Source organism: Streptomyces sp. Tu 3180, assembly GCF_009852415.1.
Classification (GTDB): Bacteria; Actinomycetota; Actinomycetes; order Streptomycetales; family Streptomycetaceae; genus Streptomyces.
In genome coordinates this window covers 283226-339130 of sequence record NZ_WOXS01000002.1, presented here as the reverse complement: position 1 = coordinate 339130, position 55905 = coordinate 283226, and the positions used below count along the sequence as shown (strand labels likewise).

At 70.4% G+C, this 55905-nt stretch carries 50 protein-coding genes and 16 pseudogenes (2 of these 66 only partly in view); 38 read left to right on the top strand and 28 right to left on the bottom strand.

What is annotated here, in order from left to right; genetic code table 11:
• Positions 1-1303, bottom strand: the 5' portion of a protein-coding gene (locus tag GL259_RS02865; protein ID WP_159528882.1) for a hypothetical protein. Its footprint begins 218 nt before the window's first position; the window shows 1303 of its 1521 coding nt (coding positions 1-1303); it begins with the start codon at positions 1301-1303; the stop codon falls past the left edge of the window.
• Positions 1304-1722: 419 nt separating this feature from the next.
• On the opposite strand from GL259_RS02865, the pseudogene GL259_RS38440 reads away from it, so the two are divergent.
• Positions 1723-1938, top strand: a pseudogene (locus GL259_RS38440) (DDE-type integrase/transposase/recombinase); the annotation flags it as partial.
• Positions 1939-2408: 470 nt separating this feature from the next.
• On the opposite strand, the gene GL259_RS02855 reads toward GL259_RS38440, so the two are convergent.
• Positions 2409-2798 carry an AQJ64_40280 family protein gene (locus tag GL259_RS02855; protein ID WP_159528880.1) on the bottom strand — a complete coding sequence of 130 codons (390 nt, stop codon included), beginning with the start codon at positions 2796-2798 and terminating at the stop codon, positions 2409-2411.
• Positions 2799-3239: 441 nt separating this feature from the next.
• Between GL259_RS02855 and GL259_RS02850 the strand changes: the two genes are divergently transcribed.
• From GL259_RS02850 to GL259_RS02840, 3 genes are all read left to right on the top strand, one after another.
• Entirely contained in the window at positions 3240-4463 is a 1224-nt protein-coding gene (locus GL259_RS02850; protein ID WP_159528878.1) for a Clp protease N-terminal domain-containing protein, read from the top strand.
• A 79-nt stretch (positions 4464-4542) separates the two neighbouring features.
• Positions 4543-5928, top strand: a complete 1386-nt coding sequence (locus tag GL259_RS02845) for a histidine kinase (RefSeq protein WP_243762220.1) — start codon at positions 4543-4545, stop codon at positions 5926-5928.
• A gap of 4 nt (positions 5929-5932) precedes the next feature.
• A complete protein-coding gene (locus GL259_RS02840; RefSeq protein WP_159528874.1) occupies positions 5933-6577 on the top strand; it encodes a response regulator transcription factor in 645 nt (214 codons plus the stop codon).
• Positions 6578-6629: 52 nt separating this feature from the next.
• Here the strand turns inward: GL259_RS02840 and GL259_RS02835 are convergent.
• A pseudogene (locus GL259_RS02835) lies at positions 6630-7475 on the bottom strand (IS481 family transposase); the annotation flags it as partial.
• Positions 7476-7600: 125 nt separating this feature from the next.
• On the opposite strand from GL259_RS02835, the pseudogene GL259_RS38435 reads away from it, so the two are divergent.
• Positions 7601-7765: pseudogene (locus GL259_RS38435) on the top strand (RidA family protein); the annotation flags it as partial.
• Between the two features lie 250 nt (positions 7766-8015).
• Here GL259_RS38435 and GL259_RS38430 read toward each other — a convergent pair.
• A complete protein-coding gene (locus GL259_RS38430; RefSeq protein WP_243762629.1) occupies positions 8016-8375 on the bottom strand; it encodes a hypothetical protein in 360 nt (119 codons plus the stop codon).
• Positions 8376-8438: 63 nt separating this feature from the next.
• On the opposite strand from GL259_RS38430, the gene GL259_RS02825 reads away from it, so the two are divergent.
• A complete protein-coding gene (locus tag GL259_RS02825) occupies positions 8439-9311 on the top strand; it encodes an alpha/beta hydrolase (RefSeq protein ID WP_159528868.1) in 873 nt (290 codons plus the stop codon).
• 133 nt (positions 9312-9444) lie between these two features.
• Here the strand turns inward: GL259_RS02825 and GL259_RS38425 are convergent.
• A pseudogene (locus GL259_RS38425) lies at positions 9445-9509 on the bottom strand (hypothetical protein); the annotation flags it as partial.
• Positions 9510-10385: 876 nt separating this feature from the next.
• Here GL259_RS38425 and GL259_RS02815 point away from each other — a divergent pair.
• Together GL259_RS02815 and GL259_RS02810 are read left to right on the top strand one after the other, a co-directional pair.
• On the top strand, positions 10386-11648 hold the full coding sequence (locus GL259_RS02815; RefSeq protein ID WP_243762219.1) for a PP2C family protein-serine/threonine phosphatase: 1263 nt from the start codon (positions 10386-10388) through the stop codon (positions 11646-11648).
• 50 nt (positions 11649-11698) lie between these two features.
• A pseudogene (locus GL259_RS02810) lies at positions 11699-12426 on the top strand (IS6 family transposase).
• A gap of 356 nt (positions 12427-12782) precedes the next feature.
• Here GL259_RS02810 and GL259_RS02800 read toward each other — a convergent pair.
• Complete coding sequence (locus GL259_RS02800) at positions 12783-13358, bottom strand: CGNR zinc finger domain-containing protein (RefSeq protein ID WP_159528866.1); 576 nt, start codon at positions 13356-13358, stop codon at positions 12783-12785.
• 204 nt (positions 13359-13562) lie between these two features.
• Between GL259_RS02800 and GL259_RS02795 the strand changes: the two genes are divergently transcribed.
• Positions 13563-14186: a LysE family translocator gene (locus tag GL259_RS02795; RefSeq protein ID WP_159528864.1), complete on the top strand. Its 624-nt coding sequence runs from the start codon at positions 13563-13565 to the stop codon at positions 14184-14186.
• Positions 14187-14274: 88 nt separating this feature from the next.
• Here GL259_RS02795 and GL259_RS02790 read toward each other — a convergent pair whose 3' ends face one another.
• From GL259_RS02790 to GL259_RS02775, 4 genes and pseudogenes are all read right to left on the bottom strand, one after another.
• The gene (locus GL259_RS02790; RefSeq protein WP_243762532.1) at positions 14275-14880 is read right to left on the bottom strand and encodes a transposase; all 606 of its coding nucleotides are present in this window, start codon (positions 14878-14880) and stop codon (positions 14275-14277) included.
• Between the two features lie 72 nt (positions 14881-14952).
• Positions 14953-15547, bottom strand: a pseudogene (locus GL259_RS38420) (ISAzo13 family transposase); the annotation flags it as partial.
• A gap of 637 nt (positions 15548-16184) precedes the next feature.
• Positions 16185-16646 carry an HIT family protein gene (locus tag GL259_RS02780; RefSeq protein WP_159528862.1) on the bottom strand — a complete coding sequence of 154 codons (462 nt, stop codon included), beginning with the start codon at positions 16644-16646 and terminating at the stop codon, positions 16185-16187.
• Positions 16647-16761: 115 nt separating this feature from the next.
• Positions 16762-17028 (bottom strand): hypothetical protein, encoded by a 267-nt coding sequence (locus GL259_RS02775; protein ID WP_159528860.1) that lies wholly within the window; start codon positions 17026-17028, stop codon positions 16762-16764.
• A gap of 701 nt (positions 17029-17729) precedes the next feature.
• Here GL259_RS02775 and GL259_RS02770 point away from each other — a divergent pair.
• On the top strand, positions 17730-17933 hold the full coding sequence (locus GL259_RS02770) for a cold-shock protein (RefSeq protein WP_159528858.1): 204 nt from the start codon (positions 17730-17732) through the stop codon (positions 17931-17933).
• Between the two features lie 152 nt (positions 17934-18085).
• On the opposite strand, the pseudogene GL259_RS02765 reads toward GL259_RS02770, so the two are convergent.
• The 3 genes and pseudogenes from GL259_RS02765 to GL259_RS02755 form a co-directional block, all read right to left on the bottom strand.
• Positions 18086-18424 (bottom strand): annotated as a pseudogene (locus GL259_RS02765) (IS701 family transposase); the annotation flags it as partial.
• Positions 18425-18727: 303 nt separating this feature from the next.
• On the bottom strand, positions 18728-19276 hold the full coding sequence (locus tag GL259_RS02760; protein WP_159528856.1) for an NIPSNAP family protein: 549 nt from the start codon (positions 19274-19276) through the stop codon (positions 18728-18730).
• On the bottom strand, positions 19273-19740 hold the full coding sequence (locus tag GL259_RS02755) for a hypothetical protein (protein WP_159528854.1): 468 nt from the start codon (positions 19738-19740) through the stop codon (positions 19273-19275). Before GL259_RS02755 ends, GL259_RS02760 begins: the two co-directional genes overlap by 4 nt.
• 56 nt (positions 19741-19796) lie before the next feature.
• Here GL259_RS02755 and GL259_RS02750 point away from each other — a divergent pair, with 56 nt between their 5' ends.
• Positions 19797-20726, top strand: a complete 930-nt coding sequence (locus tag GL259_RS02750; RefSeq protein ID WP_159528852.1) for a YafY family protein — start codon at positions 19797-19799, stop codon at positions 20724-20726.
• A 91-nt stretch (positions 20727-20817) separates the two neighbouring features.
• Here GL259_RS02750 and GL259_RS02745 read toward each other — a convergent pair whose 3' ends face one another.
• Positions 20818-21024, bottom strand: a complete 207-nt coding sequence (locus GL259_RS02745) for a hypothetical protein (RefSeq protein ID WP_159528850.1) — start codon at positions 21022-21024, stop codon at positions 20818-20820.
• 68 nt (positions 21025-21092) lie between these two features.
• Between GL259_RS02745 and GL259_RS02740 the strand changes: the two genes are divergently transcribed.
• The 4 genes from GL259_RS02740 to GL259_RS02725 all read left to right on the top strand — a co-directional run bounded on the left by GL259_RS02740 (position 21093) and on the right by GL259_RS02725 (position 23481).
• The gene (locus GL259_RS02740; RefSeq protein WP_208026413.1) at positions 21093-21299 is read left to right on the top strand and encodes a hypothetical protein; all 207 of its coding nucleotides are present in this window, start codon (positions 21093-21095) and stop codon (positions 21297-21299) included.
• A gap of 171 nt (positions 21300-21470) precedes the next feature.
• A complete protein-coding gene (locus GL259_RS02735; RefSeq protein ID WP_159528848.1) occupies positions 21471-22007 on the top strand; it encodes an aspartate carbamoyltransferase in 537 nt (178 codons plus the stop codon).
• A 52-nt stretch (positions 22008-22059) separates the two neighbouring features.
• Positions 22060-22521, top strand: a complete 462-nt coding sequence (locus tag GL259_RS02730) for a GNAT family N-acetyltransferase (protein ID WP_159528846.1) — start codon at positions 22060-22062, stop codon at positions 22519-22521.
• Positions 22522-22692: 171 nt separating this feature from the next.
• On the top strand, positions 22693-23481 hold the full coding sequence (locus GL259_RS02725; RefSeq protein WP_159528844.1) for a sulfite exporter TauE/SafE family protein: 789 nt from the start codon (positions 22693-22695) through the stop codon (positions 23479-23481).
• Between the two features lie 249 nt (positions 23482-23730).
• Here GL259_RS02725 and GL259_RS02720 read toward each other — a convergent pair whose 3' ends face one another.
• Complete coding sequence (locus GL259_RS02720; RefSeq protein WP_159528842.1) at positions 23731-24660, bottom strand: ADP-ribosylglycohydrolase family protein; 930 nt, start codon at positions 24658-24660, stop codon at positions 23731-23733.
• Between the two features lie 313 nt (positions 24661-24973).
• On the opposite strand from GL259_RS02720, the pseudogene GL259_RS02715 reads away from it, so the two are divergent.
• Positions 24974-25850 (top strand): annotated as a pseudogene (locus GL259_RS02715) (IS5 family transposase).
• Between the two features lie 9 nt (positions 25851-25859).
• Here GL259_RS02715 and GL259_RS02710 read toward each other — a convergent pair.
• Positions 25860-27059, bottom strand: coding sequence for an MFS transporter (locus tag GL259_RS02710; protein WP_279578618.1), 1200 nt, complete (start codon positions 27057-27059; stop codon positions 25860-25862).
• 22 nt (positions 27060-27081) lie between these two features.
• A complete protein-coding gene (locus GL259_RS02705) occupies positions 27082-27972 on the bottom strand; it encodes an MBL fold metallo-hydrolase (protein WP_208026411.1) in 891 nt (296 codons plus the stop codon).
• 117 nt (positions 27973-28089) lie between these two features.
• Between GL259_RS02705 and GL259_RS02700 the strand changes: the two genes are divergently transcribed.
• From GL259_RS02700 to GL259_RS38415, 4 genes and pseudogenes are all read left to right on the top strand, one after another.
• Positions 28090-29058, top strand: coding sequence for a helix-turn-helix domain-containing protein (locus GL259_RS02700; protein WP_159528838.1), 969 nt, complete (start codon positions 28090-28092; stop codon positions 29056-29058).
• 317 nt (positions 29059-29375) lie between these two features.
• Positions 29376-29516, top strand: a complete 141-nt coding sequence (locus GL259_RS37955) for a hypothetical protein (protein ID WP_208026410.1) — start codon at positions 29376-29378, stop codon at positions 29514-29516.
• A 444-nt stretch (positions 29517-29960) separates the two neighbouring features.
• The gene (locus GL259_RS37565; protein WP_166461405.1) at positions 29961-30518 is read left to right on the top strand and encodes an integrase; all 558 of its coding nucleotides are present in this window, start codon (positions 29961-29963) and stop codon (positions 30516-30518) included.
• A 21-nt stretch (positions 30519-30539) separates the two neighbouring features.
• A pseudogene (locus GL259_RS38415) lies at positions 30540-30623 on the top strand (deaminase); the annotation flags it as partial.
• A 70-nt stretch (positions 30624-30693) separates the two neighbouring features.
• On the opposite strand, the gene GL259_RS02690 reads toward GL259_RS38415, so the two are convergent.
• Together GL259_RS02690 and GL259_RS02685 are read right to left on the bottom strand one after the other, a co-directional pair.
• Positions 30694-31239 carry a hypothetical protein gene (locus tag GL259_RS02690; RefSeq protein WP_243762218.1) on the bottom strand — a complete coding sequence of 182 codons (546 nt, stop codon included), beginning with the start codon at positions 31237-31239 and terminating at the stop codon, positions 30694-30696.
• A 267-nt stretch (positions 31240-31506) separates the two neighbouring features.
• Positions 31507-32391, bottom strand: a pseudogene (locus GL259_RS02685) (IS5 family transposase).
• Between the two features lie 266 nt (positions 32392-32657).
• Between GL259_RS02685 and GL259_RS02680 the strand changes: the two are divergent.
• On the top strand, positions 32658-33299 hold the full coding sequence (locus GL259_RS02680; protein ID WP_159528836.1) for a carbonic anhydrase: 642 nt from the start codon (positions 32658-32660) through the stop codon (positions 33297-33299).
• A gap of 44 nt (positions 33300-33343) precedes the next feature.
• On the opposite strand, the gene GL259_RS02675 is transcribed toward GL259_RS02680, so the two are convergent.
• Positions 33344-33796 carry a hypothetical protein gene (locus tag GL259_RS02675; protein ID WP_243762217.1) on the bottom strand — a complete coding sequence of 151 codons (453 nt, stop codon included), beginning with the start codon at positions 33794-33796 and terminating at the stop codon, positions 33344-33346.
• A 12-nt stretch (positions 33797-33808) separates the two neighbouring features.
• Positions 33809-34783, bottom strand: a complete 975-nt coding sequence (locus tag GL259_RS02670) for an L-threonylcarbamoyladenylate synthase (protein WP_159528834.1) — start codon at positions 34781-34783, stop codon at positions 33809-33811.
• A gap of 221 nt (positions 34784-35004) precedes the next feature.
• Between GL259_RS02670 and GL259_RS02665 the strand changes: the two genes are divergently transcribed.
• Positions 35005-35325 carry an AAA family ATPase gene (locus GL259_RS02665; RefSeq protein ID WP_159528832.1) on the top strand — a complete coding sequence of 107 codons (321 nt, stop codon included), beginning with the start codon at positions 35005-35007 and terminating at the stop codon, positions 35323-35325.
• 472 nt (positions 35326-35797) lie between these two features.
• Here GL259_RS02665 and GL259_RS02660 read toward each other — a convergent pair whose 3' ends face one another.
• Positions 35798-36808 carry a PP2C family protein-serine/threonine phosphatase gene (locus tag GL259_RS02660; protein WP_243762216.1) on the bottom strand — a complete coding sequence of 337 codons (1011 nt, stop codon included), beginning with the start codon at positions 36806-36808 and terminating at the stop codon, positions 35798-35800.
• A 178-nt stretch (positions 36809-36986) separates the two neighbouring features.
• A pseudogene (locus GL259_RS02655) lies at positions 36987-37486 on the bottom strand (gluconokinase); the annotation flags it as partial.
• Between the two features lie 347 nt (positions 37487-37833).
• Between GL259_RS02655 and GL259_RS02650 the strand changes: the two are divergent.
• Positions 37834-38904 carry an IS630 family transposase gene (locus GL259_RS02650; RefSeq protein WP_159538308.1) on the top strand — a complete coding sequence of 357 codons (1071 nt, stop codon included), beginning with the start codon at positions 37834-37836 and terminating at the stop codon, positions 38902-38904.
• Here GL259_RS02650 and GL259_RS02645 read toward each other — a convergent pair.
• Positions 38901-39335 (bottom strand): Rrf2 family transcriptional regulator, encoded by a 435-nt coding sequence (locus GL259_RS02645; RefSeq protein WP_159528828.1) that lies wholly within the window; start codon positions 39333-39335, stop codon positions 38901-38903. The genes GL259_RS02650 and GL259_RS02645 overlap by 4 nt on opposite strands.
• Before the next feature lie 128 nt (positions 39336-39463).
• On the opposite strand from GL259_RS02645, the gene GL259_RS02640 reads away from it, so the two are divergent.
• The 10 genes and pseudogenes from GL259_RS02640 to GL259_RS02595 all read left to right on the top strand — a co-directional run bounded on the left by GL259_RS02640 (position 39464) and on the right by GL259_RS02595 (position 50623).
• A complete protein-coding gene (locus GL259_RS02640; RefSeq protein WP_159528826.1) occupies positions 39464-40213 on the top strand; it encodes an SDR family oxidoreductase in 750 nt (249 codons plus the stop codon).
• 621 nt (positions 40214-40834) lie between these two features.
• Positions 40835-41242 carry a gas vesicle protein GvpJ gene (gvpJ, locus tag GL259_RS02635; protein WP_159528824.1) on the top strand — a complete coding sequence of 136 codons (408 nt, stop codon included), beginning with the start codon at positions 40835-40837 and terminating at the stop codon, positions 41240-41242.
• 151 nt (positions 41243-41393) lie between these two features.
• Complete coding sequence (locus tag GL259_RS02630) at positions 41394-42254, top strand: transposase (protein WP_243762531.1); 861 nt, start codon at positions 41394-41396, stop codon at positions 42252-42254.
• Positions 42255-42384: 130 nt separating this feature from the next.
• On the top strand, positions 42385-43284 hold the full coding sequence (locus GL259_RS02625) for a CPBP family intramembrane glutamic endopeptidase (protein ID WP_159528820.1): 900 nt from the start codon (positions 42385-42387) through the stop codon (positions 43282-43284).
• A 15-nt stretch (positions 43285-43299) separates the two neighbouring features.
• On the top strand, positions 43300-44532 hold the full coding sequence (locus GL259_RS02620) for a sensor histidine kinase (RefSeq protein WP_159528818.1): 1233 nt from the start codon (positions 43300-43302) through the stop codon (positions 44530-44532).
• A gap of 4 nt (positions 44533-44536) precedes the next feature.
• Positions 44537-45229, top strand: coding sequence for a response regulator transcription factor (locus GL259_RS02615; protein ID WP_159528815.1), 693 nt, complete (start codon positions 44537-44539; stop codon positions 45227-45229).
• A gap of 304 nt (positions 45230-45533) precedes the next feature.
• Positions 45534-46159: pseudogene (locus GL259_RS02610) on the top strand (transposase).
• A gap of 11 nt (positions 46160-46170) precedes the next feature.
• A pseudogene (locus GL259_RS02605) lies at positions 46171-47070 on the top strand (IS5 family transposase).
• 864 nt (positions 47071-47934) lie between these two features.
• Complete coding sequence (locus tag GL259_RS02600; RefSeq protein ID WP_159528813.1) at positions 47935-49689, top strand: lysyl oxidase family protein; 1755 nt, start codon at positions 47935-47937, stop codon at positions 49687-49689.
• A 388-nt stretch (positions 49690-50077) separates the two neighbouring features.
• Positions 50078-50623 (top strand): MOSC domain-containing protein, encoded by a 546-nt coding sequence (locus GL259_RS02595; protein WP_159528811.1) that lies wholly within the window; start codon positions 50078-50080, stop codon positions 50621-50623.
• Between the two features lie 15 nt (positions 50624-50638).
• On the opposite strand, the pseudogene GL259_RS02590 reads toward GL259_RS02595, so the two are convergent.
• Positions 50639-51500: pseudogene (locus GL259_RS02590) on the bottom strand (IS5 family transposase).
• 1255 nt (positions 51501-52755) lie between these two features.
• On the opposite strand from GL259_RS02590, the gene GL259_RS02580 reads away from it, so the two are divergent.
• The 4 genes and pseudogenes from GL259_RS02580 (at position 52756) to GL259_RS39265 (ending at position 54009) form a co-directional block, all read left to right on the top strand.
• Complete coding sequence (locus tag GL259_RS02580) at positions 52756-53409, top strand: GNAT family N-acetyltransferase (RefSeq protein WP_159538306.1); 654 nt, start codon at positions 52756-52758, stop codon at positions 53407-53409.
• Positions 53410-53527: 118 nt separating this feature from the next.
• A pseudogene (locus GL259_RS02575) lies at positions 53528-53728 on the top strand (transposase); the annotation flags it as partial.
• A 5-nt stretch (positions 53729-53733) separates the two neighbouring features.
• A pseudogene (locus GL259_RS39475) lies at positions 53734-53874 on the top strand (GNAT family N-acetyltransferase); the annotation flags it as partial.
• Between the two features lie 3 nt (positions 53875-53877).
• On the top strand, positions 53878-54009 hold the full coding sequence (locus tag GL259_RS39265) for a hypothetical protein (RefSeq protein WP_279578658.1): 132 nt from the start codon (positions 53878-53880) through the stop codon (positions 54007-54009).
• A gap of 21 nt (positions 54010-54030) precedes the next feature.
• Here GL259_RS39265 and GL259_RS02565 read toward each other — a convergent pair whose 3' ends face one another.
• A complete protein-coding gene (locus tag GL259_RS02565) occupies positions 54031-54573 on the bottom strand; it encodes a hypothetical protein (RefSeq protein ID WP_208026409.1) in 543 nt (180 codons plus the stop codon).
• 179 nt (positions 54574-54752) lie between these two features.
• Between GL259_RS02565 and GL259_RS02560 the strand changes: the two genes are divergently transcribed.
• Positions 54753-55328: a TetR/AcrR family transcriptional regulator gene (locus tag GL259_RS02560; RefSeq protein WP_243762215.1), complete on the top strand. Its 576-nt coding sequence runs from the start codon at positions 54753-54755 to the stop codon at positions 55326-55328.
• Positions 55329-55344: 16 nt separating this feature from the next.
• Here GL259_RS02560 and GL259_RS02555 read toward each other — a convergent pair whose 3' ends face one another.
• The gene (locus GL259_RS02555; protein WP_243762214.1) at positions 55345-55875 is read right to left on the bottom strand and encodes a tetratricopeptide repeat protein; all 531 of its coding nucleotides are present in this window, start codon (positions 55873-55875) and stop codon (positions 55345-55347) included.
• Positions 55872-55905, bottom strand: partial view of a BTAD domain-containing putative transcriptional regulator gene (locus GL259_RS02550; RefSeq protein WP_159528803.1) — the 3' portion only. 2267 nt of this gene lie beyond the right edge of the window; the window shows 34 of its 2301 coding nt (coding positions 2268-2301); its start codon lies beyond the right edge, outside the window; the stop codon is at positions 55872-55874. Before GL259_RS02550 ends, GL259_RS02555 begins: the two co-directional genes overlap by 4 nt.

The window sequence follows — 55905 nt, the reverse complement described above, 5'->3', positions numbered from 1 at the left end:
CGTCCATAAAGGTGAGGTGTGCGGCGCCGGGGATGGTGAGCCGGTAGCTCGTCGCGGTGCTGAGCTTGAGGGCCTTGGTGAGGCGGGGTATGTAGTGCGGGTCGGTTCCTGGGGTGACGGCCTGGGTGAGCGCGAGCGTCGGCTGGTGGAGGGAGGGGGAGGCGGGGCCGTGGGGGTAGCCGTCCAGATCGATGACGGCGTCGAACCGGCGGTCCTGCCGGGCGGCCTGGAGAGCGGCGGCACCACCCATGGAGTGGCCGGTGACCGCGACCCGACCGGTGTCCAGGCGTCCGGTCAGCGGGCCGGCGATCCCACCTCGGTCTGGATGGTCCAGCTGGGTGAGGACGAAGCTGAGGTCGGCGGCCCGGACAGCCGTCCAGTCGACCGCCAGCTTGCCGTCCTTGTCCCGGTCTCCGGTGGAGGCGGTCTTGGTGTGAATCGTCCGGCCGTCGGCGAGGACGACGGCGGCGGAGTCGTACGGGTGGTCGAGGCCGGCGACCACATAGCCGTGGCTGGCCAGTTCCTCCGCCCAGGCGGTGTTCTGGGTACGCACTCCGCCCGACCCGGGAGAGAACAGCACGACCGGGAACCGTTCGCCCTCACCGGCCGCCGGGGCGTTGAAGACCGCATGGGTGTGGGCACGCGGGACGCCGTCGACCAGGAAGCCAGGCAGGCCGACCTGGCGGGCGAGGGCGTCGGAAACGGTGCGCGCCTCGTGCTCCGTGCGTCCGAGGTACTGGGCCCGCTGCGCGCCCGCGGGGCTTTTCTGCGCGGGATACCAGAGCTGGATCACCACCGTGCGCCGGTCATGCGGATCGGCGGTGAATGTCTCGGGGCGGCGCGGGTCGGTCTTCTGCACCACCCGGGTGCCGACCGCGAAACGGCCCGACGGCTCGGGGAACACGGGTACGGGAAAGGCCCAGGCGGCCACCGGACCCGTGGCCGTCAAGCCGAGGCAGGCCACCGACCCCGGCAACGCCAGCCACCATCGGGCCCGCCACGCCGGCCGGCCGGTACGGCGTCGCAGCAGGGGAGAGAGGGTGAACGGCAATGCGACGGCGGCGCCTGCCAGTACCGGCAGCATCTGCCAGCGGATCCCCACCACACTCAGCACGATCGCGGACAGTACGAGAACCGCCACCGCCGCGATCGTGACGCGTGGGCGGGCCGCGGGGGAAAGCCAGCGCGCCACCACCAGCGCAACGGCACCCAGCAGGGCAAGGAATTCCAGAGGGGACATGTACAGCCCCGCGATGGTCTCGGTCACCCGGCCATCCTCAGGGCGGGGCACGCGATGCCACATCGGTCCCGGGTCGCGACCGCATACGACCAGAGTCGCAATCGAGCACGCCGGGTGAACGGCCGCTTTGCGACCGCAGGAGGTGGCGGGCTCCTCCTGCGGTCGTATCTCGGCGCGGTGCCATCAGACGGTGGACTCATGTGCCGCACAGGCCTGCGGCTGCCGTGGCCGCAGCACGCGCCGGGGGGCGCGGGGTGTGCGCTCCTTGTACCCGACGGCTCCGGCTGCACGCGGTGTCGGCGATTTGGTCACGCGGCTGTGACGCGCTGCGTCATCCCTCAAGGAATGACTCGCCACGGCGTTGTCGCGTTGGCCGGCCGACCTGGGATGATCTTGGAGTTGATCGCGCCGGGGAGGGGGTTCGTTCGTGTCGTCCGCGTCGCCGTCGTACCAGGGCCACCGGTACCCGGTGGAGGTGATCGCGCACGGTGAAGAAGCAGCGCCGTATGCCCCGAGCGCTGGTCACCGACAAGCTCCGTTCCTACGGCGCCGCCCACCGCGAGGTCGTGCCCCCGGTCGGGCACCGCTCCCACAAGGGCCTGAACAACCGGGCCGAGAACAGTCATCAGCCGACCAGGCAGCGCGCACGCGCGATGAAGGGCTTCCGCAGCGTGGGCGGGGCGCAGCGGTTCTTGTCCACCTCCAGCGGCATCTCGTCCCACTTCGGGCCTCGCCGCCACCTGATGACCACCACCGGACACCGCGCCGAGACGGCCGTCCGCTTCACCCTCTGGGACCAGATCACCGGTGCCGTCGGCCAACCGGCCCAGGCCTGGACCCCGGCCCGAAACCTGGCCCCACCACGCCCCGACGCGCCGTCGGACACTCACACACCCGACAACATGGCAGCGCCCTGCGGCCTGCTGCCTGGCGCACGTGCCACATGCTGCACCGTGCCCGCTCCCGTCTCATCCAGTCGAACCGCCGTCGGCGTATGCCCCCTACCCGCCTCCGGCTCGCCCGCCGGCACCGCGGCCCTGTCCTCCCGCAGGTGCATCGAAGGGCTCCCGTCCTGGGGCCGTGTCACTCGGCGGCTGCTCCTTCCGGCGAGCGGGACTCGCCGGCCGAGGTACGAGTGGCGCCGCCTGTCGTCTCGGAGTGCGGCGGGCTACCGATGGCCATCGGCTTCGCGGGCTCGTCGGAGGGCTGCGCCTGCTTCCGGGCCGCCTGCCACGTGCACCGACAGCCCCGGCAGGAACGGCAGCGCCGCCCAGTGGGTGACGTGGTCCTCACTCGGTCCGCCCGGGGGGTAGCGGATGATGCCGTCGGAGTCCACGAAACAGTCGTGGTAGTGGCTGTCGTCCTCGGACTGGTGCTGGAAGGTCATGGGGATGTACAGATCATGAAAAACCATGGGCCTGACCAGCCAGTAGTGTTCACCCGCGACGGAACGGTCGTGGAAGTCGTGCGGCCAGGTGCCGAACATCGCCGCCGCAACAGGCTGCCCGGGTCGAGGCAGCCTCTCGCGTGCGTCAACCCATTCCACATTCACCCGCATATTCGGTGTTCCTCCGGGGCGCTCGGTTCCTGACTGTCGCGTGTTGCTATCCCGCTCCGGCGCGTCGGGGAGAGACCCGATCACGCTCGTCTTCTGGGACGTCTCGACATCCGGCAGGGTTGCCTGTCCGCTTCCGGCGCGCTGGGAGCGGGGGCGGGCCGTCCGGCTTCGGCGGCGGGGCGAACGGTGCCGGCACTTCTCCGGGTGAGTGAGCGCAAGCCGTACCCGGGTGACTCACCGGAAGAGCAGCGGACGTGGCAGAGGTGGACGGGGAGGGAGCGCCGCCCACCGCGAGGACGCCCGGACGGGAGAACCTGGCCGGTCGGACTGGAAGCCTGGCCAGTCGGACAGGAAGTCTGGCCGGTCGGCCGAGGCGGAGCCGGGAAACGCGGGGCTAGCGTTCTTTTTCGGCAGGTGACCCCGCGGAGAGGGAGAGGCCCGATGGAGCAGCGCACGTCCGACCGCGACGCCGGCGCGACCACCGAGTTCGAGAGGGACGTCGTCAAGCTGTTGCTGGAGACCGTACGTACGGCGGCCGAGCAGGAACGCGACGACATCGGTACGGAAAGCTTGCTGAGCGCGCTCGTGTCGGGTGACTCGGCCGCGGGTTCCGCGATCGCCCCCGGAATGAGGGCCGCCGGCACGCTCAGCGGTTCGATCGGGTGCCGGGGGACGTCCGTGTGGGTCAGTGATGACGCGGGTGACGGCACAGCCGGAAGTCCGGACGACGAGCGGGAGATCGACGCCTGCTGGCGGGAGGTCCGGCAGGAGGAGGCCAAGAGGCTGCGCTGGAAGAACCGGAAGAGGAAGGAAGAGGAGCGGGCAAGCCTTGGTCTTCCGCCGATGACCGGTGCGTTGCGGGCCTGTCTGCGCAAGGCGCTGGAGGCCGCACGGGGGGAGGGCACCGTCTCCGTACGCGTACGTCACGTGGCGCGCGCGCTGGTCGAGCTGCCCGATACGCGTGCCCGCGAGGCCCTGGTGGTGCAGAAGCTGGACGCCTCGGCTGCCTCGGCCGCGCTCGACGCCTTGCGGGGCACTGATGAAGCGCCGGAGCCCAGCTCGGTTCTGATGCTGCGCAAGGCGGGGACCTTCGGGAAGAGCGGTAATCCGCTGACCCGGAAGTTCACCGCCTGGATGTTCGGGGGCGGCGCCGGATTCGGCTCCGCGGTCGTGGGCGTGGTGCGCATGGAGGCACGACGGTCGGCGATACGGCGCGGGGTGCCGGAGCCAGAACCCGTCGATGTGCTGCTGGGCATCCTGGCGCTGGACAGGTCGCTGACGGTCGCGGGGCGTGAGCTGCCCGAGAGCCTGGCGGGAGCGAACCGGGGGGCGGAGTTCCTGCGCCGGTACGGCGTACGGCAGGATACTGTCGCCCGGGTGCTGCTTCCCACCACCGGGGTCGCGGAGGGTGAACCTCCGGAGGTCGGCAGCCCCGCCGACTTCGACCGGCGGCTCCTGCATGTCACCGAGTTCATCGCCTCCGCCAAGGGCTCGTCCACGGTCGGCACGACCCACCTGCTGGCCGCGCTGCTGGACAAGACCGGGACGGATGCGGAGTCCGTGGCGGAGATCGAGCGCGTGCTGGCCGAGAGCGGCGCCGACGTCGCTGGGCTGCGGGCGGAGCCGGAGCTGCGGGTCCCGCGAGGAGCGGCACGGAGTGCCTGAGGCCGCGGCGGTTCGCCCACGTGTACGACCGCGTATGACCGGAGCAGCCGTGAAGAGCGGCACCCGCACGGAGGAGACCATGAGCCCGGCAGTACGAGCGAGGGGGCGGCTGCGCCGCGAGACCGCCGCGATCCGGGAGGCGGTGCGCTCCGCGCCCCGGCGGACGGTCGTCACCGAGTCCGTACTCACCGGTCTGGTCCTGCTGTGTTCACTGGCGCCGGTCCCGCTGGTGCCGCCGCCCCACCCGGTGGCCTCGGCCCTCCTGGGGGTGTGGACAGCGCTGCTCGTGCCCGTGCGGCGGGTGTACCCGTCCCTCACGGTGCTGGGCTGCGTGCCGGTGGTCGCCGGGGACAACGTGTGGGCGATGGTGGCGGTACCGTGCGTCGTATGGTCCGCCATGCGCCGGATCACTCCGGCACGGCGCGCCTGGGCAGTGCTCGGGGCGAGCGGTGCCGGCGTCGCGCTCGTGCTGATCGCCGTACAGTCCCTCGCCGGGCTCCCGGAGACGCCGTACCTGGTCGGCGGCCTCGGCCTGAGCGCGCTGTTCATCGTGCTGCCCGCGCTGTCCGGCCTGATGATGGGGCGCCGCCGCCCACTGACGCGGCTGCTGCGGGAACGCAACGCCTACCTCGAACACGCCCGCTTCCTCACCGACGAGGCGGCCCGCATGGAGGAACGGGCGCGCATCGCCGCCGAGATGCACGATCTGCTCGGCCACCGCATCAGCCTCCTCTCGGTGCACGCCGGAGCCCTCCAGCTCGCCACCGAACAACAGGCGCCCTCGCTGGCCGCCCGGGCCGAGCTTCTGCACACCACCGCCCGGACGGCCATGGAGGAGCTGCGCGGCATCCTCGGCGTCCTCCGTCACCAGCCCGGCGAGGACACCGGCGAACGCGGGACCCGCGAGGATGTCGCGGCCCTGGTCGCGGGTTCCCGAAGCGCGGGGGTCGACGCCGAACTGCACTGGGAGGCGGCCGGGCCGACGGACGCGGACCCCCGCACCAGACAGGCCGTCCACCGTGTCACCCGCGAAGGACTCACCAACGCGCTGAAGCACGCGTCCGGCGCGTCCGTGCGTGTGATGTTCCACGACGAAGGGGACACGGTGGTGATCGCCGTCATCAACGACGCCCCGCCGGCGCCCCGTTCGCCCGGGGGCGGGAGCCGCAGCGGACTCGTCGGCCTACGGGAAAGGATCAGCCTGCTCGGTGGCACCCTCCACGCCGGGCCGCGCCCGGAGGGCGGCTTCGTCCTTTCCGCCCGAATACCCGTCCGGCCCGACTCGCCGCCCGTGTACGCCGCTCCGCCCCAGCCGGTGTCCGACGGGGCGGGCTCCCGGCCCCCGCTGCCCACGGATGTCCTCACGTGGCCCCGCCTCCTCGGCGGCGGCTGCGCGGCGCTCCTGGTACTGCTGCCGGTGGCCGGCGGAACCCTCGCCCTGCTGATCTTGGCGGTTCTACACTGAACCGATGATCCGAGTCCTGATCGCCGACGATGAAGCGCTCATGCGCGCCGGAATACGGCTGATCCTGGAGAACGCCGACGAGGTTCGCATCGTGGCCGAGGCGCAGGACGCCCACGAGGCCGTCGAAGCCTGCCGTGCCCACCCCGTCGACGTCGCCCTCCTCGACATCCGGATGCCCGGCGACGGCATCGCCGCCCTCGCCGAGATCACCCGGCACTCGCCCCGCACGCGGGTGGTGATGCTGACGGCTTTCGGCGAGGAACCGACCGTGGCCTCCGCCCTGCGCGCCGGAGCCCACGGCTATCTCCTCAAGGACACCGGTCCTCGCGATCTCATCGACGCCGTACGCCGCGCCGCCGCCGGAGAACCCGTCCTCGCCCCGCAGGTCACCCGCCAGCTGATCGAATTCCGGGCCCGGCCGGGCCACGGCAGCGACACCGCGGCGCGCCGGATCGCGGACCTGACCCCGACCGAACTGGACGTCCTCCGGCTGCTGGGCACCGGCCTCTCGAACGCCGGGATCGCCGCACAGCTCCACCTGAGCCCCGGCACGATCAAGGCCCACATCAGCAACATCCTCACCCGCACCGACTGCACCAACCGCGTCCAGGCGGCGGTGCTGGCGCAGGAGGCGGGGCTGCTCGACTGACGGCCGGCAGGGCTTTGCGGCGGGCTGATCCGCTTGGGGAGAAGCGCCCCAGGGCCCAGCCGTCGGCCAGGGTGCGGTGGAAGCGCTCGACCTTGCCGTTCGTCTGTGGCCGGTAGGGCCGGGTCTTCTTCGGCGTGATGCCGAGTTCGGTGCAGGCGCGGTTCCAGTGCCGGGAGCGGTGGGCCGATCCGTTGTCGGTCAGGACCCGTTCGGCTCTCACGCCGCGGGCGGCGAACCAGGCCACCGCGCGGTGCAGGACGTCGACTGCGGTGCCGGCTGTCTCGTCGTCGCGGATTCCGGCGTAAGCGACGCGGGAGTGGTCGTCGACGACGGTGTGGACGAAGGCGGTTGCCAGCACAGGGCCGCGGTACTTGTTGCGGGGCTTGCCGGGTGTTGCGGCGCGGTTTCTGCGGCCCTGGACGCGTCCGACGCAGCGCCAGCCGCCGCCGTCGGGGACGTTGCCGGGCTTCTCGACGTCGATGGGGAGCACGGCGCCGGGGTGCGGGTGTTCAGGGCGGCGCACCGGCTCGCCGGTGGCCCGGTCGATGCGGGACAGGCGGTTGATCCGGCAGCGGGTCAGGACCGGGTGGACGGTCGAGGCGGGCATGCCCGGCCGTCCGGCGGTCTGGACCGGTTCCAGGCGTTGCTTCCAGCGCAGGTGCACGATCTTGCGGACCAGCGGCCGGATGGTTCGGGTCGGGCTGCGGTGAGGCCGTGAGGGCCGGTCGGTCATCGCGGCCGGCCCGGCTTCGGCGTAACGGTCGGCCCATCGCTTCGCGGCGGGCCAGGACACGTCGTAGCGCTCGGCCGCGCGAGCGACCGGCCATCCCTCGTCCACCATCAGACGCGCCAGGCGAAGACGGGCGCGGGGCGTCGGAGCAGCGTCGGCGTGGGACACGAAGGTCTCCTGGCTGACGGAGCGGTTCCTCGACAGCTCCTCCACTCCACAACCGGAGGCTTTCGTCATCTCACGGATTCAGGCCGTGTCGTCACACAAGCTCGACCGACCCGGCTGGGCAGTACAAGCTGACGGTCCACGCGGTCGACTCGACCCCCGAGAAGATGCCCCTGCTCGCCGAAGGTGTCGCGCGGGCGGCTGAGAAGCTCGGGATCACTCCGATTGCGCCGCTCACCGGTATCGGAGCCGCTGCTCTGGCTGCTCCCGGCCTCCTCGTCGAGGTCGGAGCACAGCAGTCCTCGACTGACGGATGCTTTCCGGTGAGCCGGGCCCGCAGTCAGGTCAGGAGCGGCCGAGTGGCCCAGGTTCGTCACCAGGGCCACCCGTGGCGGCCGGACGGCTCGGGGCCGCTCTTCGCGTCTGACGATCCGCCCCTGAGGCCCCTGCGCCATCTGTAATGTCAGGGCCCTGGTGCACATCGCGGCCTTCATGCCCGATGCCGGGGAGATCCCGGGCGAGCTCGCAGGCCGCTGCCCCGCCTCACAGCTCGAAGCGGCCCTCACGCCGGTCCCGGTACCCGGCCTCGGCGACAGCCCGGCCATCGACCTGTGCATCCGGTCCGACCGGTTCCGCGAGGGTCTTCGCCCACGATGTCCCGAGCACCGCCACCCGGGTCCTGGCGGCCGGCCAACGCCGGCTCAGCGGGACCGCGTTCACCGACCGCTGCACCACCGCGGCCTGGCGCGCGCTGCCCAGCTGGACCCTGGTCTGCGGACAGGACCGGGGCATCGTCCCGGAGCTCCGGCGCTTCCAGGCCCGGCGGGCGGGCTCGCGTACCACCGAGGCCGCCTCCTCCCACCTGCCGCTGTACAGCAGGCCGGATGCCGTCGTGTCGGTCATCCGGGCGGCCGCCCGGGCCGCCTGAGCCGTCAGGCCCCGATCCCAATCCACCGAGGAGTCACCATGAGCAACACGCCGTCCGGCCCCTCCCACGTCCGCGACCTGGCCCAGATCGAACGGGCGAACGCCACCGGCCGCACTCCCGCCGTCTTCATCCACGGGCTGTGGCTGCTGCCCACCAGCTGGGACCGGTGGGCCGCCGTGTTCGAGAAGGCCGGCTACGCCCCCGTACTGCCCGGCTGGCCCGACGACCCCGAGACGGTCGAGGAAGCCAACGCCCACCCGGAGGTGTTCGCCGGCAAGAGCGTCGGCCAGGTCGCCGACCACTTCTGCGACCTGATCGGCAAGCTGGAGCGCAAACCCGTCGTCATCGGCCACTCCTTCGGCGGCCTGATCACCCAGATCACCGCCGGACGGGGGCTTTCGCAGGCCTCCGTCGCCATCGACCCGGCCCCGTTCCGCGGGGTCCTCCCGCTGCCGTTGTCCTCCTTGCGGGCCGCGAGCGCGGTCCTCGGCAACCCCGCCAACCACCACCGGGCCGTACCGCTCACCTACGACCAGTTCCGCTACTCCTTCGCGAACGCCGTGAGCGAGGAGGAGGCGAGGGAGCTGTACGACACGTTCGCCGTCCCGGCCCCCGGCGAGCCCCTGTTCCAGGCGGCCGCGGCCAACCTCAACCCCTGGACCGAGGTCAAGGTGGACATCACCGCCGCCGACCGCGGCCCCCTGCTGATCATCTCCGGCGAGAAGGACAACACCGTCTCCTGGGCCATCGCCAACGCCTCCTACAAGAAGCAGGCGCAGAACGCACACGCCGTCACCGAGATCACCGAGATGCCCGGCCGCGGCCACGCCCTCACCATCGACCACGGCTGGCGCGAGGTCGCCGACACCGCACTCGCCTTCGTCCGGCGGTTCGCCGACCCCACCGGGTGACGACCGCCGTTCGGCCGAACCGGCCGACGCGCGCGCCGGAGATGCGGTGAGGTCATCGCGGAGTACGGGACCGTGTGTGCAGCTTCCGCCATTCGTGGGCGACATGCCGTACGAGTGGCGGAACACGCGGCTGAAACGGCTCGGGCTGACGAACCCGCACCGGTACGCGACGGCGGCGATCGTCGGGGGACTCGGCATCGGAACGGGTGAGCTCGCGGCGGGACTCCTCCAGCCGGCGGTGCCGAATCCAAGTACCGGCCGCGGTCCCCTCTTGTGCGAAGAGCCGGTGAACATGGCGGACCGGGACGTGGTGGGCGGCCGCGATCGATGCGGGGGAGAGCGCCGGGCCCGCGAGCCGGTCATCGATGGGGGAACGGACTCTGGCCATCAGGTCGCCCGACGCGGTGCACCGGGCCGGTGCCCGCGCGGCGGCCAAGTCGGCCAACACGTCCGCGAGGGGCCCCGAGATCCGGGCCCCGGTCTCGGGGCGCAGCCTCGTCGTGGTTTCGGCCAGTCCGGCCGGTAGCGGGGCAACCGCCCGGCCGACATCGTCGGCCGCCCCGGACAAGGACGCTGCTGCCCGAGGCCTGGACCGCGATGGTGATCGAGCCCCCATCGGTGTCCCGCCGGCCGCCGGTCGACGCGGCATCACCGGCCTGCAGACCCGGTCCGCAGGCGTGCTACGCCTGACCGGGACCGACGCGCTGCTGACCCCCGGCGCCGTCCGGACCGCCCGACCGCCCGAAGCCCCCAGAGCCGCGTCCATGACGCCGGCCCCCGTGGATGGCTGACTCCCCCGGGGAGTGTGGTGTGTCCAGGCGGTGTCAGACCGGCCCAGTCCGCGGCGGTCACTGGTGGACGGTGCCGTCCTGGACGATGTGGACACGGCCCGGGTGCGCGCAGTCCTTCGGGGCGGGGCGGCTATGGGATTCGAGCCGCTGCAGGCGCCGACGCTGCCCCGACCGCCGCCGATCCGCGGCATCTCGCGACCGTGCCGTGCAGCCGTGGCAGTGATCGGCACTGTGAAGCGGTGCCTGCAATGCTGGGAGGAGCAAGCCGGAAGAGGTGGCGAGCGTGGACGCATCGGAGCGGATGCTGAAGGTGCTGACCGGGATGCTCGGCGAGTCGCACCTGACGGACTTCGGCCAGCTGCCGGGCCTGGTCGCCCGGCATGCCGAGACAGCGGGTATGGCCGATGCACGGATCTTCCTGGCCGACCTGCGTCAGCAGGTCCTCAAGGAGGTCACCGGGAGGGGACTGAATGCCGCTGAAGGCGGTGAGGTCTTCTTGGTGGAGGGCACGCTACCCGGCCGGGTCTTTACAGGCAGCCGCCCTCAGCACGGCGGGGGCGGCGAGGGCGGCCGCTGGTGGGTGCCGGTGCTCGACGGGACCGAGCGCCTCGGCGTCCTGCGGGCCGATCTGCCCGGCGGCGTCGGGCCTGAGCGGCTTGAGACTCTGGCCTCGCTGGTCGGCATGCTGGTGGTCAGCAAGCGCCCCTCCAGCGACGCAGCCGCTCGTCTGGAGCGCACGGAGACGATGAACGTGGCCGCGGAGATGCAGTGGAACCTGATGCCGCCGCGCTCGTTCGCCAACCGGGACGTCGTGATCGCGGCCGCGTTGGAGCCCGCCTACGAGATCGGCGGTGACGCCTTCGACTACGCGATCGCCGACGACCAGGTCCACCTGGCCGTCTTCGACGCCATGGGGCACAACAGCTACGCCGGACTGGCCGCCAACCTTGCCGTGTCGGCCTGCCGCAACCAGCGCCGTCAGGGCACCGGCCTGGTGGCCACCGGCGAGCGCGTCGAGCAGATCCTGGTCGACCACTTCGGCCACAGCACCTACGTCACCGCCGTCCTGGCCGACCTCAACGCCACCACCGGGCTGCTCACCTGGATCAACCGCGGCCACCACCCGCCGGTGCTGATCCGCGGCGGACGATGGATCACCGCGCTGCCCTGCCCGCCGACGCACCCACTCGGCACCGAACTGGGCATCACCACCACCCTGTGCCGCGAACAGCTCGAACCCGGCGACCGCGTCCTGCTGTACACCGACGGCATCACCGAAGCCCGCGACGCACGCGGCCGCGAATTCGGTCTCCACCGGTTCACCGACTTCATCATCCGCCACCACGCCGACGGCCTGCCCGTACCCGAAACCCTGCGCCGCCTCATGCGCGCCGTCCTGGACCACCACGCCAGCCGGCTCAGCGACGACGCCACCGTCGTCTGCCTGGAATGGCACGGCCCCAGCCGCAACACCGAACTCCGCCCCACCCACCGCTCCGCAAACGACACCGACAACACCGACGTGAGCGGGGCACTGTCACGTTGATCGACCGGGTGGGACGATCTTCGGATCGATCACGGGGAGGGGGATCGTCCGTGGGGAGGGCGTCGGCGTCGTACAGGGGGCACCGGTACCCGGCCGAGGTGCTCTCCCACGGTGTACGGCTGTACTTCCGGTTCCCGCTCGGCCTCCGTGAGGCGGAGGAGGTGAGGAGGTGGTGCTCCGGCGCGGTGTGATCGCCTCCTGTGAGACGGTCCGGCGGTGGTGCGCCAGGTCCGGCCGGGCCTACGCCGACGGACCGCGTCGCCGCCGGCCCCGGCCCGGCGGCACATGGCATCTGGACGAGGCCTTCACCGAGATCAACGGCGCGCCGGGGTGTCCGTGGCGGGCTGTCGGCCAGGACGGCGACGTGCTGGACATCCTCGTGCGGGACCGGCGGGACAAGGCCGCGGCCCGGCGTTTCCCGCGCCGCCTGCTGAAGAGGACCCGCGTGGTGCCGCGGGTGGTGGTCACGGACAAGCTGCGCTCCCACGGTGCCGCCCACCGCGCGGTCATGCCTCCGGTCGGGCACCGCCCCCACAGGGGCTCGAACAACCGGCCGAGAACAGTCATCGGCCCACGAGGCAGCGCGCACGCGCGACGAGGGGCTTCCGCGGCGTGGGCGGGACGCAGCGGTTGCTGTCCGCGTTCAGCGGCATCTCGCCTCACTTCCGGCCTCGCCGCCACCTGACGACCGCCTCCGACCACCGAGCCGGAATGACCGTCCGCCTCGCCCTTCTGGGACCAGATCACCGGCGCCGCCGGCTCACCCACCACGGCCTGACGACCCGCCCGGCCCCAGGGCCATCACGCCCCGACGCGCCGCATGGCCACCGGACATCGTCGAGCAGCACGATGCCGCCAGGTCGGACGATCTCACCCAGGAAGCGGAGTGATCTACCGGACGCGGACGGCGTCGCTGGACGAACCCGAACTCGACCGGGTGGCTGACGACCTGCGGCAGTTTCTCGAGCAGCTGGAGAGATCCCTTACAGGGTTCGTCGCCAACGGCGAGCCGGGATGCCTGGAGCTGGGTCCTCAACACTTCATTGTGTCAGCCGCTGTAAAAGGTGGTCTCATGTGGCAAGCCTGCGCCGACGGACGAGGGGAGAGGCGATGCCGGTGAACGTATGAAAGTGGTCAGCCGGAAAGGGTTGAGCTATTGCGCTTGTTGGCGAGGAAGCGTGCCTTCTTCTCGCGATTCCCACACGTATTCATGTCGCACCATTTCCGTGTGCCGCCTCGGCTGGTGTCCAAAAAAGCGGCTCGACACGTGGGTGATGCGCACAAGGAAATCTTTCCCTCCCGCTCTCCCGCAAGGAGGCTTGTCGCATCGGCAGCGATCACGCTGAGCGCATCTTCTACGGAAGAAGAGCCCAACCTCCATTTCCGGCCACCCTCGGACGTCAAGATCGCCGAGGCCAGACCCTGAGTACTGCAGTCATTGATGACTCGGACGGCTGAAGAGGGAAGCGGGTTCTGGCTTGCAACTGCGGTGGCAGCTGCATGAATTGATTCCCTTAGCTCTCGAGCCCGGTCGAGTTGGGACTGGGTGCAGGAGTCGACCGCGAGTCCATTGACTGCCAACCAGTCCGCGAGCCGAGAGGGCGCAGGGATTCGCTCCAACGTTTCACCGTAACGCTCTGACAGGGTTCCCGTGAAGCTAGTCGCCAGTACTTTACCCAGACGAAACTCGGGGAAGTGAACAGTAGCCATGGAACCACCTTAGCCGGTTGCCACCTGAAGCGCAAGCATGCTAGAACCGTCATAGGTGGTTCTGTGTCTGCTTGGGGGCATCGTGGAATCCTTCCAGGTCAGCAGCAGGTTTCCGGCCACCGACTGGGCAACTCGGCGCGGATCGATCACTGTCGGCGCCGAGGGGTCCCTGGCACGCCACGCCAAAGCCGGAGGTGGTCGACGATGATGGATTTAGCGATACTGCCGAGCTACATTGCGGTGATCCTGCTCTTTCTCGCTCCACCCGGGCCCGATATGCTCTACATGCTCGCAGTGGGCCTTGAAGGTGGTCGCCTGTCCGCGCTGAGGGCCATCCTCGGTATAGGAACAGGTATGAGTGTCTATGCCGCCGCCGTCGTTGCCGGGATGGGAGGGGTCGCCCAATCGCACCCATCGGTGCTTGATGCGGTGAGAATATTGGGCGCAGCGTATCTGTTGTGGTTGGCGTACGCGACAATGCGAAGTGCGCGTCGCGCGATCAACGGAAACGGCGATATCGCGCCAGGTAGGTGGTATCTGCGAGGAGTATTAGTTAGCCTGACGAATCCGAAAATAATTCTTTTTTACCTCGCGATGCTCCCGCAGTTCATAGGAAGTGCAGATAATCCTGAATTTCAGATGGCCGTCCTCGGTGCAATCAATGTCCTGATGGAGGTGGTTCTTTACGGATGCATTGGAATGTTGTCGGGATTTTTCCATGCACGGCTCACCGGCTCGACAAAAGCGACGGTTGCACTGAATCATGTTGCGTGCGCCGTTTATGTTGTACTGGCAGCGGTGATCGTTGTCGAGATTCTCCTGGCCTGATGCTCCAGTTGCGGTTCGCTGTCTCTGCTGGTCGGAGGAACCTTCTCGAGTCTGTTCGGCTGCCGTGGCGTCAGGTGCCGGAAGTTCGTCACCTCCGCCGTGGCGGCGACGGTAGTGGCAGCGTCGTGCAGTGGCCTGGTGGCGGCGCCGCCACCAGGAACAGTTCAGCGCGTGATCGGCCTTTCCGCCGGTGTGTCGGTGGGGGACGGTGAACTGCCAGGAGCCGCCGGTCGTGCATGGGCTGATCGCCGTCGAAGTCGCAGAGGGCAGGCAGTTTCGCCGCGGCCCAGTCGTAGACGCGCGGCCCCTTCGCCCCGTCACCGCAGGAATGGCGTTCCCAGGCTTCATCCGGCGCTTGAGCGATGACGAGATCGATCCGGCCCGGCGCAGGGACGGGCTGGGACTTCGGGACGGCCAGGACGTAACCGACGCCGGCTTCCTCCAGCATCCGCCGCAGCCGCCATTCCTGGCCACAGGCCGAGTCCGCGGTCACCCGGGCGATGGGCAAGGGCGAGGCCAGGGCCCGCTGGATCATGGCTTTGGCCAGGTCGCCCTTGGTCGCGGAGTCACGGTCGTCGGGTATCTTCGCCGCCTCGCAGCGGTACCGGTCCGCCGTCCAGGACTTCGGCAGATACCACTCCCGGTCCACCAGCGATCGTCCGCGCCGGGAGGTGCAGGCGGCGAGGACCCCGATCTGGCGGTTCTCCGTGCGGCCGGGGGCTCGTACCTGAATAACTGTCAGGGCTGGTCTTTCTGGTGGTTCTCGTCAGGAAGGCGGGCTCGGAGCTGTTCGAGAGTCCGGGCGGGCGACCCGGGCAGTGGTGTGACGACGATGCGGTGCAGGTCCAGAAGCCGGTGGCCGTCTTGGAACTGGTGGGAGAGGTTGGTGCGAGTGACGCCCGGCAGCTGGGCCAGGAGTGTGCTGGTGATCGCCCTGCGTCGACGTAAGAGCGCTGCCAGGAGGCGGTGACAGTGGTCGAGGCTGCTGGTCTGCGGGTGGAGGTAGCTGCGCGGACGGGGGAAGCGCCGCTGGAAGGCGGCCTCGGCCAGGGCATCCCAGTATGGCTCGGAGACTGTGCCACCAGGCGCTCGAAGTCGGACCGTGGCATGCCGGTCAGGGCCGGATTGCTAAGCATCCCGGTCAGGGCGGGGTCGATCCGCCGGGCGGCCGCCGGCGCCTTCGGAGGTCGCGGTGGAACGGGGGCGAGGGCGTAGTTCCAGTCGTCGTGGAATGCATCGGGCGTGATCGGCAGGGCCTGGAACTCGGCAGCGGTAACCGTGGAGCCCAGGCGGTAGCTACCGGTGTCCAACTCGGCACCGATGGTCAGCCCGGTCCGGGTGGTCGTCGCCAAGCTCAGGACTCAAGGCCCGATCTGTGTTGTTCAGCGACCTACTGGCGGTTGAACAGACCGATCGGCGGCGAGGGCATGACCAGCAGATCCATAGTCGGTTCCGGCGGCCCGGACGCTCTGCCGGGCATGTCGGTGGCGCTGGCGGCCAGGGGTGTCAGCGTTCGCGTGAAAGCGCACCGGCCAACACACGCGAACGTGCGCAACGCGCCGTCCTCCACAGCGCCGGGGCCACCCGACAGCCAGCCGTCGTCTGTCCCGCATCCCGAGGATTCGGGTGGCCCCGCCCCATCAGCCGGAAGGGGCGGCAGAGCGGTGCACTTTCATCCGTACTGACCGGTGCGCCTTCGGCTGTACGCCGACAAGGGGCGAACCGCACCTGTCGATGCGAATTGGGTGGCATCTGTGTTCGACCTGGGCCGTGTAGGTCACCCGAGGCCGAGTTGTGCCTGCTGTGGCGAGACCGGAGGACCGCCCCCGTGTCCGTGCAGGTCACCATGTGATTTCGCCGTAGTCGGATCACTGACATCCCCGTTGCGGCCGCGGCCGTCGCCGCCGTCAGGGTGGCGGCGACGCCGGGCGGGGGCATCGGTGGGGGATTGGGGCCCATGAGGTGCTGTGAGCAGCTCGCCCCGCTGCCTTGCACGTCTCAGGGAGTTTCCCGGCGGTCTTTCCCGCGGTTCAGGCGCGCTCTGATCAGCGCGGCGTCGTGGTCGAGGGCGGCACGGGACCGCTCCTGCCACCTGACCTCCAAGCGGAACCGGTCGTCCGCGGTGCGGGGGAAGACGTGCACATGGAGGTGGAAGACCGTCTGATCGGCGGCTTCACCGTCGGCGAGGAATACGTTTACTCCCTCGCAGGGTAGCCCCGAGCGCCGCAAAGCCTGCGTCAGCAGGTGGACGACGCGGAACAGATGGGCCATCAGGGCCTCGTCGATGTCCTCCAGACCTGCCGCGTGCTCCTTGGGGATGACGAGGAGGTCTCCAGGAGCAGCCGGGTGGATGTCCATGAAGGACAGGACCAGCTCGTCCTCGTACACGCGGCTGGCCTGCGCCCGGCCGGAGACGATGCCGCAGAAGACACAGGCCGGATCCCCGGCGAAGAGCTCCATGGACACAGCATGCGACAGCGGTCCGGGAGCCGCTCCCGGCCGGTCCGACCACGCGCCGCGCAGGCTTCTTGCCTCGGCCGTCCGCCCGACAGGTGTCCGTCGAAGCGGAACAAGCTCAGTGGTTCCAGCCGACGCGTCGGTCGGGATCCTGGACGGGCCGCCGGACGGGTGTGCAGGGCTCGTCGTGGAGGATGTCGGCCAGCGCCGCGGCCAGGACGGGAACGCCCCGTGGGGCGTCTGGCGCGAGCCGGCCGGCGGCGGTGCGGAGAGCGCGGACATGGTGGTCGACTCCGGCGGGGCCGGTGCCGTCCAGGACGAACAGCAGCCGCGGGAAGAGCGGGTAGCGGCGCCGACATTCCTCTCGCGGCGCCTCCGGTCCCACCGACCGACGCGCACCGGGCGGTGGCGCGGGTATGTGAGCGTGGGGGGGTGTAGGCGGTGAGTTTGGCGGCGAGGCGTTCGGGTCCCGTGGCGGCGCGGTCGGCTCCGACGAAGGCCCACAGCATGGAACCGTGCCCGTCGCGTCCCTTGCGGCAGTGGAGCAGCGCGTCGGGGATGACGGTCTCGCCACCGCCGAGGGGGTGGTGGACTTCGGAGATCCAGCCCGGCGGCGGGCACAGGCCGCCGCGGTGGCGGCGTCCTGCACGAAGGCGAGCGCGGTCTCGGTCACCGTCAGTCCGTGCCCAGCCCGCAGCCGCACCGCGCCGCGGTCCGAGGCCGTCCTCGGCGGTCACCCAGAGCTTCGAGGCCCGGCGGGAGTCGGCCGGTAAGCGCCTCACCGCCCGCATCGCTCCGCTGGACGACCCCGGCAGCGCCGCCACCGGACGCCCACCCGCGTAAAGAGGACGCCGACGAGCGTGCTGCCTCTGACCGGGACCGACACGCTGCTGTCCCCGGCGCCGCACGGGCCGCTTGACCGCCCGCAGCCCGTCTCGTTCATAGCCGCCGTCAGGTGCGGTCTGCTGTCGTCGGGGGTCACTGCGGGCGTTTCTCCTGTCCCGCGCCCGATCGGTCGGCGATGATCCCATCTGAGGCCGCGCGGCACGGTGCTGCGCCGCCCGATCAATGGTGAGGGAGAGCGAGATGGCCACCGGCACAGTGAAGTGGTTCAACGCGGAAAAAGGTTTCGGCTTCATCGAGCAGGACGGCGGCGGGCCGGACGTGTTCGTCCACTACTCGGCCATTGCCGGTGGCGGCTACCGGGAGCTGCATGAGGGCCAGAAGGTCAGCTTCGACGTCACGCAGGGGCAGAGAGGGCCGCAGGCCGAGAACGTCACGCCGGCCTGAACGATGCCACTGGCTGGTGCCCGGCTGCGGGTCTTTGACCTGTCCGGATGAGCATCCATCAGGACCTCGTCAGGTCTGTCTCGATCTTGATGTCGTGTGTGGTCCGCTGGGCGGGGGCTGGTGGCAGGCGGTGCAGATGCCGGTCCAGCACCTCAGGACGTCCTGGAGGGCGTCGAGGGTCTGGTAGGGAGTGAGTGCGGTCCAGGTGCTTCTGGGGCCAGCCGCTGTTCGGTGAGGAAGGCGTGGGCGGCGCTCACGAGGGTGACGTGGTGGTGCCAGCCGGGCCAGGACCGGCCTTCGAAGTGGTCCAGGCCCAGGCCGTGCTTGAGTCCGCGGTAGTCGTGCTCGATGCGCCGGCGGACCCTGGCCGGACGGACCAGGTCGGCGATCGGGGTGTCGGCCGGCGGGCTGGACAGCCCGTACTCGGTGGGCGCCTCGGCGTCTTCGGGCCACTCGACCAGCAGCCGGCAGCCGGGCAGGGTGCCGTTCCACCAGCCCTGTCCGGCCGAGATCGACTTACGGCGGCCGTCCGGCATCAGTCCCCGCAGGTAGCGGTCACCCTTGGCCCACTGGTCCTCGCGGGGCACCGACGCGAAGACATCAGCCACGTACAACGCCGACTTCGCCCGGACGCGGTTCACTTCATGTGCATCCGTCCACCCAACATGCCCAGGAACAGACCGAACCCGAAGACCTGACGGAGTCCTGTGGGGCAATCCTCATTCTCGCTGTTCAGAGGACTTTTCTGCTTTTCTGGCCGCCCGTGGGACAGCTGGCTCTGTGAAAGCCCGAGGCTACGGCGTCACGGGTTCCAGCCGCAGCCGCCGGGTCGGCCAGGGTGGTGGCTCGGCCAGGCCGAACCAGACTCGGGCGTCCTCCCCGGTGCGGACGGGCAGACGGGGGAAATCGTTCTCGGCGTGCTCGGTGCGGTGCAGCGCATGGCCCGGATTCAGGTGCCGGGCGGCGTACGCATCGAAGGCGGCCGCGTCGGCGGGGTGGCAGACGGTCGCGAACACTTCACCGGCGCCGGGCGGAGGCGTGAAGCCCGGGCCGCGCAGCAGCAGGACGTTGTCGCTGTCGACCATGGTGGCGTTGGCCGCATCGCGGTGCTCCCGCCAGACCGGGCCGGTGTAGAACGCCTGCAGCGCGCGCCGGCGGTGCGCCATGTCGGGGAATGCGCGCAGCCAGACGAAGCGGTCCGGGTCGTCCAGGTCGCGGAAACGACCTCCGACGGTGATGCCGACCGCCTGCTGACCGGTCACGAACTCGCGCTCGAACAGCTCGATCAGCGTCTCCCGGGCTCCGGGATGCAGGGTGTACTGCCGGAGTTCGACGATGCTCATCCGCCGACCCGCCCCGTGCGGGTGAGACCCATGATCCAGTTGAGCTCCCAGGAGCGGCCGTCGTCGGCGGAGAACCCCTGCTCCCGGCGGGCAGTGTCCGGGCCGAGGCGGTACCAGGCGAAGTGCACTCGGATCGGCCGGCCGTGGCAGGTGTCCTCTCCGTGGAAATCGCCGCGGCCACCGGTGAAGCCGCCGACCACCGGCGGATCCAGTCGGCCCGTCCGGCTGTCGGACCGGTGGAGGGGCCATCGCTCCGTCTCCCGGTCGAACAGCCGCAGGGTCACGCCCTGACGGCCAAGGGTGGGAAAGGTGATCTCGTCAATGTTGCCGGCACCCCCGAAAAGCGGCCGGACCATCGCGTGACCGGGGAACTCCCCCCGGGTGCCGGGGCCCGAGCCGAGTGGTGTGGTGAGTCGGCGGCTGGCCACGTCCCAGGAGCCGTGCAGGAAGTCGAAGTCGTCCATGCGCCGCAGGTTAGGGCCGATCCCCTGACATCCCCTGTCAGTGGATACTGAGCGGCATGCGTGCGAGTCGGCTGGTCACCCTGCTTCTGCTGCTCCAGAACCGGGGCCGGATGACGGCCCGGCAGCTGGCCGAGGAATTGGAGGTCTCCGTACGGACCGTCTACCGAGACGTCGAGGCGCTCGGCGCCGCCGGTATCCCGCTGTACGGTGACGCCGGACACGCGGGCGGCTACCGGCTGGTCGACGGCTACCGGACCCGACTCACCGGACTGACCGCGGACGAGGCGCAGGCCGCGTTCCTCGCTGCACTTCCCGGCGCCGCCGCCGAGCTCGGCCTCAGTGAGGCGCTCGTCACCGCCCAGCTCAAGCTGCGGGCCGCCCTTCCGGCGGAGCTGCGCGAGCACGCCGAGCGGATCCAGGAGCGCTTCCTGCTCGACGCCCCCGGCTGGTATGGCGACGTCGACCGTGCGCCTCACCTGACCGCGGCCGCCGCTGCGGTATGGGCACGGCGGGCGGTGGTACTGCGATACCGGCGCTGGCGGGCGCCGGAGGAGATCGAGCGGCGGGTGGAGCCGTATGGGCTCGTACTCAAGGCCGGCCGCTGGTACCTGGTCGCCGGCGGACCATCCGGGATCCGCACCTACCGGATCGACCGGATCCTCGAACTCCGGGAACTGGAAGACGAGTTCGCCATACAGGACGGGTTCGACCTGACCAGGTACTGGAACAGCTATCTGGCCGACTTCCGAGCGCGACTACACGCAGGGGAGGCCCTGCTACGGCTCACCCCGGAGGGCGCCCGCCGCCTCGGCGTCACACCCACCGGTGACGGATGGACGGAGGCCAGGGTGCCCATCGAGTCGATCGACCACGCCCACGGAGAGTTCCTGCGGCTGGGCGCCGACGTCGAGGTCATGGCACCGGCTGAACTCCGCGACCGCATCGCCGAGACGGTACGGACCCTGGTCACTCGCTACGAAGGGTGACCCTGCGCAAAGGGTTCTCCGGACCGGGCACCGGCCACCCGCACCCTCCCCCCCTGCACCCGCACATGCGCGTAGGACCTCGTACGCGTCTTCACTTGAGCAGTGCGGCTTTCCTGGCGACGACAAGGCGGTAGGCCCATCCAGCCGTGCCGGCGAGGTGGTAGACGCCCCGGTAATCGCCGTCGCGCTCGGTGAAGATCAGTCCGAGGCGGTCACTGACGAGCCGGACCGGATCGCCCTGCGCGACCCGCACGCGCAGCAACTGCGGGCCGTCCTGGAACCGGACCTCACCGACCACCGGCGCGGCCGCAACGGCCCCCTCCCGCCCGCCACCGCACTCGCCGGCGTTGCCCCCATGAGGCCGGTGTGGCGTCGGGCATCGTCAGCACCTTCCACGAGTTCGGGGCCTCGGCCGGCGCCGCGGCCGTCTCCAGTGCCGCCGCCACGAGCATCGCCGCCCACACCAGTGCACAGACCGCCTCCGGCTTCGACGACGCGTTCCTCGTCACCACCGGCATGGCCGCGGTCTCCGCCGTCATCGTCATGTGGCTGATCCCCGCCAAGCAGCAGTAGGCCCACGCCCGAAGGCCGGCAGGGATCGGCGCGCCCAGCACTTCAACAGCCGCGGCACAGCCGAAGTCGAGACCCGCCCCGTGCACCCCTGCCGGCCACGGCACCGCGGCGGTCCCCTTCACAACGGAACGGGCGTACCGCATGCCCTCGAAGTGCTCACGGAGGCACTGGATGAAGTACGGCAAGCGTCGGCTGCTGACGGCCGGCATCGCCGCAGCAGGTGTAGGCGCGGCACTGGGCGCAGCCCTCCTGATCGGCGGCCCCCGGCGGGACAGCGACGAGGCAAGGACCGGCCGGCAGGAGGCAGTCGCCGAGCGCGGCCGGACCGTGATGCCCTTCGACCTCGAACAAACCGCCCACCACTTCACCCCCACCAAGGCGGGCGGGGTTCAGGACGTCGTCGCCGACCAGCCCGACGACAGCACGCAGGTCAGCCTCATACGCACCCACCTCCGGCAGGAGGCAAAAGCGTTCAGCCGGGGATACTTCGGCGCCCCCGCGCAGATCCACGGCGACAGCATGCCGGGTCCGGCGGAACGGGAGGACGGCCACGAACGCATCGAGGTGCGCTACCGGGAACGTCCCGACGGGGCCACCCTCACCTACGAGACCGAAGAGCCCGCCCTGGTCGACGCCCTGCACGACTGGTTCGAAGCACAGCCCAGCGACCACGCCGACCACGCCGACCACGCCGAATCAGGCCACTGATCAACGGCACGAGCACCACGGCAGGCCATCAGGCGCCCCTCGCACGATCGGAGTGGACGGCTTGAACAACCCGTACGAGCTGAGCGCGGGCGCACCCGCCGTCGAGGTCTTCCGCCGCCTGCGCACCGACGCCGGCCTCTCGGACAAAGCCCCAGAAGCGGTCGCGCTCGCCCTGCCCGACACCTGGCACGGCGTGGTCGTTCACCACGAAGGGGAGCCCATCGGCATGGGGCGGATCATCGGTGACGGCGGCACCGCGTTCCAGATCGTCGACGTCTGCGTACACCCCGCACACCAGGGCCGTGGCCTCGGCAAACGCATCATGGCCGCCCTCACCGAGGAACTCGAGCGCCGGGCACCCGCCACCGCCTACGTCTCCCTGATCGCCGACGGCCCCGCCCGCTCCCTCTACGAGAAGTACGGCTTCGCAGATACCGCCGCGCACGACTCGATCGGCATGTACCGCACGATGGGCGCAAGCCCTGGGTTCAGCCGATCACCTGCCGAGCCGTAGAAAGATGCTGCGCCCCGACCGCCGCACCCGCGGCTGTCCCGTCGAACCAGGTGCGGACGCGTCCGATTCCGAAGCCCGGCTGCTCCTGCCGCTCATGAACATCTTGTTGCAGGCCACCCTCACGGCGGCCGAGCCGCCGATACTGACCGGGCGGGCGAAACGGGGGCACCGGTGGACTGGACGTTGGCGGGAGGGCTGGCCGCCGGCCTGCTGATCGCGACCGTGACCGCGCCCGTCGGCGTGTCCGGTGCCGTATTCCTCCTCCCCGTCCAGTTGAGCGTCTTCGGTGTGCCCAGTCCGGCGGTGACCCCGACCAATCTGTTGTTCAACGTCGTCGCCGGGCCTGGCGCCCTGCGGCGCTATCGCCGCGACGGCGCCCTGCGCGGAGATCTTGCCCGCCGCCTGGTGCTGGGCACACTGCCCGGCGTCGTCATCGGCGCCGCCGTTCGCGTCTTCGCCCTCCCCGGCCCGGACGTCTTCCGACTCCTGATCGCCGTCCTGCTGCTCCCGCTCGGCCTGTGGCTTTGCCTGCGCGCCCTCACCCCGGCACGCCACAGCCGGCAGCCGCCCGCAGGCGAATTGCCCCCACGCACCCTCACCGTCCTCGCCCTGGCGGTCGGCGTGATCGGCGGCATGTACGGCATCGGCGGCGGCTCCCTCCTCGGCCCGATCCTCGCCGGGCGCGGCCTGCCCGTCGCACGCGTCGCCCCGGCCGCGCTCTCCGCCACGTTCGCCACCTCCCTCGTCGGCGCAGCCGCCTACGCACTGCTGTCCCTCGTGAGCTCCGGAGACATCGCCCCCGACTGGTGGCTCGGACTCGCCTGCGGCACCGGCGGACTGATCGGCGGCTACCTCGGCGCGCGCCTCCAACCCCGCCTGCCCGAACGAGCCCTACGCCTGCTGCTCGGTGCCCTCGCCACCGCCCTCGGAGCCCTGTACGCCGCCCAGACCCTGCACTGAGCCACCCCGGTTGCGAATCCGCGGCGGAGAGCCCTCAACCGTTGTTTGGCATGGGGCAACGGACAACCAGAAACCCCCTCCATGACTTCGGCTCGGCCGCCCAGCCCGGCCGCAGATCGGGCGTGGGTACGGGCGTGCTCAGCATCGGCTCCGGTGGCATCCACATCACATCGGATCCCTTCCACCGTGCGACGACGAACCCCTCGTCGTGCCGCTGGAGGCCGTGGAGAGTACGGAGCAGCACCCGATTCAGCCTCCGAGGCGGTGTGCGAGGTGAAGCAGATCTGCCAGGTGCAGCACCCGTCCGTCGCATCCTGGGAGGGGGACGTGGAGCGGCCGGGTCCAGTGGGCGGGGATTGCGTCCAGCCCGTAGTACGCCCCTGCGAGGCCGCCTGTCACCGCGGCGACGGTGTCCGTGTCACCGCCGAGATCGATCGCCGCGCGTATCGCGTCTTCGAAGCTGGTGGTGGTGCGTAGGGCCCAGACGGCGGAGCCCAGGCAGGGCCAGACGGCGCCGTTGAACTCGGTCGCCTGATCCGGGTGCCAGTCGGGCGCGAGGACGGTGGCGTAGCGGCCGCGGTGGTCGGGGTGGACAAGGGCCAGGATGTCCGGGAGCGCGGCGAGGGGGTCGGCGTCCTCGAACATGACACGGATGAGTTCATGGAAGATCGCGGTGCCTTCCCGGGCCGCGCGGTCACCGTGGGTCAGGGCAGCGATCCGGCGGGCCGCGTCCAGGGTGGCTTCCTGGCCGGCGGGTGCGAAGTGGACCGCGGAGGTCGATGCCCGCATCAAGGAGCCGTTTCCCGCTGCTCGTTGGTTGACCTGGAAGTGAATCGCAGCGGCGAGGTCCCAGGGCATGCCGTTGGTCAGGACGTCCTCGGTCTGCAAGCCGATGTCCTTCGGTTCTGATGCCGCCCACCGCTGGAAGCGGGCGAAGATGTCCGGCAGATCCAGTCCGCCCCGCTCCAGCAGCGACTCCGCGACCAGGACGGCCATCTGTGTGTCGTCGGTGGCCTCGCCGGGGTCCCAGCCGCCGCCTCCGCACATCTCGCCACCGGCACCAGGGGCGGGGAACCGTGCGGAGAACGCTCCCTGGGGGCCGAACTCGAAGGGACCGCCCAGGGCGTCACCCACCGCTGAGCCGACGACCGCGCCAGCGGCCCGCTGAATCCGCTCCATCCGCGCAGGTTATCTGTGCCGCGCCGACGACCGCACGGCCCTGTTTCCTCTTTCGGCTTGACCTCCGCCCCGACCTGACGTGCCACCTCACGATTGGTGGCGCCCGTGGCACAGGCCAGGACGATCCGGCAGCGCAGCGCCAACGCCTGCGGCGTGGATCTGCGCCGGACCAACTCTCCCAGCTGATCGCGCTCTTGAGCAGTCAGCACCAGTTCAGCCTTGGGCCGTCCCATCCGAGCCATGCACAGACCACACCAATGAAATGAAATCCTGGCTCAGAAGACCAGGGTCCGTCTTCAGAGATCACTAGGTGATGGATCATGGTGTCGTGGTACGTCGTCATGAACTCACGGATCAGGACCGGGAGTTGCTCGCTCCGCTGATACCGCGGGCCGCGACGGGCCGGCCGCGTGCGGAGGACCGGCAGGTCATCAACGGGATGGTCTACAAGATCCGGACCGGGATCTCCTGGCGTGACCTGCCGGAACGCTACGGGCCGTGGCAGACGGTCTCCCCCGCTTCAGCCGCTACGTCCTGGACGGCGTGTTCACCCGGGCCCTGCAGCAGATCGAGGCCCGGGCCGACTCGGCCGGGGACATCGACTGGCTGGTGCAGATCGACTCCACCATCGTCCGCGCCCACCGGCACGCCGCCGCCACCGGCCGAAAAGGGGGATCCGTCGGCCGGACGAACCGGACGATCACACCCTCGGCCGATCCCGGGGCGGACTGACCACGAAGGCCCATCCCGCCTGCGACGGCAAGGGCCGCCCTCCGGCCCTCCTCGTCACACCGGACCGGCGCCGCGACGGCACCTGCGCACGCATCCTGCTCGAACGTATCCGCGTTCCCCGCGGCGGCCTCGGCCGGCCACGCTGCCGACCCGACCAGGTCATCGCGGACAAGGCCTACAGCTCCTGCGGTTTCCGCGCCCACCTGCGACGACGCGGCATCGCCCCCACCATCCCCGAGAAGACCGACCAACAGCGCCACCGACTGAACCGTGGGCGCCGAGGCGGCAGGCCACCCGGATTCGACCGACAGACCTACCGCCGGCGTCACATCGTCGAACGCTGCTCCAACCGACTCAAGGACTTCCGAGGCATCGCCACCCGGTACGACAAGACCGCCACCTCCTACGAAGCAGCGGTCACCCTCGCACCGTTCCTGCTCTGGGCGAGATCCGTTTGAAGACGGACCCTAGCGCTCGGAGCGCCGCAGGTGAACGGCACCGGCTGTGATGGCGCCTGCCCCTGCGAAGGCGGCGGTGGCCGCGACGAGGGCGGTCGGTGTGAAGCCGAGGGCGCCGGAGATGGCGCCGAAGGCGAACGGGGCGATGGTGGCACCGGTGTAGATGCCGACCTGGACGGTGTGGCCGGCGTACTCGGCCTGGTCGGTGACCAGGTGGAGTGCGGTGGCCAGCAGCAGACCGGTCCAGCCCCAGCCGGCGGAGAAGGCCAGCAACGCGCCCACGGTGAAGGCGACAGGTGTGCCGGCGGCGATGAGCGCGAGTCCGAACCCTCCCGTGCACATCATCGCGGCGATCACCGTGGGATTGCGGCCGGGGGCACGGTCGGTGAGTGCTCCCGCCGCGACACGGACGGCGATGGCCAGGACTGAGCTGGCTGTCAGCAAGTGGCCGGCCGTAGTGGGTGACAGACCGGAGTCGGTGCCGAGGTGGACGAAGTAGGTGGCCACCGCGTTGTTCCCGGTCGCGGCCAGTGCGGCGGCCGAAGACCACAGCAGCAGCGTTCTGCCGGTCCGAGGGTGTCCGCCCGTGCGGGTGGGGCCTGCCGGTTCGAGAGGTGCCCGAGCCAGTGGAGCCAGCGCCGTCACAAGCAGCGCCACCAGGCCGGCGGTCAGCAGGGACACGCGCCAGCCGTGCGCCGGGAGCACGAGGGCAACCAGCAGGCCAGGTACGAAGGTTGCCGCCGCGAGTGCGGCGCCGACGACACCGGCGGCCAGGGAACGCCTGTGGGCGGGAGTCCGTGCCGCGATCAGCCGCCCCACCGCCGGCTGTACGAGGGCGTTGCTCAGCCCGCCCAGTAGCAGCAGCACGGTCAGCGAGATCATGCCGGTTGCCTGCGAGGCGCCCAGCATGACGGCGGCGGCGCTCAGTGCGGCGGCGGCCAGCACACGGTGCACCGGGAACCGCGCGGCCACCCGCCTGGCGATCGGTGAACCGAGCGCGGTGGCGGCGTAGAAGCAGCTCAGCGCCAGCCCGATCGCGCTGCGAGACAGGCCGAGACCGCTTTCCAGGGCGGGGGCCAGTGCCCCGACGGTGAAGCCGGGCATGACGGTCACGGTCGCAGTGAGCGCGGCGGTCGTGACCGCGGGCCAATGCCGCGTGTGCGGAGCGGGGCAGGGGAGTCGGGCGGCGCAGGCGCGCGTCGTCGTCATGTCGGTGTCCGGTTCCCGGTGGTCAGGCGTCGACCGGCTGCCAGGACGGGCCGTCCGCGCCGTGGCGGACCCGCCCGAAGACGACGTCGGCGAAGTGAATGCCGAAGCCGATGGTGTGGGGCCGGGCCAGTTCCGTCACGAGGTCGCGGCGGAACTCGGCGGCCTGCGCGGGGTCGTGATCCGAGGCCGCGGACCATTCGGGGTGGGCGATCTGTATGGGGGAGTGCATCGCGTCGCCGAAGGCGATCAGACGCCGCTGTCCGCCGGTGATGACGTAGGCGGCGTGTCCGGGCGTGTGGCCGGGGACGAACCGCACCTGGACGCCGGGAAACACCTCCTGGCCGTCGGCCACCGTCCGCACGTACGGGGCCAGCGCGTTGAGCATGTCCTCGCTCGTCCCGTGTGCTTCGAGGAGGTGGCGCCGGTTCCACTCGGGCTCGGCCACCAGGTACCCGGCGCGCGGCAGGGCACGGCCGACGCCGCCCGGCGCGGGATGCAGGGCCCAGCCGAGGTGGTCGATGTGCAGGTGGGTGAAGGCCACCGCCTCGACGTCGCCGGCCGCCCGGCCGATGGCGGCGAGGTTGTCCAGCAGCGCACCTCCGTGGATGGCGCCGTGCGCGTTGCCGGGTTCGGCGGGAAGTGACTGCGGTCCGAACCCGGCGTCGATCAGCAGTGCGCGGTCGCCGCGCTCCACCAGCAGCCCGCCGATCCCCGCGACGAGGTGGCCGGTGTCGTCCAGGTACGGGCAGTGGCGCTCCCACGTCTCGTCGGTGGTGTCGGGCAGCCAGCCGCGGGGCGTCAGTTGCACCGCGCCGTCGGGCACGTACGTCACCGTCGTGTCGCCGAGGCGCAGCGAGCGCAGGCGGGAGGGCCGGCGCAGCCGCTCGTGGTGGGCGGACCGAAGCGATGTCATCAGGGGTTTCTCCGAGAACGAAGGGATCTTGTGGGGTGTCTGCTGTGTGATCAAGGCTGCCGTCGGTGGCGAGGGCCGACGAGTGACCATCTGGACATGCACTGAAAGAATGTGGTCATGCATCGTGTGGTGGTACTTGCCCTCGACGGCGTCTATCCGTTCGAGATGAGCATCCCGGTAAGGATCTTCGGCACCGCGGTCGGAGAGGACGGTCAGCCGCTGTACGAGGTCGTCACCTGCGGCCTCGACGGCGCTTCCGTCGCCACGAGCGCGGACTTCGCCCTTGCGGTCCAGCACGGCAGTGAGGCCTTGGAGAGCGCGGACACCGTGGTGATTCCGCCGTTCGTCTGCTCGCCGGGTGAGGACCGGGAGTGGCTGCCGGAGGGACTGCCCGACGCGTTGGGGCGGATCAGGCCCGAGGCCCGTATCGTGTCGATCTGCACCGCCTCGTACGTGCTGGCCTCGGCCGGACTGCTGGACGGCCGGCAGGCGACCACGCACTGGAACGAGGCGCCGCGCTTCCAACGCGCGTTTCCCCAGGTGAAGGTGGACGCCGACGTGCTGTTCGTGGACGACGGACGTGTGCTTACCGCGGCCGGCGTCGCCGCCGGCGTGGACCTGTGCCTGCACCTCGTGCGCCGCGACCACGGCAGCGAGATCGCCAACCGGGTGGCCCGGCTGTGCGTCGTACCGCCCTGGCGTGAGGGCGGTCAGGCCCAGTACATCGAGCGTCCGATGCCCAAGCCGTCGCAGAGTTCGACGTCACGGACCCGCGTCTGGGCCCTGGAGCGGCTGCACGAGCCCCTGTCGCTGTCCGAGATGGCCGCGCACGCGGGCATGAGCGTGCGCACGCTCACCCGGCACTTCCATCACGAGGTGGGCATGACGCCGGGCCAGTGGGTGGCCCAGCAGCGACTCGACCACGCCCGCCGGCTGCTGGAGACCACCGACCTGACCGTGGACGTCATCGCGACGCGGGCCGGCTTCGGCACGGGAGCCTCGCTGCGCCAGCGCTTGGCGGCCGCCATCGGGGTGTCGCCCACGGCATACCGGCAGACCTTCCGCGCGAAGGACGCGGCGGCCTGAGGCGACGGCTGCCGTACGGCGACTGCATCAGCCCTGTCTCTCGGAGGCGGTCCGGCCGGACCGCCTCGCCCGAACTCTGCTCGGCGACAACCCGGCACACCGCCCGTCAGGCTTGCCGTCCGTGCCCTTCGGCCCCAGTGCCGTCCCGTCCGGGCGGCTGACCTTGCCCTTGCCGGAAACCTCGTCCGCCGGGGTGGGAGCCGGTGTGCGGGATGCGCGGGTTGGTGAGCACGGGCGCTGGAATCGGTGCTCTCGCGGGACCGGCGATCGTCCCGGCATGGTGGCTGGTCGTGCTGCTGTGACTGGCTTGCCTGACCGTGACGAACGCGTTCGCCGTGCTGCGCCTGCCGCCCGTGAGCGACCGGGACGAGGACACGGAGATCCTCGCCCTGCGGCATCGGATCACGGTGCTGGAGCGTCGACTCGGTCGCAAGGAGGTCCGGTTCCCCTCCGAGTGACCGTGTGTTCCCGGCGGCGTTGCTGCACCGTCTTCTGCTCTCGCGGGTGTGGCGCGGGGCAGGGCTGGTGGTGCGTCCGGGGACCGTGCCGTGCCGGCACGGCGATCCGGTCGCGCGCCGCCACGCTGCCACGCTGCGTGCTCCCGGCCCGAGCGTCCGGGAATGCCGCGGGCCGTGTGCTCCATCCGGCTGCCGGTGCTGCGGTTCGCCGGTGAGGACTCCAGCCGGGGGAGCGCCGCATCCACGGTGAACTCCTCGTCCTGGGCGTCACGGTGGCCGCCTCCACGGTCGGGGAGATCCTTTGGGAAGGCCGGGACCGGCCCGGTGCCCGGGCGCGCCACGAGCAGGTGGGCGGACTTCCCGCGTTCCCGGGCCGATGTGCTGCCGGCATGCGGCTTCCTGGAAACGATCACCTTGTCCGGGGTGCGGCTTCGGGCAGGTGCGGTGATCGAGCACGCCGGCCGCCGGATCCGGGTCCTCGGCGCCGCGCACCCCACCGCGTCCTGGGTGACGCAAGTCGCGAAGGGCCTGGTCATGGACCTCGAGGACGCCGGCTGCCGGGCCGGGTTCCTGATCCGGGACCGGGACGGGACGTTTCCCGCCCTGTTCGACACCGTCCTCACCGGGGCAGGGACCGAGGCAGTACTCGGCGGAGTACGGATGCCGCGCATGAACTCGATCCTGGAACGGCGGGCGCCCCCCCTGCCGGCGCGAGCCGCCGGACCGCACCCGGATCGGGACCAGCGACACCTGCTCCACGCGCCACGCGAGTTCGAAGACTGCCACCACTTCCACCGGCCCCGTCAGGGCATCGCCGACGCCCGCCCGTTACGCCCCTTGCCGACGCCGACGCCGACGCCGACGCCGACGCCGACGCCGACGCCGATCAGCGATCAGCGATCAGCGATCCGGAGCAGATCACCCGCCTCGGCATACGACGACGCCAGCGACTCGGCGGCATCCTCCACGAGTACCGACACGCCGCCTGAACTGGGCGGATGAGCCTTTCGGCAGGCGCAGGCCGACGGCGTACGCCTCGATCTCGAGCTGGTCGAGGAGCGTGCCTTCGACAGCGGACTGATCTACGCGCGCTACCGGACCCGCTGAGCCGCACCGGTCGGTGACGCGGCCGGCGGCCGGGCCAGGTGAGACCCGGGCCGCGGGGAGGAGCGGGGCGTCACGGAGTGCCCTTGCCTTCGCTCTCGCCGCCCAGCTGCGTGCACTTGTTGAGGAGGTCGGCGAAGCCGAGGGTGTTTCCGCCCACGCCGACAGTGATGACGTCGGTGTCGGAGCCCACCGCCTCGGACTGAGGAGGCACGGCGGGGAAGGGGTGGTCCGGGTCCTCTGAGCAGGGCGGCAGGTGACGGCCGATCGGGTGCTGGGGTGTGTCGGTGACGTTCTCGATGGTGGCGGCGCCGCAGCTGACGTTGGTCAGCTCGAAGAGGCCGCTGAGGTCCCGATCGATGACCCGGGGGTAGGACCGGTCGGTTCGCTCGCAGCCGTCGCGCGGGACTTCGAACGTGTGGCCCGCGGCCCGGATCACCCCGGCGGTGTAGGAGTCACCCAGGGCGACCCACTGGTAGTCCTCGGCCGCTGCGGCGGGTTGGGCCCCGGCGAACCGCGCGGGGACGAGGGTGCCGCGGCGAGAGCTGCGGCCGAGCCGAGCAGGGCCAGACGAGTGCGCAAGCGTGCCACGAATCCTCCGCAGATGCGGTGTTGGCATTGCTTCGACCGTAAAGAGATCGTCACTGAGTGCACCAGATCTGACACGAGCAGTAGTTGACGGATTGTGGGATGCGTCTGTGTGGGGACTGGGTTCGACCTGTCGACCGGGCACGCTCTCTTCGTGACCGCCTTGACGCGACACTTGCCTCATACGGAGAGGCCCTTGACTGACCGGGTGATCCCGGCCTGAGAACATGTTCGTGGTGGCTGTCTTGTTCTCGATCACCGGCAAGCTCAACCTCCGGCCGGTCAGGGCGGCGAGGACTCAGCGCATGACCGATGCCGATGCTCTGCAGCCCCTCTGTCGATGGGCCCACAGGAGGATGGCAGCGAGGTGGAGGGCAGCCTGGTAGGTGAGGGCGAGTTTGTCGCTTCGCAAGGCCAGGCCGCGCCATTGCTCGAGCCGGTTGATGCATCGCTCGACCGTGTTGCACCGCTTGTACGTCTCGGCGTCGAAAGCCGGTGGCCGCCCGCCGGTACGGCCTCGCCGCAGGCGGTGGCGGACCTGGTCGGAGGGCTGAGGGGTGACTGCGCGGATCCCGCGCCGGCGGAGATGGCTTCGGATCGCGCGGGACGAATACGCGTGGTCCGCCAGGACGGTGTGCGGTCGGGTCCTTGGTCTTCCCGGTCCGCTTCGCGGAACACGGATGCGAGCCATGACGGCCTCGAAGACCGGGGCGTCACATGCCTGGCCTACGGTGACGCGGAGGGCCGAGGAGCGTGCACGGTCGTCGCCGGCGAGGTGGACTTTCGTGCTCAGGCCGCTACGGGAGCGTCCGGGCGCGTGGTCGTCGGGCCCGGCCCGGTGCCCCTTTTCTCCTGGCTCCGGCGGCGTGCTGGTGCGCCCGGCGGAGGGTGGAGTCCACCGACACGGTCCAGCCGATGTCATCGGTACCGTCGGCTGCGGCCAGAAGCGCAACGAGAATCCGCTCCCAGGTGCCGTCCACGGCCCACCGGATCAGCCTTTGTGAGCGGTCTGGAAGGAGCCCAGCTCGCCTGGCAGGTCCCGCCGGGCGAACCGGTGCGGTACTTCCACACGATGGCCTCCAGGGTTCGACGGTGATCGGCCCACCGCCGGTCGCGAACCGGGTCGGCCGGCATCAGCGGCTCGACCCGATCCCACATCAGTGATCACTCGCCGGACGGACACATCCGGTCAACCGACGAGCAGGTCAAAGAGACACGTTCCAGGACACCGGGGCCAAATCCGCGACGCCCCCCGGGGCGCGATCACCCCGGTCGTGCGTCGTCGGCCGGCCGCATGCGGCGGAGCAACTGCGTCGTGCGCTGAGGAACAGCATCGAGGCTGCCCCAGCCGGCGCTCGGGGATGCCCCAGCCGTCAGCATCGGCCGACCCGGCGATGACCGAGGAGACCAGGCGGTGCGACGGTTGGTGCCGACTCGTAGGCTGCCGACATGAGCGAGACCAAGACCCCGACGCCCCGCGACGCCTTCGAGCTGCTGCTGGCCGGTAACCAGCGCTTCGTGGCCGGCACCCCGGAGCACCCGAACCAGGACGCCGTTCGCCGCGCCGAGACCGCACCGTCCCAGCAGCCCTTCGCCGTGCTGTTCGGGTGTTCCGACTCCCGGCTGGCCGCCGAGATCATCTTCGACCGAGGTCTGGGCGACCTGTTCGTGGTGCGCACCGCCGGCCACGTCATGGGCCCGGAGGTGCTGGGCAGCATCGAGTTCGGTGTGGAGATGCTGGGCTGCCCGCTGGTCGTGATCCTCGGGCACGACTCGTGCGGCGCGGTCAGCGCGGCGTGCGCCGCGCTGGAGGACGGCATGACGCCGGCCGGGTACGTCCGGGACGTCGTCGAGCGGGTGACCCCCAGCGTGCTGGCCGCCCGGGCCGCCGGACGGGTTGAGCCGGAGGAGATCCTCGCGGAGCACATAAGGCACACCGCCGACCTGCTGCTGGACCGCTCCCGGGTCCTCGCCGACAAGGTCGCCGCCGGCCAGACCGCCGTGGTGGGCCTGCGCTACCGCCTGGCCGACGGCAGTGCCCAACTCGTCGCCGCTCGCGGCCTCGACGCGGCTGTGCCCACGGCGTCCTGACCGCCGCGGCGCGGCCCCTCAGCGTGATCTGCCGCGGTCGGCCGTCAGGAGACGGGAGGGACAGCGCGGGTCAGGGGTCCCAGGTCTCCGTATAGGGCGGCGTGGAGTGCAGCCGCGAGTTCGCGGGCTCGGTCTTCGCTCCGCACGCCGTGCATCATGGAGTGGATCGGTCCGGTGTAGGCGTCCAGGTCGACCTCACAGTTTTCGACCAGGCAGGTGATCGCGGCCCGGACCGCATCGTTCACGGCATCGTCGACAGCGTGGCCGGAGCCGGCAGTGAGCGTGTCCGCCTTCACGGTCCACCGCTGCCGTCTTTCGTGTTCGATGGCGACGAACACAGCCTGCTGCGCCACGGCCGTCCGGTACACGTCGTGGAAGGCGCCGGTGCCGGTAGCGTCCGGAATGAGGTGAGCGGGGCAAGGAACGGGCAGCAGCAGCTCGAGGGCGTTGTGCGCAGAGGAGCAGATCAACCGCGTCCGGTGACGCGAGAGGTCCACCGTCGGTGCTGGTCACGCGGTGGGCCGGGGCCCCGCGGCGCGGCGCAGCCGGTTGGCGATCGCCAGTCCCAGCCCCTCCTCCACCGGCAAGGAGGCGACGATGAGGTCGCACCCCTGCTGGTCGAGTTCGCGCAGGAACCCGTACAGCTCGCGCGCGTAGTCGGCCAGGGACGCTGGGACATCCACCACGGTGTGCGCCTTCACCGGGGTGTCGGCGAGGGACGGGGGAAGAAGGACGCCGACGTGGTGCCCCTGCTCCTGCGCGAGCCGCGCCTCGTCGACGACCTTCTCCGGCTCGACCAGGACGACCCGCGCAGACGGCGCGTAGTGCGACGGGTGCTGACCCGGCACCCGGACATGGCTCGTGGACGGGACTTCGATCGGATACCCCAGCACCGCTTCGAGGTCCTCGCGGGTCACTCCGCCGGGCCGGAGGATGGCCGGGGTCTCACCCATGACGTCGACGATGGTCGACTCGACGCCGACCCCGCAGGGACCGCCGTCCAGGACGAAGTCGACGGCATCCCCGAGCTCCGCCCGGACGTGGCCAGCCGTGGTGGGGCTCACCGAGCCGAAGCGATTGGCGGACGGGGCCGTGACACCGCCGCCAAAGGCCGACAGCAGCGCGAGGGCAACGGGGTGGTCGGGCACACGCACGGCCACCGTCTCCAGGCCCCCCGTGGCTTCCAGGGGCACCCGCCGACCACGCCGCAAGACCAGCGTGAGCGGCCCAGGCCAGAAGTGCTCGGCCAGCAGGCGCGCCGTCGCAGGCACGTCCTGGACCCAGTCGTCCAGATGCTGCGCGCCCCCGATGTGGACGATCAGCGGATGGGAGGGTGGACGTCCCTTGACCTGGAAGATGCGCGAGACGGCAGCGGAGTCTTCGGCGTTGGCGCCCAGTCCGTAGACGGTTTCGGTTGGGAGGGCCACCAGGCCGCCGGCGCGCAGCACACCGGCCGCCTTCTCGATGTCACTGGTTCTTGCCATCACCCTCGAAATCATCTCACCGTTCCGCTCTCCCACGTTCCGCGGTCTCCTCGGCGCATAACGACCAGACCACGGCTCTCGGCACCCCGTGAGAGAAGCTCGGCAGAACGCTGCGGCCAGAGTTGAGGGCGACCCGCCACCGTGATCAATCTCGGGGCCGACCACGGTTGGCTGTCATTCCCCTGCGGGAGTCCGGGGCCTCAGCGATCGAACACAACGACTTGCCGGGGAACGCCACCAACGTCACCCGGCCCTCCAGGGAGCCGCTGGTCGCCGTCGCCATGCGGCACGACATGCTGCCCATCGTGGTCATGGTCGCCACCCCCGGCAGCGTCAGCATCGAGCGGCAGGGATCGAGGCCGGCCAACCGCACCGTCCCGGAGGCCACGGTCATCGAGCAGCGCCACGACATGGTCAACTCGCACCGGACCCTCAAGGCGGAGGGCTTCCTCGAGGTCGTCTTCTCCGACAGCCTCTACCGGCTGCTGCCGTTCCTGGAGCGCCTGAGCGAGGCCCGGCAGGCCGACCTCGGACGGCCGTAGGCGGCAGGTCCTGGTCGGCGACGGACGGGAGTCCGACAAGCGCGGCGCCGGTGAAGGCGAGGAGTGAGGACGCCTTGCCATCGGTGCGGGCGGAAACGCGCGGGTTCGCGGATTCCGGGACTGGTGTGACGACGCACCCGGCCGCCTGCCCACCGTGGGAGGCGGCTCGGGGAGGCTGGTCCGGAGCACGGTGAGCACCCGCGCACTGTTCGGGAACTACAAGCTCCGTCCTCCTCTCCCTCGACTGCAGCCGCCGCGAGCCTCCGTTGCTGATCTCGACCTGTCAGCGCTTGATGCCCGGCGCTGGGGTACCACGGCCATCCGTCTCGGCACAGGGGTCGTCGTCAAGTGGGTCCCCGAGACGCGCGGCCGCCACGCCGACGAGGCGGGCGAGGACCTCCACCGGCGGTGGAACGCGCGGGCGCGGTGACCTCTCGCGTTCCGTGCGTGGCGGCGCGGGACCGGGGCGGAGCTACTCGGTCAGGGTGACGGCGAGGAGCGCGGCGTCGTCCTGCAGTTTCCCCCCGGTGTGCCGGAGGACGGCGGCGAGGAGAGCGTCGAGGACCGCGTCCGGATCGGGCGGGAAGGGCCGGGACAGCACCACGGCGGGGTCGAAGAAGACGCCGTCCGCGTCGCGGGCCTCGTTGATGCCGTCGGTGAACAGCACCAGGGTGGCTCCGACGGGCAGGTCGAACCGGTCGACCGGAACGTCGTCGTCACCGAGGGCGCCCAGGCCCAGGGGCAGCGACGGCGTGGCGGGTTCCAGAGGGCTCACCTTGCCGTTGTGGACCAGCAGCGACGCCGCGTGGCCCCGGTTGGCGACGCACAGCGTGGAAGAGTCCGGGGGAAGCTCCGCGACGACGGCCGTGGCGAACGACTCGGCTTCCGATCCGGTCGCCTGCGCGGTGCCCGTCTGCATCCGGGTCTCCAGCTGCCGGACGACACCCGGCAGATCCGGCCGGTGGTCACAGGCTTCGCGGAAGGCGCCGAGCAGGGCGTTGACCGTACGGACCGCCTGGAGTCCCTTGCCCCGCACGTCGGCGAGGAGGATCCGGACGCCGTGGGGTGTCTCGTGGACCGCGAAGAGGTCGCCTCCGATGGCGGCCTCCTCATGAGCGACCTCGTAGCGGGAGGCCACGGCCAGCCGCCCCGCCCGGCGAGGAGGATCCGGGAGCACCGCGCGCTGCACCGCGGCCGCCACCTCGCGGCTCGTTCTCAACTGCCGCCGGTCGCGCGTCAGCAGTACGTTGAAGACCGCCGCGACGACGGTGAGGACGATCAGACTGGTGAACGGGACGAGATCGTCACGGGCCGGTTCCCTCTCCAGGTGGACCAGGGCGAGTCCCGCGATGTTCGCCGCCACTCCGGTGGCGATCGTCCCGAGCAGGGAGAGGATCGGCGCGGCCACCCCGGGAGCGGCCGCCAGCACGGGAAACACGTTGACGCTCCCCGCGATGGACAGATCGAGAACGAACGCGCTCACGATCACCGCGGCAGGTATCCACCGGAGCCCCTGCCGTCGCTCTGTCGCTTCCCTGTGGTCGTTGTGCATCCCATGTCCCTGAGGTGATGCTCCGGCGGAGTCCGGGAGTCGGAGGCGGAGGAACCCGAGTTCGAGAACCTGCCCGGAGCAGGCCCTGCGGCGCGGCGGAGGACCGCTCCAGGTCACGCAGCGCGTCCACCACACGTTCGGTGGTCTTTTCGGGACTGCCCGACACGTCCACCGTGACCCTCGCCTCCTCCGACTCCAGCGGTTCAAGCGCGGCGAGCCGAGAACCCAGCAGCTCCGTGCGCACGAAGTGTCCCTGCCGACGGGCCAGCCGCTCCTCGACGAGGGCGCGGTTGCCCGTAAGGTGCACGACACGATGCCGGGAGCCGCAGCCCGCACCCGGTCACGGTAGGCCCTCCTCAGCGCCGAGCCACTGATCAGCCCGCCGAGCCCTGCCCGCCCGCGCGCCCAATCGCCGATCGCGTTCAGTCAGGGCCCACGGTCCTCGTCGATGAGCGGGGTGCCGGCTGACATCCTGGCGACATTGCCCCGCGGATGGAGATCATCGCCCTCGGCGTACGGAACACCGAGCCGGGCCGCGAGCAGGACACCGACGGTGGCCTTGCCGGTACCCGTGACACCCATGATTACTGCAACCTGGGGACTGCTCATGATTCCTCCCTGCCTCTACCGGTACCGGATGCCGACGTCACGAAAGGGAACGGATACGCCTCGGTCCGATCCTTTCAGGGAACCGCGTCTCCAGCAGACCTGGAATGGTCCACCTGGCACGCCCGGGCCGGCCCCGCCGGGAAGCCGGCGCTCCTGAGGCAACGCACCGCGCTGATCCTCTTCAACAGCCGCCAGTACGTGGTTCACCTTCCTCGCCGAGAAGTCGTACCCCTACGGCGGTCCTGCTGCTCCCTGCCTGAGGGCGTCCCTGCGGGACTTCGGCCGGAGCCCGGTGACCTGAGTCGGGGATTCGTCGTTGGTTCGGTAGGAGTCGTCCGGGCGCGAAGATTCCGCCGTTGTCGTTGACCGATGCCCAGCGGGCCGTGCTGGAGGGCTGGGTGCGTCGCCGTACGACGGCCCAGGCGCTGGCCTTGCGGTCGCGGATCGTGCCGGAGTGCGCCGAGGGGCACTCGATCATGGAGGTGTCACGCCGGCTGCGCGTCACTGCGGACACGGTCCGCACCTGGCGGCGGCGCTTCCTCGAACGCGGCCTGGACGGCCTGTGTGACGAGCCCCGGCCCGGCGTCCCGCGGAAGATCACCGACGCGGACGTCGAGCGGGCCATCGTCAAGACGCTCGAGGAGAAGGCGAAGAACGCCACCCACTGGTCGACCAGGTCGATGGCCGCGGCCACCGGCATGTCGCAGTCGGCGATCTCGCGGATCTGGCGGGCGTTCGCACTCGCGCCGCACCGCTCGCAGACGTTCAAGCCGTCCACGGACCCGCTGTTCATCGACAAGGTCCGCGACGTCGTCGGTCCGTGTCTCGACCCGCCGGAGAAGGCCCTGGCCCTCTGTGCGGACGAAAAGTCCCAGATCCAGGCACTGGACCGGTCCCAGCCCGTGCTGTCGACGGGTCCCGGCGTTCCCGAACGCCGCAGCCACGACTACGTCCGCGCCGGCACCGCCACCCTGGTCGCCGCCCTGGAGGTCGCCACCGGCAAGGTGATCGGCTCCCTGCACCGGCGCCACCGGGCCGTGGAGTTCAAGAAGTTCCTGGCCAAGCTGGACAAGGAAGTACCCGCCGAGCTCGAGGTGCGTCTGATCCCGGACAACCACGTCACCCACAAGACGTCCGCCGTCAAGCAGTGGCTGCCGGCGCAGCCGCGCTTTCGTCTCCACTTCACCCCGACGAGTTCGTCCTGGCTGAACCTGGTGGAGCGGCGGTTCGCCGAGCTCGCGCAGGAGGAGCTCAAGCGCGGCGTCCACCGCTCCGTCCAGGCCCTCGAACGCGACATCCGCAGCTGGTTCGCCGACCGGAACGAGCGTCCCAGGCCGTTCGTCTGGACGAAGACCGCCGACGAGATCCTCGACGAAGTAGCTGCCTACTGTCGACGAATCTCCGGCTCAGGTCACTAGCGAGGTGCCGCGAGTACGTCCCGGAGTACGTTCTCGAGCGTGACGCGGGCCAGCTCGTGTTTCAGGGTCTTCTCGATGCCCTCGTAGACGCTCTGCAGTGCCGGCTGGATGCCGTGACCCACCACGCATCCCTGGTCCGGGGTGGTGCGGTGCATCGCGAACAGCGGGCCGGGTTCCACTGCCTCGTACACGTCGAGCAGGGTGATCGACCCCAGCTCGCGCGCCAGCGACCAGCCCGCGCCCACGCCCCGCCGGGACTCCACGAGTCCGGCCCTGCGCAGCTCGCCGGGCAGCCGTCTGATCACCACGGGGTTGGTGTTCGCACCGGTCGCGATCTGCTCGGAGGTGGCGACCTCGTGGCCCTGGCGCTGGTAGAGGCCGATCCAGGCCAGCGCGTGGGCGGCGATGGTCAGCCTGCTGTTGGCGCTCATGGACTCCTCCTCCCGGCCGCAACACTTCATGTCACGACAGCGCAGTCGTAACAATGAAAGTTGCAACAGTCTGTCGTAACAATTAGCGTTGCGACTGCTGGGAAGGGACGATCGACGAGGTGAGAAGAATGAGCAAGCCACTCATGGGCAAGGTCGCCCTGGTCACCGGGGGGTCGCGCGGACTGGGAGCCGCGACCGTACGACTGCTGGCCGAGCAGGGCGCCGACGTCGCCTTCACCTACGTCAGCTCCGAGAAGCAGGCGCAGGCCGTCGTCGACGAGGTGCACGGCAAGGGAGCCAAGGCCGTCGCCTTCCAGTCCGACCAGGCGGACACGAGCCGGGCGCCGGCGCTGGTCGACGACGTGGTCGCGCACTTCGGAGGCCTGGACATCCTCGTCAACAACGCGGCGATCTCCGTGGCCGGCGCGGTGGACGACCCGGACGCCGACACCGCCGCACTGGACCGGATGCACGCCACCAACTACCTCGGCGTGATCGCCGTCATCCGGGCCGCCTCCCGAGTGCTGCGCACGGGTGGCCGCATCATCACGGTGAGTTCCGGACTGGGCTCCCGGGTCGGCGCCCCCGGCCTTGCCGACTACGCGGCGACCAAGTCCGGGATCGAGAGGTACACCATGGGCGTCGCACGCGACCTCGGGCCCCGGAACATCACGGCCAACGTCGTGGAGGCCGGACTGATGGAGGGCGGCATGCAACCGCCGGACCCCGAGACCCTCAATACCCTGGTCAGCTCGCTGTCCCTGCAGCGCATGGGGCACCCCGACGAAATCGCCGCGGTGATCGCCTTCCTGGCAAGCCCCGCCGCGTCGTACGTCACGGGCGCGGTACTGGACGCCCATGGCGGCTACAACGCCTGAACCCGAACTCCTGCCGCGCGCCCCGAAGGACATCGCGACTTCGGGGCGCGCACCGCCGACGACCCGGAACAAGACGTACGACTCGAAGGCTGTGCACGGTGAGCTGCGACGCCGCTGCATCCAGGCGCTGCCCTCCCACAAGGGCTCCCCGAACATCAAGGGCCTGGGCAAGCTCCGCCAGTCGCCGAGCGGATCGCCCTGCCCCACCACTTCAAACGCCTCGCGGTCCGCTGGGGACGACGTATCGAACTCCACGACGCCTTCGTCCCGTTGGCTTGCGGCCTCATCTGCCGCGCACGCCCCAAGAAGACCGGATCGTGATCGCGTTACGAGTTCCAAGGAAAGCGGATCCTGACGAACGATCTTCTCCGCGGACTGCCGCCCACGGCTCGCGCCTGCGGAAGTCACGTGACTTCCATAGGTGCCCGGAGCCCGCCCGGGGGGCGTCCCACCCGGACTGTTCGCGCCGGAGCCGCAGAGTGCCGGCTTCGCGCTGTGGGCCATATGTCGGTTTGATGCTGCGCGGCGGGGCTACTCGCTCATGTCCGGCGTGCTGGGCTCGGACAGGGTGGTCGCCGGGTCGGGCGCGCGAGTGCTGGTGCGGCGAGGGATCTGGTCAGAGTGAGTGTGGTTTCGGCTCAGGGCGGTGGCGGAGGAGGATCCAGCGGTCTTTACGACGTGCTGGAGCTGGTACTCGACCGGGGACTGGTGATCGATGCGTTCGTCCGGGTCTCCTTGGTCGGAATCGAGATCCTGAAGATCGATGTGCGGGTGGTGGTGGCGAGCGTGGACACGTATCTGCGCTTCGCCGAGGCGTGCAACCGCCTGGACCTCGAGGCGGGGCCGAGCAAGCCGGCCGGGCTGTCTGAGGTGGTCAGCGGCCAGCTCGGGCAATCCGGGAGCGAGGCCACGACCGAAGGGGTCCGGTCAGGAGCACAGGAGACCGTTGTGGGTGCACTCCGACAGGCCCGCGGTCAGGACCGGGAGACCGAGTCCGCACCGTCGCGTCGGCACCGCGAAGAGCGATAGGGGGCGTCTGAAGGCCTGTCAGCGGGCAAGTCGCTGGTAGCGGGGTGGTGACGCACTTTCGGGGGCCGGGGCGTGCGGATTGCGTACCCGTTACTCGGCGGATCTGTCCGATCAGGAGTGGGGGACCCTCCGTCCGTCGGTTCCCGGCGTGATGATCTACTGGCACGTCGAGAAGAAGTCGCTGGGCGTCTGCAGCCGGCTCACGTCCTGTTCGGCCTCCGAGGTCGCCGCGATGATCGAGGGCGTGCTGCGGCACTGCACGGACGTGGAGATCGGCCGGCAGCACACCGACACGCACGGCGTCTCCATCATCGGGTCCGCCTTCGCCCGCATGCTCGGCTTCAACCTGCTGCCCCGGCTGAAGAACGTCGGCTCCGCGCGGCTGTACCGGCCGGCGGCCGGTCAGGACGAGACGTGGCCGAACCTGGCACCGGTGCTGTCGGCCAAGACGGTCGACCGGGACCTGATCCGCCGGCAGTACGACCAGATCGTGAAGTACACCGCCGCCCTGCGCCTGGGCACCGCCGAGGCCGAGCAGGTCCTGCGGCGCTTCACTCGCGGCGGACCCAAGCACCCCACCTACCGGGCGATCGAGGAACTCGGGCGGGCGGTACGTACGGCGTTCATCTGCGACTACCTCGCCGACGCCGACCTGCGGCGCGAGATCAACGACGGGCTCCGGGTCGTGGAGAACTGGAACTCCGCCAACCACGACCTTCTCTACGGCAAGGACGGCGACTTGACCGGCTCCGACGAGGAGTCCCAGGAGGTCTCCATGCCGGCGCTGCACCTGCTGCAGTCCGCATTGGTGCACGTCAGCACCCTGCTCCTCCAGGACATCCTGAGCGAGGAGAAGTGGCAGAGCCGGCTCACCGACGCCGACCGGCGGGCCCTGTCCCGCCTGTTCTGGACCCACGTCAACCCCTACGGCCGGTTCGGACTCGACATGAACTCCCACCTCGACCTCGCCGCCGCGGCGGTCATGGTGTCCGGCTCTCGTACGGGTGCCTGATCCTTTTTCGGGGCGCATCCCCCGCGAGAGCTACAGGAGCTGTCCATGTGCGGGTGATTCGGGTACGGCGCCGGATTCCTAGCGTGGTTGTCAGGTCGCAGCCTGTGCGACCGCTCCAGGGGAGGCCACGATGAGTACAACGTCCACCGCACGGCACGCCGGAGGCTCCGGCCCGGACACGGGCCCCGACGGTCACGACGCTCGCGGCGGTCGTCTCGACCGGATCGTCCGCTCCCCGCTCGGCTGGATGCTGACCGGCCTGGTCGGCGTCGGCCTGGTCTCGGGCCTGACCGCCACCGGTCCTGGTCCGGTTCCGGTGCTGGGCGCGGTGGCCGCGGTGGCCGTGTACTGGCTGGTCATGCGTCGTGTCGCGCGACGCTCGACGCCGGAGATCGCCCGGCGGGGAGCCGGCCGGGAGGCGCTGCTGGGCGGCGCGATCGGCCTGGGCTTCGTTCTGGTGTCCGTCTCGCTGATCACGGCGTTCGGGGGCTACTCGTTCTCCTGGGCGGGCCATGGCTTCATGGCGGTCGTCTGGTCCGCGGTCATGGTGCAGATCGGCACCGCGGTCACCGAGGAGTTGTTGTTCCGCGGTCTCGCGCTGCAGGCTCTGGAGCAGCTGTGGGGCAGCCGGGCCGCCATCGTGATCACCGGGCTGTTCTTCGGCATCGCCCATCTGGGCGCTCCGGGAGCCAGTGCGTGGAGTGCGCTGGCGATCGCTTTGGAGGCGGGCGTGATGCTCGGCGCCGCGTTCCTGTGGCGGCGTAACATCTGGTTCGTCGTGGGCCTGCACTTCGCCTGGAACACCACCGAGCAGCTGCTCGGCATCCCGGTCTCCGGGCACACCTCCGAGGGCCTGTTCACCGTCGACGTGCATGGCTCCGCTGTGCTGACCGGCGGTGGCTTCGGCCTGGAGGCGGCGCTGGTGCCCGTCGTCATCGGTGTGCTGCTCGCCGTCCGAATGTTCGTCCTCGCCCGCCGCGGCGGGCGTCTGCTGCCCCGTCGATCCGCACGACACGCTCAGGCCGACTGACCGGAGGAAACGGTAGTGATGTCCCCTCAGGCGCCCTGGAGCCGTGCGCTGCTCCGGGCGCCGCTCGACTGGTGGGAGGAGCGGGACGCCTTCCTCAAGGACGGCGTCCTCGCCCTGGCGCTGGCCCTGTTGGCCTTCGTGCCCACCCTGTCCAACATCGGAGCGCAGATCGGGGATCTGCCCGAGCGGCCGGCGAGCGCGCTGAGCGTCGGGCTGATCCTGGCCCAGACCCTGCCGCTGGCGGCCCGCCGGCGATGGCCCGCGGGCTGTCTGGCTGTCGTCGCGGGCGCGTTCGCCGCGCACCAGGCGCTGGGCTTCGCGACGACGTTCGGGAGTCTGGGGCTGTATCTGGCCCTGTACTCGGCCGGGGCCCACCAGGTCCGCTTCCGCCATGGTCTGGCGGGCGTGGTGAGTGCGGGCTATGCCGTGCTGGCCCTCGTCCTGAACCGCCTCGGCTCACCGCAGGGCATCGCGGACTATCTCGCGTTCTCTCTGGCTCTGGCCGCGTTCTGGCTGGTGGGGAGCACCGTGCGCACACGGCGGGCGGAAGGGGCGCAGCGGCGGCGGCTGACCGCCGAAGTGGCCGCGGCCGCAGAGCGGGCACGCATCGCCAGCGAGCTGCACGACGTGGTCACCCATCATGTGACGGCCATGGTGGTCCAGGCGGACGCGGCACAGTTCCTGCTCACCTCCGCACCGGACAAAGCCGGCGAGGGACTCTCGGCCGTCAGCGACACCGGCCGTCGCGCGCTGACAGAGCTGCGCTACCTGCTCGGCGTGCTGGAGGCGACCGGCGAGTCAGCGTCCGCGGACCCGGCGCGCGCGGACCGGGCACCCACCCTGGGACGGCTCGGGGACCTGGTCGAACAGGCCCGCAGGTCGGGGCAGCCGGTCGAGTTCAGCCAGCAGGGCGAGCGGCGAGCGCAGTCCGTGGACGTGGAGCTGGCCGCGTACCGGGTGGTGCAAGAGGCGCTCACCAATGCGATGAAGTACGCCGCCGGGCAGACGACACGGGTCCTGGTCCGGCACGGCGAGGAGCGCATCGAGATCAAGGTGACCACCGACGGGCCCACCGCCTCCCCGGCGGCGGCACCTGCCGTGCGGAAGCCGGACCCTGCGGGCGGGCGTGGACTGGCGGGGCTGCGTGCACGGGTGCGGATGGTCGATGGTGAACTGGAGGCCGGACCCCGGCCCGAAGGCGGGTTCGAGGTCCACGCCACCATTCCGTCCAAGCCCGCATCGGAGTGACCCCGTGAGCGATGCGCCGCCACCGATCCGCGTGCTCGTCTGCGACGACCAGGCACTGGTGCGCACCGGCTACGTCACCATCTTCTCCGCCCAGCCCGACATGGAGGTCGTGGGAGAGGCCGGGAACGGGCACGAGGCGGTCCGGGCCGCAGGGCGCCTGCGTCCCGACGTGGTGGTGATGGACATCCGGATGCCCCTGCTCGACGGCATCCAGGCGACCCGGCAACTGGCCGGTCCCGACGCCGAGGCACCGCCCAAGGTGCTGGTCGTCACCACCTTCAACGTCGACGCCTACGTCTACGACGCGCTGCGTGCCGGGGCCAGCGGCTTCCTCCTCAAGGACGCGCCCCCGGCGGAGCTGGTCAACGGCATCCGGACGGTCGCCAGGGGCGAGGCCCTGCTGGCCCCCGCCGTCACCCGTCACCTCATCGGCCACTTCGCCGAACACCTGCGCCCGGCCGATCCTTCCCGGCCGGCCAGGGAGGACGTGGTACGGGCACTGACCCCGCGCGAGCTGGAGGTGCTCCGGCAGATCGCTGAAGGGCTGTCGAACGCGGAGATCGCCGCGGAGCTCTTCATCACCCCCGAGACGGTCAAGACCTACGTGTCGAGGATCCTGGCCAAACTCGGCCTGCGCGACCGGGTCCAGGCCGTCGTCCTCGCCTACCGGGTCGGGCTGGTGTCCTCCACCGGCTGAATCCACGCGCTCGTCGACCTGGACACCGAGGTGGGTACGACGCGCGCCGACCGGTCGGGCTCTCGTGGCCGGACTGCGCGGCCGAGCTGACCGGAGCCTCGTGCGGAGCAATGCTCAGGACCTGTGGATCGGCTCGGGGAGGACGTACCTTCCCGGGTGACTGATCGACAGGTCACCGAGCAGGCCCGGTGTTCGCAGCACCGGCCGGGAAGGTACGTCCGTGCTCAGCGTAGTGAACGACGACGGGACCACTGCCGACGGCTCCTCCCTGATCGACGAGATCGTCCGGGAGGGGGCACGAAGGATGCTTGCCGCCGCGCTGGAGGCCGAAGTCAACGCACACATCTCTGAGTTGGCCGACCAGCGGGACGAGCACGGCCGAAGGCTCGTGGTGCGCAACGGCTGCCACCGGCCCAGGAAGGTCACCACCGCGACCGGCGTGGTAGAGGTGGAGGCGCCGCGGGTGAACGACAAACGCGTCGACGAGGAGACGGGTGAGCCCAAGCGGTCCCCCTCCGCGATCCTGCCGCCGTGGCGCCGCAAGAGCCCGGAGATCAGCGAGGTGCTGCCCCTGCTCTACCTGTACGGCCTGTCCTCCGGCGACTTCGTGCCCGCGCTGGAGCAGTCCGGCTGTCCCCAGTGACGGTCACACGCCTGACCCAGCAGTGGCAGGCCGACCACGCCGCGTTCATGGACCGCGATCTCACCGAGGTCGACTACGTGTACGTGTGGGCCGACGGTATCCACCTCAACATCCGCCTGGAGGAGGCCAAAGCCTGCGTACTCGTACTCGTCGGCGTGCGCGCGGACGGCAGCAGGGAGCTGATCGCGCTCAAGGACGGATACCGCGAGTCGGGCGAGTCCTGGGCGGACCTGCCGCGCGACTGCGCCCGCCGGGGCATGCGTACCCCGGGCCTGGGGCCTGTCTGATAATTGATCTTGTGGCGGGTCGTGGTGAGCTGACGGATGCGGCGTGGGAGCGGACGGCTCCTTTGCTGCCCGGTGTTGACGGCCGTGGGCGGCCGTGGCGAGATCACCGGCAGGTGATCAACGGGGTGCTGTGGCGGTTGCGGACCGGTGCCCCGTGGCGTGATCTACCGGAACGCCACGGGCCGTGGCAGACGGCTTATGAGCGGTTCGCCCGCTGGGAAGCGGACGGAACCTGGGTTCGCCTGCTCGAGCAGGTCCAGGTCCGCGACGACTCCGTCGGAGCCGTGGAGCGGACCGTGTCGGTCGACTCCACGATCAACCGGGCTCATCAGCATGCCGCCGGCGCCCGCAGAAGGGGGCGGCGACGGGGGACGCACTGGAAGATCCGGCGCGCCAGGCGGCTCGCCAGGCGCTGGGCCGGTCCCGCGGCGGGCTGACCACCAAGGTTCATCTCGCGTGCGACGGCCGGGGCCTGCCCCTGGCCGTGGTCGTCACGCCCGGCAACATCAACGACCCGACCGTCTTCGACACCGTCCTCGATGCCTTGGGGGTGCCCCGGGCCGGCGCCGGGCGCCCCCGCCGCAGGTCCGACGCGGTCATCGCGGACAAGGCGTACCCGTCCCGGGCGATCCGCCAGGTTCTGCGGCGGCGGGGCATCCGGGCGGTGATCCCGCAGCGGGCGGACCAGAAGGCCAACCGCCTGCGGCGCGGGAAGGCCGGCGGTCTTCGACCGCGACCTGTACAAGGCCCGCAATGTCGTCGAACGCTGCTTCAACCGGCTCAAGCAGTTCCGCGCCGCCGCGACCCGCTTCGACGAACTCGCCGCCCGCTACCGGACCGGACTCCACCTTGCGGCACTCATCCTCTGGCTCCGTGGACCCCAACAAGATCACTTGTCAGACAGGACCTAGCGGCAGTACCCGCCTGCGTGCACGTCCGCACGGTCCCCGGCCCCGCCAGCGATCCCAGACCCCGCACGGTGATCATGCTGCGCATCCAGGGAGACAAACGCGACCCCCACGAACTGTAGAAGTCACGGCACAGGCATTCCGGCTCTACCGCTGTAGCCCCTCCCACCGCTGATGTGCCGCAGTACCTGTAGGTAACTCCACACATGCGATGCGTGTCCGCCCATCTCCTCCCAGAAGAGCACCGTGCCGTCGGACCATTCGAGCGGTAGGGCGCAACGAATCGCTTGCGCCAGCACGGTGCAATTGGTCAGCTGGCCTTCGGTGCGACCGGCACACCAGCACTCCCGCGACGAGGTGGCTGGCAGCGCACCGATCGCCTCAGGGCCGGTCAGCAGCGTCGAGTAGAGCTTCCCAGAGCTCCGCTGCGACTACGACGGCGACGCGCTGTCCACGGACAGCTCTCTTTCCGGCGGGACGACGCGCCGACGGGCGAGGCGGCGGTCCCGGTCGTGAAGCCGCGTCATGTCCGCAGCGCCACGGGGCGGATTCGACCATGCCGGCCCCTCGGTCCGGGCCATCTACCCGCCCTGGCCCGGGTCATCGAGCAGCTTGTATCAGAGGGCTCGCCACCAGGTGAACCGTACCCGCGACTTCGGCCTGATTTCGTTTGCAATGGAGCGATCCGGTCAACACCGCATGATTTTCGCCCTCCCCGACAACCGGGCATCCGATCCGTCCCTCTTACGGCGCGGGCACGACAAGTGTCTGTCACCCCGCCCGCGCGGCGGCTTTCCCGGCTCGGCCGACAAGCCGGACCGCCGACCGCCCGCTTCCTTTCCACAGCATCCGAAGAACGAGGGATCGATGACCAGAACGCGCACCATCCGGCTGCGGCGCCCGTTGCTCGCCGGCACCACGGCTGTCGCAGCCATGGCCGTGACGGCGGGGCTCGTGGCCGCCACCGCAGAACCGGCGAAAGCAGCGGCAGGGCCCAAGCTGAGCCTCATCGCCGCGACTAATTCGGTCACGCTCACCTCCTGGAAGGAGGAGCCGGGCGTCTACCTCGACCTCGGCACCTACCTCACCGCCGAGGGGACGCCGCTGGAGCTGAAGGTGACCAGGAAGTCCTACAAGGACCCGGTGACCATCACCCAGACCGTGTACGAGGGGGGCAAAGCCAAGGTCAAGACCCTGCCCAAAGGCACGGTGAAGGACTTCTCCGGACTGCGGGGCTTCACGGAGATCACGGTCACGGACAAAGCGGGCAAGAAGGTCCTCAGCCGGAGCGAGGACTTCTGCCCGAACAACGCCAGCGGCCGGGTGCGGCCCGACGCGCCCGCCACCTCGAAGTATCCGGAGAGCTGCCCCACCAACCCGTTCACCCTCGGTTCGGTATGGGGTGTCGAGAAGGGCTGGGCGGCCAACACCTACGCGGGTTCCTACACCGAGCCGGTCGCGCTGGCAGCCGGCACCTACACCGCCAAGGTCGGAGTCGCGAAGAAGTACCGTGACCTGTTCGGTATCGCCGACAAGCCGGCCACGGTCAAGGTGACCGTGCAGGAACGGAGCTACGAGGACGAGCAGGACGCCACCGGGTCGGCGTCCCGGTCCTCCGCCTCGGGCAAGCACGCCGGTCACGGAGCCGCCCACCGGGCGCCGACCGCGCACCCGGGACACGGGCCGGGACACGCCCCGACCCCCGCCCAGGCCGCCGCTCCGGTCACGAGCGGCGCGGGCCCCTCGTACAACGTGGGCCACGGGCCGCTGAAGGCGGCGCCGCCCGCCCTGCCGTGGGCGCTGAAGAAGCAGCAGGCCGCGCGCTCGATGCGCGTGGGCGACACGGGTGGCCAGACCGACGGCTCGCGCAAGGCGCCGGCGCTTCAGCCGCTGTCAAAGCGGCCTGCCGGCAAGCCCTCCGTCCCGGCCGTCCCCAAGCCCGACCTGCGCTCGCTGCCGGCCTACGGCATCGTCGTCAGCGACGGCGAGAAGGACATCCCCGGCAAGGACTACCTGGCTTTCAGCGCCAACGTGTGGAACGCCGGTCCGGCGCAGCTGGTGGTGGACGGCTTCCGGTCGCCCGGCAAGGCCAAGATGGACGCCTACCAGTACTTCTACGACGCCAAGGGCAAGCAGGTCGGCTACACCCCGACCGGCACCATGGAATGGGATCCCCGCCCGGGCCACATGCACTGGCACTTCACGGACTTCGCCAGCTACCGACTGCTGAAGGCGGACAAGAAGGAGGCCGTACGCAGCGGCAAGGAGGCCTTCTGCCTCGCGAACACCGACGCGATCGACTACACGGTGAAGAACGCCAACTGGCATCCGTTCAACACCGATCTGTCCACCGCCTGCGGTGAGGAGAACTCGATCTCCGTCCGGGAGGTGCTGGACGTCGGCTCCGGTGACACGTACTCACAGGACCTGCCGGGCCAGTCCTTCGACATCACGGATGTGCCCAACGGCACTTACTACATCCAGGTGCTGGCCAACCCGGAGAAGCGGCTAAAGGAAACCAGCGTCGACAACAACAGCGCTCTGCGGAAGATCGTGCTCGGTGGCAAGCCGGGCAAACGGACGGTGACCGTACCGGCGCACGACCTGGTCAATGCGAACTGACAAAACGTCAGTGAATTGCTGACACAGGTCAGGAGGGTGACGGCCACGTGCAGTGGCCGTCACCCCCGTGCCGCACGGCTGCGGTTCCGGTGCCCGTCCGCCGAGGGCACACTGCTGCAGTGGCCAGCCAGGCGGGTGCTGGAGTCCGCTTTGAGGGGCGAGGCCACCGATGAAGCTCCCCCCTGACCGGGAACACCTGGTGAGAATTCGTCAGGCCCTCGGGCCGGGAGCTGTCTCCTTGGTGTTCAGTGACGGGACCGCGCCGGTCGGGTGCCGGACCTGACGCATCTGCCCGGTAAGGTCCGCTCACTGCGCGCCTCCCTCACAAGGCTGGTTGCACCGCCTCTATGATCGACCGGCCGCAGAACGACAACGGGTGGAGGGCGTGATGCCTGGCCAGGTCGCCGCAGTGAGCCGTAACGAGGTGTACTCGTTCAGCAAGCCCAATCGCGATTCCATCGCGTTGCTCACGGGGCTCGGAGTGGAAGGAGACGTTCACGCAGGTGAGACGATCCGTCACCAGTTCCGCATGACCTACGAGCCGGACCTGCCCAACCTGCGCCAGGTCCACCTGATGCACGAGGAACTCTTCGACGAACTCGCGCTCAAGGGCTTCAAGGTCTCTGCGGGCCAGCTCGGCGAGAACATCACCACGCGCGGGGTGGACCTGTTGGACCTGCCCACCGGCGCTCTGCTCCATCTCGGGGAGCAGGCGGTGCTCGAGGTGACAGGACTGCGCAACCCGTGCTCGAAGATCAACGACTTCCGCAAGGGGCTGCTCGGTGAGGTCTTCGCCATGGACCCCTCATCCGGCGAGTTCACCTTCAAGTGTGGCGTCATGGCTGTGGTCCGCCGTGGAGGGACCGTCCGCCCCGGCGATTCCATCCGGGTCGAGCCCCCGCCCCTCCCTCACCGCCCGCTGGAACGGGTCTAGGTTCTTGTTCCGTGGTCATCGGCGTGCCCAGGCGAGGATGGCGGTGAGGTGGAGCGCGGCCTGGTGGGCGATCGCGGGCTTGTCCGTTCGCGTGGCCAGGCCTCGGCACTGCTCGAGGTGGTTGATGCACCGTTCGACGGTGTTGCGCTGCTTGTATGCCTCGGCATCGAGGCCGGGCGGGCGGCCGCCTCGGCGGCTCCGCCGACGGCGGTGGCCGATCTGGTCGGAGGGCTGAGGGATGACCGCTCGGATGTCCCGGCGCCGGAGGTGGTTGCGAATGGCGCGGGAGGAGTACGCACGGTCGGCCAGGACAACCAGGGGCCGGATGCGTGGCCTGCCCACGCCGCTTCGGGGCACGCGGATGTGGGACATCACCGTCTCGAAGGCCGGTGCGTCACCGGCCTGGCCTGCGGTGACGGTGAAGGCCGGGGGCCGTGCACCGCCGTCCGCGGCCAGGTGAACCTTAGTGCTCAGCCCGCCGCGGGAGCGTCCGAGCGCGTGGTCATCGAGTTCGTCGGAGCACGCCACCCCCTTTTTTACGGGCTCCGGCGGCGTGCTGGTGAGCCCGGACGACGGTGGAGTCCACCGACACGGTCCAGTCGATGTCGTCGTCGGCGTCCGCCGCTGCCAGGACAGCGGCGAGGACCATCTCCCCGGTGCCGTCGACAGCCCATCTGATCAGTCGCCTGTGGGCGGTTTGGAACGAGCCGAGTTCTTCGGGGAGATCCCGCCAGGGCGAGTGGGTGCGGTACTTCCAGGCAATGGCCTCAAGGGTGCGGCGGTGGTCGGCCCGTCGTCACCCGCGGACCGGATCGGCCGGCATCAGCGGCGCGACCCGGCTCCACGTCACATCGGTGATCACTAATCGGACAGACATATCCGATCAACTGATCAACACGTCAAAGAGACACTCCCTAGGCGCTCCAGCAGCGCTCGGGCCTTCGCCTCGGCCTCGGGACTCGGCGCAGTGCCGAGGGCGGAGGCGAGCTCGGCGCGGGCCGGCTCGGCGCGCTCGGCGTACTCGTCTGCGAAACCCGTACGTGGGAGAGGTCCTTCTTCTCCTCGGCGGACGGTACGGGCGGCCCTTCGGGGCCGGACTCCTTGAGCGTCTTCGCCTCGGCCGCAGCTGCGGGCGTCGGGGCCGGGCGAGTGGTCGGCTCGGGAGCCGGCCCGAGGTCGAGTCAGGCGAACAGGCACTCCTGTGGGTGGGAGCGGCCGGACTCGCACGAGGCGCGGACGGCTCCGATGCCCAGTGGGCGCCGGTCGGTCATTGCCCGATTCCCCCTGCCGCCGGGACTTCTTTTCTACGCCAAGCGGCAGGGCACCGGGGTGTGCGCGCTGTGGCCTGAAGGCGCCCGCCGCTGACCCGACGACGAACCCCGGCGAAGCCCGACGCTCAGCCCTCATCCGGGACGAGGCGTGGATGGGCCGCATAAATCCGTCCTCCAGCGGTGATCGGCCGATGGGCCGGAAGACTGATCGACCACCCCGTCGACCGACGGTTCCCGCTCCGATCCACTGCGCTCACCGTGTCCTTCCCACCCCAGACCCCTGACGAGACGCATGATCGCCCGGACCTGTCCTGGCCGACCGCACAGAGGAAAACCCGCCTCGGAATGCCGCAGTGCGGCGCGGTGCATCCGCGTCGCGCCTGGGCGGAGAAGAATTGACGCGGCCCCTGCGTTCCGTGTCCCCCGAGCCGGGACGCAGGGTGCCCGCCGGGCGCGAACCTCCTTTGACGCGGTGGGGGAAAGGGAGCGGGGGAACAATCCGCGGGCGGGCGTGGTTGTGCGGGGTGTGGTCGTGGAGGGGACAGTGTCCCCGGGCCTCACCTATTGCCTGCAGGGACGATCGTTCGGCTGAAGCCCTGCAGAGCCTTTCGCCGCGTAGGCGACCGCCCTTCACGACCGCACAAGTCCGTTCCGCCCCGGCCACCTGGCCGGGGCGGGGCTGCTTCCTGCTCCGGGACCCCGGGCCTGGCGTGATCTAAGGGGGCGGTTCGCGGGCAGATGTTTCTTTCCGGACGAGGGTGGGGCAGGACAGCTGTTCAGGACTTCGCCGAGTACTCCTCCCCGGCACAGCCGCCCGCGTAATGTGCAGTCGTGTTCTCCACTCGTTACGGAGGGATCCGCATGGACGCCGAACTCGTACGTTCATGGGTGGAGGGCTGGGTTGTCTCACGCGGAGCCGCGCCGCCGGTGGCCGAGCCCTGGGGCCTCACCGTCGACGTCGGACTGACCGGCCAGGTCACCCGACACGTGCTGCCCGATGCCGACGAATCACTGGTCCGCAAACTGACCGAGACGGTCACCGCCCCGGGCACCTGGCTCAAGCTTTTCCTGCCGCCGCAGACCGTCGCCCCGTGGGTGGCGCCCGGCTGGCGCTTCGACGCCGACGGCTTCCTGATGTCGGCACCGCTGCACCCAACCGCCGCCGGGACCCCCGACGGATACCAGGTGCGCACCTGGGCGCGGGGCGGCGTCACGCGGGTGCTCGTTCTGACCGAGGACGGCACGTTCGCCGCCCGTGGCCAGGTCGCCGCGCCCAGCCCCGGACACACCGCCGTCGTCGACCAGGTCGAGACCTCTCCGGCCCACCGCCGCAGGGGACTTGGCAGCCTCGTCATGCGGACGCTTGAGAACGCCGCCGTTGCCGCTGGCTCCTCGACTGCCGTGCTGGCCGCGACGACCGAGGGACAGGCGCTGTACGAGGCCCTGGGCTGGCGCACCCACGGCCCGCTGACCAGCCTGGTCCGCGACGTTCCACCGCAGACGCCGGGAGCCTGAGAACTCCTAACAAAATGATCTTCAAGGTGATTGGATCACTCCGGGACTGGTGATCCGGGGGTGCGGGTGGCTCGGCCGAAGCTGCGGGAAGCCGACGACGAGCTGTGGGCGGTGAACGGGCAGCAAGCATCACTTGATCGCTGACGCCACCGGCATCCCGCTCGCCGCGACCCTGACCGGCGGCAACCGCAACGACGTCACCCAGCTGATCCCGCTCCTCCAGGCCGTACCGCCCGTGCGGGGCGAGCGCGGCCGGCCCCGTCGCCGCCCGAATGTGGTGCTGACCGACCGCGGCTACGACCGCGACAAGTACCGCCGCTTGGTGTGGGACCTCGGGGAAATGCCGACGGACACGAACGGACAGCCGCCCTGGCGCCTGCCCGTTGGGGCCGCGGTCTCGGTACGGAGGTGGTCCGCGGCCTGCTGCGCCACGCCGCCGGTAACCTCGGGCTGAAGGAGGCCTACGGCATGGTCGGAGCCGACAACACCGCCGGCCTGGCCCTGTGCCGCCGTCTGGGCTTCCGCCACGTGCGGGACGTGACGGGCGACGACGGGGAGGTGACCCAGCCGATGGTGATTGCGGCGACGGAAGCGGGATGACCCGGATCGGACGTCTCGAGGCTATGCGGTTGCGTCGCGCACCAGGGTGTACAGGACGGAACGCTGCTGCTTGTGACGCTTGACGCGTCCCTTGGCGACCAGTGACTCCAGCGTGTTGCGCACCACCTGCGGTGTCGGCTCGCGGTCCGGGTGCCGCTCCATCAGTTCGTCGCGCAGTTCGGCCGCGAGGCGGGGTTCGTCGTGCCTGCCCAGCAGCTCCAGCAGCAGGTCCCCGAGCAGCGGACGGGAGGACCCCCGCCTGGCGCCTGCTCCACCCGGCGCCGCACTGCTCCCCGAGCGGCGTCGCGTACCCGCCCCGGCAGACGCCCGCTTCGCCCGCGGGCTGACGGATTCGCCCTGCAACTGCTCGGGCAGCCGGGACGTGTCGCCGAAGCGCTCGTACCGCTGGGCGAGTTCGAGGATGTCCTGCAGCAGGGCCTCCTCCTGCTGCAACACCGCGAGGCGCTCCGTGAGCTCCCGCTGCCGGCGGCGGTTCTCCTCCAGGTCCGACGCGGCCTGCTCCACCAGCCGCGACCGCAGGGTGGGGGTTGACTGGCTGGGCACGACGCTTCACTCCCTCGACGCGGACGGTGTTCCGCATGTTACCGGCGAGGGAAGTACATGTCCCGCATACGTCTCGGCCGACATGTTCACACCCGCCTGCACGGACCGTGTCATGTCACGTGTGCCGTACATGTGACGTGTGTCTTGACTGAGCCAAGCAGACCGGCCATATTGAGCCCATGCCTCAAGTGAGCGTCAAGGGAAAGCTGATCGAGCACGCGGAATCCGTGTTCCGGCGGCAGGGCTTCAACGGCGCTAGCGTGCAGGACATCACCGGCGCCGCCGGAGTGCCCAAGGGCTCCTTCTACAACCACTTCAAGAGCAAGCAGGAGCTTGCCGCGGAGATCGTCCGCCGGTACAGCGGCGGCACGGACCTGACCATGCTGGAGGTGTCGGACGGCCGCCCCGCGCTGGAGCGGCTGCGCGCGCACTTCGCCCACCAGGCGGCCCGGACGCGGGCCACCGGCGTGGAGTTCGGCTGCCTGCTGGTCACGATGGCCAGTGAGACGCCGACGGCGGGTGACGAAGTCGGCTCCGCGGTCACCGAGAGCTTCACCGGCTGGATCGACGTTCTGGCCGCCGTCATCGAAGAAGGCCGCGAGGCGGGGGAGATCACAGCCCAGGAACCCGCCCGCGACCTGGCGGCCTTCCTCGTCGACGCCTTCGAGGGCGGCGCTCTGCGCGGCAAGGCCACCAAGGACTCCGACGCCTCCATGCGCTCACTGGACCTGGCCCTTCGCGTCCTGACCGGCTGAACCCGGTGGTGCCGGGTCAGTGGGGGAGCCGTGCCAGTCGCTCACGGGCTTCCGCGGCGTGCGGCGAGTCCGGACCGGTTTCCAGCTCCAGCACCTCCTGCCACGCCTCTCGCGCCGCTTCGGACCGGCCCGCCTCCACGTGCAGGTCCCCCAGGAGCAGCAGGTCCTCGGCCGCACCCCTGAGGTAGCCCAGGAGCCGCGCCGCCTCGACGGCGCCCCGGCAGGCCGCGATCGCCGCCGGGAGGTCTCCGCGCCGGCGGTACACCCTGCTCAGCGTGGCCAGGGCAGGCCCCTCACCGTCGGGGAGCCGCAGGCTGCGCGAGATGGCCAGCGACTTCTCGGCCAACTCCTGGGCCAGGAGAACGTCGCCCAGGTTGAGACGTGCCTCGCTCGCCCAGACCAGGGTGGTGGCCTCCAGGTACGGATGGGGGTGGGTGCTCAGCAGGCGGAGCGCCCGGTCCAGGTGCACCAGCGCTTCCGCGTTGTCACCCAGGGCGATGTTCACGGATCCGATGTTGCGCAGGGTGTGCACGACCTCCGCGGTCATGCCGATGCTCTCGAACGTGGCCTCCGCCTC

Bases quoted from the DNA above. Each gene is read 5' to 3' on its own strand.
- GL259_RS02855 (WP_159528880.1), bottom strand. From the start codon at position 2,798: ATGCGGGTGAATGTGGAATGGGTTGACGCACGCGAGAGGCTGCCTCGA.
- GL259_RS02850 (WP_159528878.1), top strand. From the start codon at position 3,240: ATGGAGCAGCGCACGTCCGACCGCGACGCCGGCGCGACCACCGAGTTC.
- GL259_RS02845 (WP_243762220.1), top strand. From the start codon at position 4,543: ATGAGCCCGGCAGTACGAGCGAGGGGGCGGCTGCGCCGCGAGACCGCC.
- GL259_RS02840 (WP_159528874.1), top strand. From the start codon at position 5,933: ATGATCCGAGTCCTGATCGCCGACGATGAAGCGCTCATGCGCGCCGGA.
- GL259_RS38430 (WP_243762629.1), bottom strand. From the start codon at position 8,375: ATGACCGACACGACGGCATCCGGCCTGCTGTACAGCGGCAGGTGGGAG.
- GL259_RS02825 (WP_159528868.1), top strand. From the start codon at position 8,439: ATGAGCAACACGCCGTCCGGCCCCTCCCACGTCCGCGACCTGGCCCAG.
- GL259_RS02800 (WP_159528866.1), bottom strand. From the start codon at position 13,358: ATGGCTACTGTTCACTTCCCCGAGTTTCGTCTGGGTAAAGTACTGGCG.
- GL259_RS02795 (WP_159528864.1), top strand. From the start codon at position 13,563: ATGATGGATTTAGCGATACTGCCGAGCTACATTGCGGTGATCCTGCTC.
- GL259_RS02780 (WP_159528862.1), bottom strand. From the start codon at position 16,646: ATGGAGCTCTTCGCCGGGGATCCGGCCTGTGTCTTCTGCGGCATCGTC.
- GL259_RS02770 (WP_159528858.1), top strand. From the start codon at position 17,730: ATGGCCACCGGCACAGTGAAGTGGTTCAACGCGGAAAAAGGTTTCGGC.
- GL259_RS02760 (WP_159528856.1), bottom strand. From the start codon at position 19,276: ATGAGCATCGTCGAACTCCGGCAGTACACCCTGCATCCCGGAGCCCGG.
- GL259_RS02755 (WP_159528854.1), bottom strand. From the start codon at position 19,740: ATGGACGACTTCGACTTCCTGCACGGCTCCTGGGACGTGGCCAGCCGC.
- GL259_RS02750 (WP_159528852.1), top strand. From the start codon at position 19,797: ATGCGTGCGAGTCGGCTGGTCACCCTGCTTCTGCTGCTCCAGAACCGG.
- GL259_RS02735 (WP_159528848.1), top strand. From the start codon at position 21,471: ATGAAGTACGGCAAGCGTCGGCTGCTGACGGCCGGCATCGCCGCAGCA.
- GL259_RS02720 (WP_159528842.1), bottom strand. From the start codon at position 24,660: ATGGAGCGGATTCAGCGGGCCGCTGGCGCGGTCGTCGGCTCAGCGGTG.
- GL259_RS02710 (WP_279578618.1), bottom strand. From the start codon at position 27,059: ATGACGACGACGCGCGCCTGCGCCGCCCGACTCCCCTGCCCCGCTCCG.
- GL259_RS02705 (WP_208026411.1), bottom strand. From the start codon at position 27,972: ATGACATCGCTTCGGTCCGCCCACCACGAGCGGCTGCGCCGGCCCTCC.
- GL259_RS02700 (WP_159528838.1), top strand. From the start codon at position 28,090: ATGCATCGTGTGGTGGTACTTGCCCTCGACGGCGTCTATCCGTTCGAG.
- GL259_RS02690 (WP_243762218.1), bottom strand. From the start codon at position 31,239: ATGCCAACACCGCATCTGCGGAGGATTCGTGGCACGCTTGCGCACTCG.
- GL259_RS02680 (WP_159528836.1), top strand. From the start codon at position 32,658: ATGAGCGAGACCAAGACCCCGACGCCCCGCGACGCCTTCGAGCTGCTG.
- GL259_RS02670 (WP_159528834.1), bottom strand. From the start codon at position 34,783: ATGGCAAGAACCAGTGACATCGAGAAGGCGGCCGGTGTGCTGCGCGCC.
- GL259_RS02645 (WP_159528828.1), bottom strand. From the start codon at position 39,335: ATGAGCGCCAACAGCAGGCTGACCATCGCCGCCCACGCGCTGGCCTGG.
- GL259_RS02640 (WP_159528826.1), top strand. From the start codon at position 39,464: ATGAGCAAGCCACTCATGGGCAAGGTCGCCCTGGTCACCGGGGGGTCG.
- GL259_RS02630 (WP_243762531.1), top strand. From the start codon at position 41,394: ATGATCTACTGGCACGTCGAGAAGAAGTCGCTGGGCGTCTGCAGCCGG.
- GL259_RS02625 (WP_159528820.1), top strand. From the start codon at position 42,385: ATGAGTACAACGTCCACCGCACGGCACGCCGGAGGCTCCGGCCCGGAC.
- GL259_RS02600 (WP_159528813.1), top strand. From the start codon at position 47,935: ATGACCAGAACGCGCACCATCCGGCTGCGGCGCCCGTTGCTCGCCGGC.
- GL259_RS02595 (WP_159528811.1), top strand. From the start codon at position 50,078: ATGCCTGGCCAGGTCGCCGCAGTGAGCCGTAACGAGGTGTACTCGTTC.
- GL259_RS02580 (WP_159538306.1), top strand. From the start codon at position 52,756: ATGGACGCCGAACTCGTACGTTCATGGGTGGAGGGCTGGGTTGTCTCA.
- GL259_RS39265 (WP_279578658.1), top strand. From the start codon at position 53,878: ATGGTCGGAGCCGACAACACCGCCGGCCTGGCCCTGTGCCGCCGTCTG.
- GL259_RS02560 (WP_243762215.1), top strand. From the start codon at position 54,753: ATGCCTCAAGTGAGCGTCAAGGGAAAGCTGATCGAGCACGCGGAATCC.
- GL259_RS02555 (WP_243762214.1), bottom strand. From the start codon at position 55,875: ATGACCGCGGAGGTCGTGCACACCCTGCGCAACATCGGATCCGTGAAC.